Here is a 57,051-nt window from a genome sequence, read left to right as displayed (position 1 = left end):
CGTTTTATTTTCAGCGTTACTTGGCTTAGCAGCAGCAGGTGGCGGGATCACTTCACGTAACTGATTATCACGGCGAGCACTTTCGGTGTGCACATTCGCCGTGTTGATATTAATCGAAGGAAACGGAGTGACGATATTCATAAGTACTAAACTTTGATATCAATTAAGGTACCGAGCACTTCATCAGCAGTCTGAATCGTGTTGATATTAGCTTTGGCATTAAACTCTTCAACTTTTAAATTAACAAGCGACTCATCGATTGGGGCAGGTTGTGAAACTGGCGGAGTTACAGCTTCATTTGGTGTTGCCGCTTGTAATTGGCGTTGTTGAGCTAATTGGGCATCATCTTGCTGATCAATTGAGGCACGGCTAATCTCAGCGCTTGCCTTTTCGATACCTTGGCTTGCACGGTTATAACCTTCTACCGCATTATTAAAAACAGAACTGATTGGCATAACACCCTCCAACAGTGAGATCTACTCGTTAAGTATCGCTCATAAAACGAGCAAAATAAAGCTAAATCCCACGATTTTTCTGGCCTCTCAGAGAGGCAGGCTTAACACATTGATTTCAGTGCTGATATAAATGCCGCTTTATGAGAAATAAAAGGCGCATGTGACGCCTTATCTAAAACCTCATATTCAAACTGAGGCTGTAAGGCATGCATTTTTTCAATCGCACGATAAGGAACTAATGAATCTAAGCGCCCAAAAATACCTCTTACTGGCACGGTAAGTTTCGCGAAAAGCTCACGTAAATCATCTTGCTGTAAAATATCTAAACCTGCACTTAGAGCTTGCTCTTGTGGTGCAGGGTATTGGTTTAAAAGTGCTTTAAGTTGCTTAATATCATCCCGAGCTGATTCACTGCCCATTGCTTGTATCGCCAAAAACCGTTCTATCGTTTTTTCTCTATGGCTAACCAGCTGATCTTTAAATGCGTTCAATACGTCAGGTTTGATACCCGGCCATTCGTTGGTTTGGGCAAAAAATGGGGTTGAGGCGACCAACACAACCTTTGCTACTTTGTCAGGCCAATGTGCTGCAATATACAAGGCAAAAAGCCCCCCTAACGACCAGCCAACAAGAATAGACTGATCATTGAGCTGTGTACTTAGTTGCTCAGCTGCAGCATGCAAAGTGTAAGGTGTGGGAATTGACTGCGCATTACCAAAACCAGGTAAATCAAGGCAACGGACTTCACCATCATGAAAAAACTCAAGCTCAGGTTTGATCACTTGCCAAACCCCTTGGTTCATTCCCCAGCCATGTAATAACACCATATCATTTTGCATATTTTGTATTTCCCAACCACACTTAGCGCTCATAATAGCGTTTAAAGGAATGAATGCAATGTCTCGCTTCTCTCATGCCTTAAAACTAGGACTAGAGGCACTATTCCCCAACTTTTGCATTAGCTGCCAAAATCACATACAAGCTAATCAAGCTTTGTGTCAGCATTGTTTAGATGACCTTAATTTATTTGACCTTACACGCCACCCAAACCTGTTACACAGGCCAGATATCTGTGATGCATTTCCTGATAGCCAATTTGATCATTTAATTGCCTGTGCGTGGTATCAAGCACCCTTTAAACTTTGGCTCAAGCAATTGAAATTTAACGACCAGCAGTTTTTTCGTGTGGCACTTACACAAGTGATAGACAAACAGTTGCAAATAGCTCGTCAGGTTAATGTAACTTGGCCCGATCTTTTTATTGTGCTGCCACTACATAATCAGCGCTTTTTAGCACGCGGCTTTAATCAGGTCAGTCAAACTTGGTTACCTGTTTTAAAAAGCCAGCAATGTAGTGTGAGCGCTGCTCTTTTCAAGCAAAAAGCAACCAAAGCGCAATCACAGTTAAGTAAAGCGAAAAGAGTTAAAAACCTACAAAATGCGTTTGTTTGTCAGCAAGATTTAACGGGAAAAACGGTGGCAATTATTGATGATGTGATGACCTCTGGCGCAACCTTAAATGCTGCGACAGAAGCCATAAAAAATGCAGGAGCTAAGCAAGTATGGGCAATGCTCACTTGCCTAACAGGGTTAGGCAAACTGCATTATGATTAATTATTATTATTTATCACCAGAGGCATGAAACGCATTACCAAAAAATAAGGCATTGCTCAGTAATCGGCTCGTGCCATACCAGTAACCACGGAACACTGGGTTATCAGTCATACCTATCACGCTGCCTTTGCCATATGAATGCGCAATGAGACCTGCCGCACCGGCGACTTGCTCTACGTTTACGTCATCAGTAAAGCCAGCTAAAAGCGGTTTATCTGTGTAAGTAAGTACGTTAACAAATGGGGCATCTGACTTCTCAAGTAGCCAAGTGCTATTCTTAAACACAGGTAATGTATTACGATTCAGCGAATAGGTAAGAGGATGAGATAAATCCACTGAGGTATTAAAAATAGCCCCTGCAATACGTTGACGGCCTGCTAAGTCATCTTTATCGGCATAGCTAAGCCCTGTTGTATCAAAGGCACTGGCTACATCACGGCGAGATAAGTAATTAGCTTTTAGTAGCTGCTGATCAGCTAAGAACTTCGCCCCCCCTTTGTGCCCCCAAATAACGCCGCCTTTACGAACCCACGACTTAATAGCCACTTTCGTTGCATCATCAAGACGGTTGTAATTACCGTGCGCAAGAATGATATGACTGTAGTTTTCAAGGTCGATACCATCTAAGCGGTTCATTTCGATAATGCTTGGCGCTGTACCAACAAAGCGATCTAAGTAGTACCATACCTCACCAAGCTCATACTGGCTGGTACCTTCACCACCCACGAGTAACACTTTTGGTGCTTTTACTACGGCCATTGAACGAGAACCTAAATCGGCACCTTTCACCGTTAAGCCTGAGCTAATGGGTGTAATTTCAATACCAAATTCATTTTGTGCTTGGTTTAAATAACTCACCCAGTTGCTGTCAGTTTGCAGACCCGCAGGAAGCAAAATACTGCCAGCTGCAAAAGCAATCTCACCTGATGGTGTTTTTGCTGTCAGCGGGCTTAACGCCACGCGCGCTTTAACGCCTTGTTCGAGTAAACTATTTAGCATTTTTGGCGCGAGATAATCATCCCACTTAAATGCGTACGCATAGCTTTGCGGTAATGCTGCAAAGCTTGATTTAACACTTTGCTGCCAAGGCATTTTGGCAAGATTTAAGCCCCAATTGCTGCTTACTTTTGCAAATTCTAGATTGAAGGCATGAGCTAGTGTCCAGCCCGATACATCATAAAACGTGTTATCAACAAAGCGCTGTTGCTCACTGAAAATCGCTTTAATTAAACGAAATTGAGGCTGTGCTAATGGCACATAATAGCTCTGTTCAGAAAAGCTTTGACCATTTACTTTTAATGGCTCTTCTAACATATACGCATTGATTTGATGTTGCTTCAATAAATCAAGGAAGTACTGCATACGGCTGTGATCCGCACCGCCTTTAATAACATATCCTTTAAAGTCTTCATCACCGGCAAGATCAACCGCTTTGTTGTAAAATTTTGCTTGATAATCCAGTAAGTCTGTACGGTTATCAATCGCCGCTTGGAACGTCGATAGGCTAGTTAATAACTGATTTTTAATCGTAAACGGGAAGCTTAGCGGTCCGTTGATCGTTTCTTGTAAGTGACCACGCGAGCTCGCTTGTTCAAATAAAATACCTACACCGCCATTTACGTCTGGGTAAGTTGAGCCCTTACCATAGTAAAAGTCATCAAAGCTTTCTTCAGTAAAATAAAGCGCATTGTGCTCATCAAGTGTTTTCGCATGATAGTTTGCAATTGCTTTGGTTAGCGTGACATTTTCTTCAGGTGTGATTGGGTGCTTGCGAGTTGGGATCCCCGGCTGGAAGAAAAACGTGCTATTAGGGCCCATTTCATGGAAGTCTGTTAGGATATTTGGCTTCCATTGATGAAATTGAGCAATACGTGCGCGTGATTCAGGGTGCTGTAACAACAACCAGTCACGGTTTAAGTCAAACAAATAATGGTTAGTACGGCTGCTCGGCCAACTTTCAATATGCTCGCGAGTTTCTGGATCTGACGATAACTTCATACCACGGTTGCTGTTAGCCCAATTAGCAAAACGCGCCAAGCCGTCTGGGTTTAGTGATGGGTCGAGTAAAATAACCGTGTTGTTAAGTAAGGCATCGATTTCTGGCCCCTGTGCTGCAGCAAGGTAATAAGCAACGAGTAATGATGCATTGCTACCTGATGATTCATTACCATGCACACTATAGCCCATCCATACAACCGCAGGCTGTTTGCTTGAGTCACTCGCCCCACCATTTAAGCGAGCTAAGTGCGCCTTGCGAATTTGCTCCACTTGACCCAGCTTATCTGGCGCTGTGATAGTTAACATCACCAGTGGGCGCTGCTCATGAGTACGACCAATCACTTTAAAGTTCATTCGGTCGCTTTTTTCGGCCAAAATTTGCATATATTGCACAAGCTGATCGTGACGTACATGCCACTCACCTACTTCGTAACCTAACACCTGTTCAGGGGTTGGAATACTTGGGTCAAATTTCACATCTTGTTCAAAGTAATAAGAAAGAGGTTTTGCTAATGCGCTAACGCTCACTAGCATGGTTAATATTGTTATTATTAAACGCATAGATAGCACCCGTAATTATTTGATGTTTTAACGCTACCATTCGATAAAATAGATGCAACTTTTTACGCTCAACACTGGCGACAACACGATGAGCGGAGTATGATAGGCAGTATCCGAGTAATTTAGTCAAGTATAGTCCGTTTTATGATCTCTATTTCTGAATCTGCACAATCTCATTTTGCTAAACTTTTAGCAGACCAAGCTGAACAAACGAACATCCGTGTGTTTGTAGTAAACCCAGGTACTTCGCAGGCTGAGTGTGGTGTTTCTTACTGCCCAGAAGACGCCGTTGAAGCGACTGATATTCGTCTACCATTTAATGGTTTTGATGCCATTGTTGATGCAGAAAGCGCCCCTTTCTTAGAAGAAGCTGAAATCGATTTTGTAACAGACAAAATGGGTACTCAGTTAACGCTTAAAGCGCCAAACGCAAAAGCACGCAAATTAAGCGACGATGCATCACTACAAGAGCGTGTACAACACATGCTTGAAACAGAAGTGAACCCACAGCTTGCAAACCACGGCGGCCAAGTTAGCCTAGTAGAAATTACAGCTGACGGTATCGCGGTACTGCAATTTGGTGGTGGTTGTAACGGTTGTTCAATGATTGATGTCACGCTTAAAGAAGGCATCGAAAAAGAAATGATCGCCAAGTTTGATGAAATCAATGGTGTAAGAGACATTACTGATCACCAATCTGGTGAGCACTCTTACTACTAACGGTATCTAAGCATGCTTAAAAAGTGGGTATTTCGCTTAGGTAGCGACCCCAAATTAAGCTTAAAACGCTTTCTTCGCGGCCTAGCACTGTTTGTGCTGGCCGTGATTTTTATTGCCATAGGTTACTATGGACCTGCACTATTTCAGTTAATTGGCCTGATTATTTTAGCTCTCGCTTTATTCTTGGCAGGTTGGGGCTATTTAGGTATTTTTGCCAACCGTTTTGCACAGGTTTTAGAGCGCTCATCCCCAAAAGATCACGACCCCGATCTTTGGAAATAAATCTTCAGCGATAATTTACTCTAATAATTGCTGGTTGTTGACGATTCTACGGTAGCGAAACCACAGCGTTAATCCACGCATCAGCATAAAGCTCGTCATCGCAAACCATAAACCATGATTTTGCCAACTACTCACTAGCCAAAACAGCCCAAAAAAGCCCACCACAGCACTAAATAGCATGGTGTTACGCATGTCTTTAGCACGGGTTAAACCGACAAATACGCCATCAAATAAGAAACAACCCATCGCCGCAATAGGCAATATAATCACCCAAGGCAAGTAAACCGTTGCAAGGCTAATAACTTCGGGCACATCGGTCAGTAAGCGAATAATTGCCTCGCCAAATAATAAAAATATAAGGCTATAAAACAGCGCAAATAACCCACCCCAAAACAGGCTTAATTTCACCCATAACTGTATGTGTTGGCTACTGTGTTCACCTTTGGCCTTTCCAACCTTTGCCTCACTCGCATAAGCAATACCATCAAGTGCAAAGCTCACCAACATTAAAAAGTTTAGCAATACCGCATTAGCCGCTAAGGTTGTTTCACCGATACGCGCGCCATAAAAAGTCATAAAGCTAAAACACAGTTGGAGTGCCAGTGAGCGAATAAAAATGTCGCGATTTAAGCTCACTAAATCAAGCAACTTAGCAACACTCAACCAGGCTTTCACGGCAAGGTTAACACCTTGTTCTTTCGCAAGTTGAGTAACGAGCATAAGTGCAAAACCGAGGGCGATATAATCAGCAATTAAAGACGCCCACGCAGCTCCAGCCACACCCCAATCAAGAAACACCACAAAATAAATATCGAGTACAATATTGGTTATATTGGTGATAAGTAATAAATAAAACGGCCCTCGACCATAATGCACCCCCAACATCCAACCAAGTAAAACCAAATTACATAAAGCAGCAGGTGCACTAAAAATACGAATCGAAAAATAGCTATTTGCTTGTTCTAAAACAGCTTCATTGGCATTTGATAAATATGCCATTAAGGATTGAATAGGTATACTCAGCGCAATTAAGAGCAGCGCAACCGCTGTCGCTAGTAACAAGCTGCGCTTTAATAGCTCGGCAAGTAAGGTGTGATCGTGTTTACCATAAGCCTGTGCAACCAAGCCTGTGGTACTCATGCGCAAAAAGCCCGCTAGCCAAAATAATAACGAGATGACTGCTGAACCGAGCGCTATACCAGCCAAATAGTGAGCGCTTCCTAAGTGGCCGATTACAGCAGTATCAACTAAACCTAACATTGGCACGGTAATATTTGATAAAATCATCGGACCGGCTAATAACAGTAAACTTTTATGGTGTGCCTTATGACGTTTAAGAAAATGTTTCATGTAGTATTTGCAGTCCTGTTAGGTTTATCTTTGCGTGCCCATGGCGCAGTCATTCTACAGTATCATCACGTCAGTGAAACCCTTCCAGCGGTAACCAGCGTCAGCAGCGAAACATTCACTGAGCACATGCAATATTTACACGATCACAAGTTTACGGTTATTCCATTAAACGAGCTTATTGCCTCACTACAAGCAGGCCAACCGCTAACAGATAAAACTGTCGCAATTACCTTCGACGATGGCTACAAAAACAATTATGAAGAAGCAGCTCCTATCTTAGAAAAGTTTGGCTACCCGTATACTATTTTCGTAAATCCTGAGCTTATTGATGAAGGCAAAAGCTATGTGATGACGTGGCAGCAATTAAAAGAGCTAGCAAATAAAGGGGCGTTAATTAGCAACCACACGCAAATTCATAATTACTTGCATCGCAAACAGCCGGGCGAGAGTGAAGAAGCATGGCTTGCACGTACTAAGGAAGACATTTTATCTGCCCAGCAGCGCATTAAAGAAGAAATTGGCCATGATTACAAATACCTTGCTTACCCTTATGGCGAATTTAATAATGCATTGCAGCAGTTAGTTAAATCACTTGGATTTGTTGGCATCGGACAGCATTCAGGTGCTGTAGGTATCCATTCTGACTTTACTCGATTACCACGCTTTCCGGCATCAGGGTTTTACTCAAAGCTTGATACGCTTGCTACTAAACTCGACTCTCAAGCCTTCACTATCAAACAGCTTACCTACTCAGACAGCGTGACAGACGAAAACCCACCTAGTTTAACGATGCAATTTGATATGCAGGACTTCCATAAAAGTCAGTTTGCTTGTTATGTCTCAGGCATTGGTCAAGCTGATTTAACCTGGCTTAGTAAAGATACGGTGAAGATCACCTCACCTGAAAAACTGAAAAAAGGCCGCTCTCGCTTTAACTGCACGGCCCCTTCTATTGCGATGAAAGGCAGTTATTACTGGTTCTCACAACCTTGGGTTATTGTACCTTAACCGCTTGTTTTAGCATTTGTGCTGTCACTTTATCAAGGCGAACCACTTCATTAGCCGCATTGAGTTCTACTGCGGCTTTTGGCATTCCCCACACCACCGACGATAATTCATCTTGCGCGATGGTGTAAGCTCCTGCTTGATTTAATGCCAATAAGCCTTGTGCGCCATCACTGCCCATACCGGTCAATAACGCCGCTACTGTCGCTTTAGGGCAAGCAACAACGAGGGAGTTAAATAGCACATCGACTGCTGGGCGATGGCGATTAACCAACTCACTCGAATCAAGCTGGCAAAACAGGCCTCCGGCTTTTTTCACCACACTTAAATGCTGATCGCCCGGTGCAATGTACGCCCATCCCGGTTGCAGCTTATCGCCATGTTCAGCTTCTTTAACGTTTATTTTGCACGTTCTATCCATGCGCATCGCAAACGAGGTACTAAAAACCGGCGGAATATGCTGAGTAATCACAATCGGTGGGCAATTTTCTGGCATGCGCACGAGTACTTCTTTAATTGCCTCGGTGCCACCCGTTGAAGCCCCAATAGCTAGTACGCTATTGGTCTTAAATTGCAATGTTGCTAAGGCGCTGTCGTCTTCAACTTTTAATTCTTTAAAGGCGCGTATTCTGGCACCTGCGGCAGTGCGAACTTTTTGATGAAGTAAATGCGCATAACGTTGCAGGTTTTCTGTGACATTGATGGTTGGCTTAGCAATAAAATCAACAGCACCAATTTCAAGGGCTTCCAATGTGATGGGTGAGCCTTTTTGAGTCAGTGTTGAAATCATTACCACTGGCATAGGTCGCAGGCGCATCAAATTTTTTAAAAAGCTTAATCCATCCATTTTTGGCATTTCGATATCCAGTGTTAAGACATCGGGATTAAGGCGCTTAATTAAATCTCGGGCTTGATAAGGGTCTTCTGCCGCACCAACGACTTGAATGTCTTGCGCTTGCTCGAGAACTTCCTTGAGTAAACCACGGATCAAAGCAGAATCATCAACTATGAGTACTTTGATCATATGCTCTCCTAAAATAATTCAATATCCGTTTCTGCATCTTGCTGCTCAATATCGTGTAAGTATTTAATTTCACGTTTTTCGAGTTTATCAGAGTGCAATTCACGCATTTTTTTGACCTGAGCCTTGCCTGTTTGCGGATCAAACATCACCTTACGTGGCCAAGGTCCGCCAACATCATGGGATACTAAATCCAAACCCTCTTCAAGTACATAGGCATTTGCAAAACGAATGTTGCCAACACCAATATCTGTCATTGAACGGATAATCTTGCCTCCGCCAAACAGTTTCACTTTGAGATTGCGTCTAGAAGCACCATTTTTTAGGATTTCATTGATCAAGTATTCCATTGCCCAGTTACCATAACGGCAATTAAGGCTATGTGCGTTGCTAGGATCAACACCTTTTTCTGCTGGCAGCATAAAGTGATTCATACCACCAATGCCCAAACCTTCATCGTAAATGCATGCAGCAATACATGAGCCTAGTACCGTTGTAATTAGCTCATCAGACTTGGAAACATAAAACTCGCCCGGCAATACTTTGGCAACCACTTTATGGCGCTTGCCATCCCAAAACCGCTTAACGTGATCAAAACCGGGAAGTACAGGTTTAAAATGACTACTCATAGACCACCTTTTTGATAGATAGTTTGGCCTAAATTCTTAAACTCTTTGTGATCCTTACCGAGGGTTTCTGAATGCCCTAAAAATAAGTGACCAGACCCGGTCAGTATGTCGTAATAACGTTTAAACAAAGTATCTTTTGTCGGTTTATCAAAATAGATCACTACATTGCGGCAAAAAATAACATCAAATGGCCCTTGCATTGGCCAGTTCTGTAATAAGTTTAGACGTTTAAAGAAAATATTCTTTTGCAGCTCAGGTTTTACTTTATACAACTGACCATCGTGACTTTTTAAAAACCAGCGTTTCAGATGACTTTGGTCTAAACCATTCACATTGGCAGCGGTATAGGTGCCGCCTTGCGCTTTAGCAAGCACATTTGAATCTAAGTCGGTCGCTAAAATTTTCACATCCCAATCAGATGGAAATAAACCGCTTAATGTCATGGCAATGGTATAAGGCTCTTCGCCCGTTGAGCAACCAGCAGACCACACCCGTACGCGCTTTTGCTTGGCATTACTAACCAATAGCTTTGGCACTATGGTATTTTTTAGATAACTAAAATGATGTGGCTCGCGAAAAAAAGAAGTCAAGTTAGTGGTGATAGCATTGATAAACTCACTAAACTCTTGCTCTTTATGCTCTTCAAGAAAGTCTAAATATTCTTTAAAGTTCTTCAGTTTATGGTGGCGTATTCGCCTTGCTAAACGCGAGTAAACCATCTCGCGTTTGTGCTCAGCTAAAACAATGCCGCAAGCATCGTACACTTGTGAGGAAATAGCTTTAAAGTCACTATCCGTTAGTAGAAACTCTTTCATGTGCCTGACCCTGCAGCTTTAGCATTAGATGCAATTAACTAGTTAGAATTAAATTGGGAAGAGTTTAAAACTCTTCCCACTCATCACTAGGGTCAACAAAGTTATTGCCTTTTGGTGCTGAGCGCACTGGTGAGCTCGGCTTTTTAGCTGCTGGCGCTGAACTTGCGCGGCTAGTAATATCCATCTCGTTATTTGACAACGAGAAGAAGTTTAACAAGCGACGCATATCATTAGCTTGCTCAGCCATTGATTCGCCTGCAGCAGAGGCTTCTTCAACCAAAGCAGCATTTTGCTGGGTCATTTCATCCATTTGAGCAATGGCTTTATTAACCTGCTCAATACCAGAGCTTTGCTCTTCAGAAGCTTGGGCAATATCAGAAATCATAGCTGTTACTTTTTGTACAGCAGTGACAATCTCTTGTAATGTTGAACCTGATTCATTAACTAATAATGTACCATCTTCAACTTTGCCAACACTGTCTCGGATCAATTCTTTGATTTCTTTTGCTGCGGCTGCTGAACGTTGCGCTAAGTTACGAACCTCACCTGCAACAACTGCGAAACCACGACCTTGCTCACCAGCTCGTGCAGCTTCGACTGCCGCATTCAATGCAAGTAGATTTGTTTGGAAGGCAATTTCATCAATAACACTGATGATGTCTGCAATCTTCTTACTTGATTCATTAATTGCCGACATACTGGTTACAGCGCGATTTACAACTTCACCACCTTTTTGTGCTTTAGTACGTGTTTCTTCAGCTAGTTCATTCACTTCTTTTGCGTTATCAGCATTTTGACGAACCGTACTGGTCATCTCTTCCATGCTTGATGCTGTTTCTTCAAGTGATGAAGCCTGCTCTTCAGTACGTTGACTTAAATCAGCATTACCTTGTGAGATTTCTTCTGCACCACTGGCCACCAACGTTGCTGAGGTATTAATACGATTAATCACTTCAGTAAGCTTATCAGCCGTGGCATTTGCATCACGTTTTAGCTTATCGAATGAACCTTGATAGTCTTGCTCAATACGTTTTGATAAGTCACCGTTCGCCATAGCATCAAGCATATTGCCAGTGTCTTTTACTGCATCATCAACGATGCTAACAAGGCTATTTAAGCCCTGCGCTAGACGTAAGAAGAAACCTTGTTTACCCGCTTCTTCAACACGGGCTTCTAAGTCACCACTCCCCGCAGCAGCAACAAGGCCAGCAATTTCTTTTTCAATCGCCACTTCAGCCGTTCTGTCTTCCCATTCAACGACCGTACCAATACGTTCGTTCTCAGGGGTAAAAATAGGGTTTGCGACCAAACCAAAAGTACGACCGCCAACTTGAATTTCAGTGCTGTAAGTACTGCTTAGCTTAGCAAGCATATTGCGTTGATGAGCTGGATTCTTGTGGAATACATCGATATTTTGACCCACTAGATTATTACTGTTGAAGTTAGGTAAATCTTTGCGTAGATCACTTTCAGCAATCTTCATCATGTTCAGAACCGCTTCGTTCATGTAAATGATGTTGTTCTCAGCGTCAGCAATCATGGTATTGGTTGCCACACGGTCTAACGCGCGTCGAACACGAAGATTTTCTTCTGCTTCACGTTTTTCCGCTTCAGCTTTATTTACGCTATCAGTAATATCTTGCCACTCAACAATAGTACCTAATCGCTTACCAGATGCGCTCACCCAAGGTGTCGCAATCAAGCTAAAAATAAGCCCTGCCAAACGCAATGTGGTTTTGTATGGTTCAGATAATGTTTTTAGTAATTCACGTTGATGCGATGGCTGTTTATGAAAATCATCAACGCACGTGCCCACTAAATTTGCCACAGAAAAGCTAGGTAGCACTTTTTGTAGCGTTGATTCACGAGCTTGCAGCATTTGCTTTACTTGCTCATTAACGAAAATAATTTTTAAATCGTTATCGGCAATCATCACATTTGCTTGGCATACGCGCAGCGCATTTGATAAATCAGCATCACGTTTTGACTGACGTTCAAGTTCTTTTTGAGGTGTGATGTCTGTAGCAAATTTGATAACTTTAGTGACATTACCATTGCTATCAATAATTGGGTTATAGGTGCCTTGGATCCAAACTTGTTTGCCATTTTTACCGACACGCTTGAATTCATCAGTGAAGAACTCTCCGCTGCGTAATCGCTGCCAAAACTGTTGATATTCTGGGCTTTGCGACTCTTTTTCAGCAACAAACATAGAGTGGTGTTGCCCTTGAATTTCTTCGAGTCGGTAACCCATGGTGTTTAAGAAATTAGCATTGGCAGTAATGATCTGCCCCGACGGTTGAAACTCAATCATCGCTTGTGACTTTTTAAGCGCCGCAATAACTAAATCATTTTCCGACTCAACATTTTTAGGACTGCTAAACCATCCCATACCCTTCACCTTCTTGTTAATCTACCCAGTTAAATGTCCATTGTTTTTTGTAGGTCAAGTAATGCGACCATTTTCTCACCCACATTGACTAAACCCGCAACAAATTGCGCGTTGTCTGAGTCAGACAAATGTGGCACCGCCTTCGCTTCATGCTCAGCAATGCTATAGACATCCGAGACGGCATCAACTGCGATGCCCATAATTTTACATGCGTTTTCAAGTTTTACTTTTAGTACGATGACAACGGTTAACGGTCCGTATTCGATGGCTGAAATACCAAAACGAAGCCTTAAATCAATAATCGGTACTATGGTACCGCGCAGATTAATAACCCCTTTGACGAAATCAGGTGAGTTAGGGATCACCGTAATTTCTTCCCAACTGCGAATTTCTTGCACCGTTAAAATATCAACACCGTACTCTTCTTCGGCCATGAAGAAGGTTAAAAACTGTTTTACATCTTGATCTTGTTCAAGATTGAGCTTGTGATGCAGGTCGTCGTGCTGTGCAATCATGACGCCTCCAAATTTGCTTTTGATTCAATAATCAATTCCTGGCTCCCAGGCTTTCTAAGTCCAGATAATTTTATCAAACCACTAATATCTACAATCAATGAGACACGACCATCACCTAAAATTGTCGCCCCTGAGACACCATCAACTTTTTGATAATTGGCCTCTAAGCTTTTGATTACTACTTGCTGTTGCGACAATAAGTCATCAACTAATAAACCAACTTTTTGGTTGTCACTCTCAACGACAACCAACAAGGTTTTATCAAGCGTTTCAATCGCCCCTTTATGATTGAAAATATTGTAAAGCCTTAAGATAGGGATATATTCATCACGTAAGCGCAGCACATCTAAGTCTTTGCCCACTCGACTCACTTTACTAATATCGATTTGCAATGACTCAATTATCGAAATCAGCGGAATGATATAAGTGTGCTCAGCAATCCGGACTAATTGCCCATCTAAGATAGCCAGCGTTAGCGGGAGACGAATGGTAAATGTCGAACCCACGCCTGGTGCAGAAGCCACTTCAACAGAGCCGCTTAGTGCTTCGATATTGCGCCTTACAACATCCATACCAACGCCACGACCCGATAAGTCGCTTACTTGATCGGCTGTAGAAAATCCTGGTAAGAAAATAAGCTCATTGATTTCGTTATCAGACAAATCATCGGTTTCTGAAATTAGGCCGTTTTTAATCGCCTTTTCACGGATCTTAGTGGTATTCAGGCCCTGACCGTCATCCATAATCTCGATAACAATATTGCCGCCTTGATGGAACGCATTCAAAGTCACAGTACCAACCGGGTTTTTACCCGCTGCAACGCGTTTATCAACGGTTTCTAAGCCATGGTCTAGGGAATTTCTCACTAGATGCACCATAGGATCAGAAAGCTTCTCCATTACAGTTTTATCTAATTCGGTTTGTTCACCAAGTAACTTTAGCTCGACTTGTTTATCAAGCTTTTGTGAGATATCGCGTACTAAGCGTGGAAAGCGACTAAACACAAAGCTGATTGGCAACATACGGATACGCATGACATTTTCTTGTAAGTCACGGGTATTATGTGCCAGTTGTGCTAAGCCTTCTTGTAACGAGGCGATAGTTGCTTCAGTGATCTCTTGCTCACCCAATTGACTTAACATCGCTTGGGTGATCACTAATTCACCTACCATGTTGATCAATGAATCAACTTTGTCGATACCAACCCTAATTGAAGTTGATTCGGCATTTGCCGTGGCAGCTTTAACTGGCGCTGGCTTTTTAGGATCAATCGCAGCTTTAACTACAGCAGGCTCAGCCTCTTGCGCTGGCGCAGCCTCTTCAGCAACAGTTTCAACAGCTACATCCTCTTCATCACCAAACAAACCACCGCATAGGGTGATAGTGATATCAGCGTCATCTTCAACCCATTCGAAAATTTCTTCGATGCAGCTTTGTTCTTTATCAGTGGTTAAGAAAAAGCGCCACGACAGAAAACAATCTTCAGGGGCAAGGTTCGTAATATCTGGCACATCATCTTGAAAGGCTTGTGTTTCAAGTTCACCCAATTCCGCTAATTCACTGATCATGTACAGTGGTTCATTACCGGTTTTAAATAAATGGTGGTGTGGTTTGAAATCGATTTGGTAGGTATTAAAACTGCTTTCGCGAACAGTTTCTGGTGCTTGCTCTGGTGCTTTACTTGCAGCACGCATACCGAGAATTTCTTCGAACTTAACGCGCAGTTCATCCGCTTCTGTTAGGTCAGGTTGCTGCTCAGCTTGTAAAGCTCTAAGCAGCGCACGTAAACAGTCGACTGATTTTAGGAGTAAATTAACATGCTCAGCAGTAAGATCGCGGGAGCCTTCACGGATTTGATCTAACAGCGTTTCGAGAACATGAGTAAAATCTGCAACAGAACTAAAACCAAAAGTACCGCTACCCCCTTTAATTGAATGCGCGGCGCGAAAAATTGTATTTATGGTCTCTAAGTCTTCTTCGCCTGGCACTAAGTTTAATAACTCAGCCTCCATAGCATCGAGTCCTTCGAAGCTTTCTTCAAAGAATACTTCAAAAAATTGGCTTAGATCTATACTCATGCCCCGCTCCTATTATTAGCGAATCACTTTTTTCAATACCGCTAACAATTGCTCAGGATTAAATGGCTTAACAATCCAGCCCGTAGCCCCAGCAGCTTTACCTTCAGACTTTTTATCTAATCCTGATTCTGTGGTCAGCATTAGTAAAGGTGTGAACTTATAATTAGGTAAGCTACGTAATTCACGAATAAGGGTAATGCCATCCATTACCGGCATATTCACATCAGAAATAACAGCATCAAAGCTTTGTTGTTTTGCAATATTTAATGCTTCACTGCCGTCTTTCGCTTCTGTCACATCAAAACCTGCTTTTTTAAGCGTAAAACCAACCATTTGGCGCATAGATGCAGAATCATCTACTGCTAAAATTCTTTTCATAAAAACCTCTTAATTGGCATTCTCAAGCACAAGATAATGGCTCAAGCCCAAACTATTAATTGCCTGTTGCAACGGCTTGCTTTCGCCAACCCAAATAATTTTGTGTTGCACCGAAAGCAAATGCTTCTGTAATGCACATAAAAGCTGAATTGATGCTGTGTCAGCACGGGTCACTTCACTGATATCCAGACAGATATCATCATTTGCTGACAACTCTTGGAGCAAATCTTGATGGAGTGTTTCGACCTGAGTAATAGCTAATTCAGTAGGGAGCTTTAACATTACTTATACTTTCCCTGCTTTAAACAATTCATAACAAAAGCTTAGACTGACTAAATAAAAATGCCATAATTTGAATCAAAAAATAGTAAAATTTTTTAGTAGCTTAGCCATTTATATCAAAAAAGGAAGCATTTCTTTTATTGAAAATGAGTCCTCTTACCAAGAAAAATTACTTAGTGTAATAATCTGCTATTTTTTTGAACTCTTCAGTCAAAGTTGTGGCATTGATTAATGGCACACTGCCTTGTTTAAATTCAGGCTTAAAAATCGCACGAACCGCACCTTCGCCATCAACCATAACCACAGATGCACTGTGATCAACGGCATATTCCTGCTCATCACTGTCGTTAATCGCATAAATTAAGCCAAGCTCTCTAACAAATGGAAAAAGCTGTTTATGTGGACCTGATACCGCAAGAAACGCTGGGTTAAAGTAATCAATGTAAGCTTTTCGCTTTTCGGTTGTATCACGCTTTGGATCTACTGCAACAAACCACACTTGCACTTTATAGTCTTGGCTTAGCTGTTTTTGCACCGCAGTTAGCTTAGCCAACGTCATCGGACAAATATCTGGACAACTGGTGTAGCCTAAAAAGACTAAATTCCAATGCCCCATAAATTGGCTGTTATCAGCAGGCTCACCATGTTGATCGGTTAACAAAAACGGGCTAATCGGCTTTGCTTGCTCATAAACCAGCGCCTCAACTTCAGGAGCGGTATTACTTTTGCCACATCCTGCTGCAAACAACACCGCACTAAAACATAAAAAAGCGACGATTCGCGTCATAAAACTAACCATTTATCAATGAATAAGGCGATAAAGAGTAGCATTAAATGCACGATTGAAAAACGAAATAAATCCATTGCAGTATCATCTTTTGGGGCAATTTTTAGTTTTAACGCTTTATAAATAAATATCGCATTTAAAACACTCGCACCAAGCAAGTAAATCAGCCCTGACATGCCAATTAAATAAGGCAGCACACACACTAGGGCAAGTAAAATGCTATAGCCAACGACGCAAGTTTTACAAAACTCAATACCATGAGTAACAGGCAACATTGGAATTTTGGCACGCTCGTAATCACTTTTACGCGCTATCGCTAAAGCCCAAAAATGCGGCGGGGTCCAAGTAAATATAATCATCACTAATAACCAGGGCGCGGCAGCCATGTGGCCTGTTTCAGACACCCACCCTAACAGCGGCGGCATCGCACCCGCTAAGCCCCCAATCACAATATTTTGTGGAGTAGCACGCTTTAAAAACGACGTGTATATAAAGGCATAGCCGACGAGTGCAAATAAAGTCAGAATTGCCGTGAGTGTATTAGCCCACACCATAAGCATAATGAAACCTAGCACGCCAATAACAGCTGCAAAGCTCAATGCATGCTGTTTACTGAGCCGACCTTTAGCCACAGGACGGTGTCGAGTACGTGCCATTTTGCTGTCGATTTCACTATCTACTACATGATTGATCACGGCAGCAGCGGCCGATAACAAACCAATACCCAACAAACTTGCAAGCTGCACAAACACGCCTCGTCCTACATCAGGCGCCAAAGCCAAGCCAACCCATGCCGTTAGCACGAGCATCGCCACCACTTTAAATTTACTGATCGCTAAATAATCTTTCAGTAATTCTGAACTTTGGCTCAAAAAAGACTTTTCTGTACTTAATAATAGTGCCATCACAGCCTCCTAGGTTCTTACTTTTAAGTGGAAGCATAGTCGTACCATGCTAAGCAGTAATAGTGCTGCCATTAAATTATGTGCAAGCGCAACACCTAACGGGAAATGCCAATGCACAACTGCAAGGCCTAAACAAATTTGGCATAGCAAAGCGACTAAGACCGTTACCGTGCAGTGCTTAATTTTTCGTGAGTAACATCGTGAATAAATGCGCCACATGATTAACGCTAATACCACACAGGTAACCAGTGCCCAAATACGGTGTAGCAGATGAATAGACATACGCGCTTGCTGCGATAACACGCCATATTCATAGGTACTATGCTCAAGCGGTAATTGAAACACGCTCTTTAAAGAAAACGGTTGTCCGTAGCTACACAGCGGTAAACCATTACAGTGTGGAGCAGCATAATTTGCAGCAAGCCAACCACCCAAGGCGATTTGCAGCACAAGTACCACCAACCCCACCAGAGCTAAACGATAATAGGGCTTTGCACCGCTATCACGACTTGCAATAGGCTCTATAGTGAGGCGTAAATACAGCAGAAACACCAAAGATAAAATACTAAAGCCGCCAAGCAAGTGCCCCATAACAACCAAGGGCTGAAGGTTCATGGTTACTGTCCACATTCCTAGAGCAGCCTGAAACACAACCAACAATAAAAGTGCTAAAGGCAGTTTAACCGGTGTTGCTGGGTATTGGCGTTTTAACCAGGCAAAAACAAACAAGGCTAAAATAAGTAAACCGAGGGCACCGGCAAAATAGCGATGGATCATTTCTTTCCACGCTTTTGCGGCTTCAAACATCATATCAGGGTAGTTTTGTTCAACATGTAATAAAGCACTTTCATGTTTTGGTACAGTCAAAAAACCGTAGCAACCTGGCCAATCAGGACAACCAAGCCCTGCATCACTGAGACGAGTGTAAGCACCAAGCCCCACAACCAGAATTGAGAAGAAACAAGTAATTAAGACAAGGTATTTATAATTTTTATACATCTTTATCCCCTTACTGAGGTTTAGCTCGAACGCGCATAGTTAAGTAATTTTTTTAAATCTTTCAGTAAGCCTTTTTGAATGAGTCTATTTTGTTCGGGCTCAGCAGTATAAGGGTAATGCAGCACCACCAATCCCATGTGATCAACCAAGTATAAGTCTCCCGCTTTCAGTTCAGGATTTGTCGCTAAAAGACGCCAACTTGCTGATACTTGCTGTTGATTTGTCAGTACAGCAACATCCACTTTTTGCTGATTTTTACCTAACGCGACATACAAGTTATCGAGACTCGCTAGCTGGCTTTCACAAATAGCACGGCACTCTTTGGGGTAGTTGAGCGCTATAGTCCATTGTTTGGGCTCACCGTGTTGCCAATCTGCTAATTTCACTTCTTCACTTAAAAGCTCACCGTAATTACTTGAACCACTCGGTAACCAGTCGAGTTTTAGTGCTGCGTATGCCAGTGCTAGCGGCACAAAACAACAAAGCGCAAATAAACTAAGTGGGTTTATTTTCATAACCTCTCCTTCTCATCGCAAAATAAGCAATTACGACACACGCTAAACCAATTAACAGCCATTGCACGGCATAGGCGTAGTGTTTATCAGGCCCCATCACGACACTTTTATAATGCGGGGTTGCGATACCATCTGCTTCATTACGATAACCAATAAAACCTTGTACTGGCTCTGCCAACTGAGCACTGAAAATCGCTAAATCAATACCTTGAATACGCTTTGGCCAGCCTTGTTCTGCACCAATTTGATCTGCTAGCGTAAAGCCTTTTAAGTTGCCTTGCTTTAATTGCACAGTAGCAGCAAACGTGGCTGTGCTTGGCCATGCAACTACTGGTAACTGGTTTCGATCTTGAGGGGCTTTAAGCCAGCCAAAATTAACGATTAATGGTGCTTTTTCACCTGCAATTGTTACCGCTGCCAGTAAGTCATAGCCCACTTGCCCTTGATAAATTTGATTATCTAGCAACCAGTAATGCTGTTTATTTACCTCGCCAGAAACCTTTACTTGCAAGCCTGTTTTATTCAAATCTGATGGCAAGCTTTGCAGTGCTTGCCAGTTCATAACTCCTTGCTCTTTAGAAACGGCTAACTGACTTAATTGCTGCTGCTTTTGTTCGCCTCGCTGGTATTGCCAAACACTGAGTCGTAAACAAATAAGCACTGCAAGTACCACAACGCAAATTGCGATAATTGAGCTAAGCTTTTGTTTACGCCATAAAATCAACTGCATTTGGAAGACCTAACATGATTAAAATCATCATTGTGTTGTTATTGTTATATATCGTGTTCAACCTATTTAGAGCCTTGTTTGTGATGATGTCAGCAAAAGAGCACTCAAAGCCCATGTCTCATTATTTAGGTCGTCGAGTGCTGTTTTCGGGTGTTGTACTGATCATCATCATTGCGGCCTTAAAACTGGGTTTAATTCAAACCAATCCGTCACCCATTCACAAAGCTACAGCACGTACACAAATACAAATAAACACAGCCACACCACATCTACAAAGTGCCAATACCAAGCAGCTGCCTGAAAAGCAAAGTGCTTATCACTCGTGAAGTGGCCTTTAAAAATTCGCAGTAATACAACTAACAGTATGATGGTACCCAAGGTCACGTGCATTCCGTGGAAACCGGTTAACAAGAAGAAGGTATTACCATAAACCCCTGCATCTAAGGTCAAACCTAGATCTTGATAGGCATGCATATATTCATAGGCTTGCAGGCCTAAGAAAATGGCTCCCAGAACGACCGTCATCGATAAAAATACCTTTAGAGCACCGCGCTTATTGTTTTCCATAGCAACATGGGCAAAATGAATTGTGACCGATGAGGTAAGTAGAATCAGCGTATTGATCAGGGGTAGACCTTGCCAGCCCATAGCCTGTGTGGTCTCGCCCGCTGGCGTAGTTAATAGCGGCCACACAGCATCGAAGGTAGGCCATAGCACTTCGTTGGTCATGGCATTATTGCCAGCGCCACCAAGCCAAGGCACTGAAATCATACGGGCATAAAAGAGAGCGCCAAAAAACGCCATGAAAAACATCACTTCAGAAAAAATAAACCAGCTCATACCCTGTCTAAATGAACGGTCCATTTGTGCTGAGTAAAGCCCTTGGTGAGACTCTTCAATAACATTTTTAAACCAGCTAAATAGCATATAAAACAAGATAGCTAGGCCCAGATATAAAACATACTGCGCACCACTGGCCTCACTGCTTGCTTGCATCACAGTTAAACCGGCACCAACAGCAATTAAAAACATTGCGATGGCGCCAACTATTGGCCAAGGGCTTTGTGCTGGAACATAATATTTTTCGTAATTTTGATTCATTTTGTTTGCTCCCAATTAGCAATTAGCTTGGCGGCTTTTAATCGTTTTTAGCCACAATCTGCCCGCTAATATCAAACATGGTGTACGACAATGTCAGTTCCTCAACATCGTCGGGTAATTCAGTATCAACATAAAACAGCAAGGTAAATTCAACTTCTTCACCTGCCTTTAAAGGTTGTTGATCAAAACAAAAACAGGCAATTTTATGTAAGTACTTGGCCGCTTTTCCCGGTGATACTGATGGAATTGCTTGCATGACTTTGTCTTCATTACTGGTGTTTTTTGCTGAGAACTTAACTTCTCGCATTGCGCCTGGTTGCACCGATACGCTGTACTGCTCAGACTGCACCTTAAATGGAGCGCCACTTTGAGCATGCGTCGTAAAACTGACATCAACTTGGCGTTGTGTATTTATTGTTTCACTTGCGCTCGCTTGCTCAAGAGATGGCTTACCGTTTAATCCTGTAACATCGCAAAACACGTCATAAAGCGGCACCAGAGCGAAAGCAAATGCGAACATGAGTAAGCATGTGATCAGCAATTTCTTTAGCAAAGGTGCATGGTTCATTACTTGATCTCCGGCGGTGTTTCAAAGGTATGATAAGGCGCAGGAGAATCAACCTCCCATTCCAGACCTTCGGCACCTTCCCATACTTTGGCAGGTGCTTTTTCGCCCCCTCTGGCGCACTTGAATACCACCAGCACAAACAACAGTTGCGATAGCCCAAATGCAAAGCCACCAATACTGATAATGGCGTTAAAATCAGCAAACTGCAGAGCATAGTCAGGGATACGACGTGGCATACCCGCAAGGCCAACAAAATGCATAGGGAAGAACAATACGTTGACACTAATTAGCGATAGCCAGAAATGCCATTTCGCTAGTGTTTCGTTGTACATGTTGCCTGTCCATTTTGGTAGCCAGTAATAAGCTCCCGCCATAATTGAGAACACGGCGCCTGTTACTAACACATAATGGAAATGTGCCACCACAAAGTAGGTATCGTGATACTGGAAGTCAGCCGGAGTAATCGCGAGCATCAAGCCAGAGAAACCACCCAAAGTGAACAACACGATAAAGGCGATGGCAAACATCATCGGAATTTCAAAACTAATTGAGCCGCGCCACATAGTAGCCACCCAATTAAACACCTTAACCCCTGTGGGTACCGAAATGAGCATAGTTGCGTACATGAAGAACAGCTCACCGGCTACAGGCATCCCGGTAGTAAACATATGGTGTGCCCACACAATAAAACTCAAAAGAGCAATCGATGAGGTTGCATACACCATAGAAGCGTAGCCAAATAACTTTTTGCGTGAAAAGGTTGGCACAATAGTCGAAATAATACCAAAGGCCGGCAAAATCATGATGTACACTTCAGGGTGACCGAAGAACCAGAAGATATGCTGGAACATCACGGGGTCGCCCCCTCCCGCGGCATCAAAAAAGCTCGTTGCAAAGTATTTATCGGTCAACACCATTGTGACCGCTCCTGCTAAAACAGGCATTACAGCAATTAACAAAAATGCGGTGATTAACCAAGTCCAGACAAACAGTGGCAGTTTCATCCACGTCATACCGGGCGCTCTTAGATTGACGATAGTCACGATAACGTTAATCGCCCCCATAATTGAGCTGATACCCATGATATGTACGGCAAATACAAATAGTGCAGTGTTATCGTTACTGTAAGTGGTGGAAAGTGGTGCGTAGAATGTCCAGCCAAATGCAGGACCGCCCCCCGGCATGAGTAAAGAAGCTAGCAGGATTAAAAATGCGAAAGGTAATATCCAAAAGCTCCAGTTGTTCATGCGCGGCAGCGCCATATCAGGTGCACCAATCATCATAGGCACCATCCAGTTAGCAAGCCCAGTAAATGCGGGCATAACAGCACCAAACACCATGATCAAACCATGTACCGTGGTCATTTGGTTAAAAAAGTGCGGATCGACTAACTGTAATCCTGGCTGAAATAATTCAGCGCGGATCACCATAGCCATCGCTCCACCAATCAAGAACATGGTAAGAGAAAAGATCAGGTATAAACTCCCAATGTCTTTATGATTGGTGGTGTAAAGCCAACGCTTAAACCCTTTCGCAGGATGATGATGGTCGTGATGCGCATGCCCTGTTGCTTGCTCATTAATAACGTTACTCATTATTTCGCCTCCGCTGCTGCATCAATCGCGGCTTGAATTTGACTCGGTTGGATCACATCGCCTGTATCATTACCCCATGCATTTCGCTTATAGGTAATAACCGCAGCAAGTTGCTTAATTGAAAGCTGCTTATCAAACGCTTGCATCGCCGTACCAGGGCGGCCATGTAACACAACATCAATGTGGTCTTTCACATCACCTAACACGATTGGGCTGCCTTTCAACGCAGGAAACACGCCTGGCAACCCCATACCTGTTGGCTGATGACAAGCGGCACAACTAGCCATGTAGACTTGCTCACCCAAGGTCATGAGCTCTTCTTTTGGTAATGTTTGATCGAGTAAAGCTGCATCAGCGGCTGCTGCATTGGCTTTTTCTTGTTTGGCATCAGCAAGCCAATTAGCAAACTCATCTTCAGGAAGGGCTTTCACTACAACGGGCATAAAGCCATGATCTTTACCGCATAACTCTGCGCATTGACCACGATACACACCCGGCTCGTTAATACGAGTCCACGCTTCATTAATAAACCCTGGGTTTGCGTCCTTTTTAACCGCAAAGTCAGGCACCCACCACGAATGAATCACATCGTCAGAGGTCATTAAAAAGCGAACTTTTTTATTGATAGGCAGTACCAAGGGTTTATCAACTTCAAGCAAATAATGCTCAGTTTTTTCTGCTTGGTTGTCTATTTGATCTTTCGGTGTAGCTAGAATTGAGTAGTAGGCAATATCTTCACCCATGTACTCGTAATGCCATTTCCATTGCGAGCCAGTCACTTTAATTGTGATATCGGCTTTAGAGGCATCTTCCATAGCAATGAGGGTTTTTGTTGCAGGCACAGCCATCGCGATTAGTATAACAAACGGAATGGCAGTCCAAAGTATTTCAACTTTTGTACTTTCATGAAATTGGGCTGGCTTAGCCCCTTTAGATTTACGGTGGTGTATTAAAGCCCAAAACATCACCGCAAAAACGATGATGCCAATCACACAACGATAATAAATATCGTCATGTGTAACTCATAAACATTATTACTTATATCAGTCACCCCTTTACGCATATTGAATTGGCTGTTTGCCAATGCAAATTGCACAGGTGCGAGTAATATAAGCCACAAGGCGTAACGCAGTTTACCCATGTGACGGCTCCTTTAAATGCTATTGCAAGACGCAAAGCGAAAAGGCGTTACAGCAAGGTGCCCATTCGTATTTTTATTGTTTAGATCGAATTCGTATCATCACGACGCAATGAAATGATACAAGCCCGTTGTATAACTCCCTGACACGTTTAGGTGTGTCAATTTCGTAAATAGGTGTTAATACAATGTACTAACCAATTAGTTAAAAAATGAGCAATAAGCAAGTTTTAGTGATAATAAATGTTTATTTTGGTGCAAAAATAACAACTATAATCAGCGCGTTATTTAATGTTTAGGCGTACAAACAAAATACAAAAAGAGAGGGAAACTGCGCCATATAAGGCTTTAAATGATGAGTAAGGATTCACAAATCCTAATTAAGTAGCAAAATTTCGATGGTGCACCAAATTAAGTCAATTTAATGCACCAAGTTGGGAACACTTACATCCAGTCAGCGTTTCGAATAACCCCTACCGCTAATCCTTCGATATTGAACGATTCGTGCTCTAGGTCAACTTCAATAGGTGAAAACTCTTCGTTCTCAGCGTGTAAAAATACTTTTCGGCCAGCTTTTTCTAAACGCTTAACAGTCACGTCTTCATCAACTCGTGCAACAACAACTTGGCCATTTTCAGCAACTTGTGTTCTATGTACTGCAAGTAAATCACCGTCCATGATGCCAATGTCTTTCATACTCATGCCATTTACACGCAGTAAGAAATCAGCGGCAGGCTTAAATAACGACGGATCAACTTGGCAATGGCTTTCAACATGCTCTTGGGCCAAAATAGGTTCGCCCGCTGCAACACGGCCAATTAAAGGTAAACCTAATTGCTCTGGTTCATCTTCTTCGATTAATTGAATACCACGACTCGCCCCAGGCTTCATTTTGATCATGCCTTTTTTTGCCAGTGCTTTTAGGTGCTCTTCAGCGGCATTGGCACTTTTAAAACCCAATGTTTGAGCTATTTCAGCACGCGTTGGTGGCATGCCTGTATCTTTAATAAAGACTTTAATGAGTTCTAAAATTTGCGATTGGCGTTTAGTTAATGGGCGCATACAACTGGTTTTCCATACAGTACATTTAACTGTGAGTATATACAGTTATCTGAAAATCGCAAATTTAATTAATACCGTCATATTGCTACAAAACTTACATTGAACCTCACTCTAAGATGCCATAAGGTATTAGCTTTAATTAGCAGGCTAAGGAAACACAATGAGCATTTGGCACCACCCAATCACGCTAGAGCTATGTAAAGAATTGGAGCAAGGGATCACCGGGCAAGGCACTTTAATGAAAACCATGGGCATTGAAGTGACAGAAATTGGCGATGACTATTTAGTGGCGACGATGCCTGCCATCCCAGAACATCATAACCCTATGGGCATGGTACATGGCGGAGCAAACGTTGTGTTAGCCGAGACAGTGGCAAGCTATGCAGCCAACTTTGTGGTTGATTTCAATAAATTCTACGCTGTTGGCCAAGAGATTAATGCCAACCATATGAAAGCATCACGTAAGGGAGTTTTAACTGCAACGGCTAGACCGCTGCATTTAGGAAAGCGCACCTCTGTTTGGGATATTAAAATTACCAATGCCGCAGGAGAGCTATGCTGCGTATCAAGAATGACCGCAGCGGTAGTAGAGCGCTAAATTCGACCTATTTTTCAACAGGATAAATAGTAATTTCAATCCCTGCGCCAATTGCTGAGATACGTAACAAGGTATCGGCATGCAGGGGTTGATTAAAGCATTTTGGCGAATTACCTGATTCAAAACCTATATCAAATGTTCGTTTTGAGCACGATAACCACTGTTTTAATGCATTGCGCGAGCAAGACTCAATAAGCTCGCAAAGCTGGTTAATCGCTTTATCTGGAGAGCTGATATCTGCGGTTGCTTCAATCCGTGCAAGTTGGCGGTATTCATCTTGGTCATAATGTAAAACCATGGCGTTTTTCTTCAAATCAGCAACAAGCGCACTAATATCGTGCTTTGATTCAAGCTCCAGATCTACATTTAAAAATTGAATTTCCGACATACTCTCGTTTTTACCCTCTATTGATATCGACTGAAACTTTAACTCAGTTTTGTATATATACCAAATCTAGAATACAGTTAATGCGACATTATGCCGCATTGGCAATACAGTTAAACAACTTAAAATAGCACCCATACAACAATAATAACGGGGTAATAATGAATAAACGCATGTTCAAGTATGCTCGTAAAGGGCATAAATGGCTTGGCTACTTGCTCGCTTTACAGATCTTCTTTTGGCTCTTAGGTGGGCTGGTAATGAGCTCATTACCGCTTGAAAAAGTGCATGGCAAACATTTGGCTAACCGCAGTTTAAGTAGCCCATTTATAGTGTCAGACTACCCTACTTCGATTGATAAAATAACCGCGCAATTTGAGCAAATCGAAGGTATTAAATATAGCCATTTTTTAAACACCCCGATTATAGAAGTCACCACCCCTCGCGGTGTCTTCAATTTTGATGGTAGAACGGGTTATAAAATGTCTGCTCCAAATGAAGCTCAAATCATTGAAAATGCACAAGCTCACCTGCTTATTAATGCTAACATGACTCAAGCGCAGCTATTACCAAAAGGGCCAAGAGAAGTCGGTCACAAAGCCAATGTTTGGCAAGTAAGCTTTGATGATTGGCTAACAACCACCTTATATCTAGATAGCCAAACCGGTAAGGTTATTACTGTGCGCAGCACCTTGTGGCGCATTTTCGACTTTTTCTGGATGCTGCACATTATGGATTATGATGAGCGAGAAAACTTTAACAACCCATTGCTTATCAGCTTCTCAGCCACCAGCGTGCTGTTTTGTATAACTGGGATTATTTTGTTACTACAAAACGTTCGTTTAAAGCGAAAAAAGCCAGCTATACGTGCTGTTCAATCAAAATAGGATTGCCGTCTGGGTCGGTGATAATAAAACTCGCGTCACCGGCCTTTTGTATCTCTAACCCCTGTTGCTGAAAACGTGTCGCTAATTGCTCAAAAGTAGCAAACTCAGTCAGCGCCTCAGCGTTTTGATCCCATCCGGGGTTAAATGTCAGCATGGTTTTATCAAACATGCCTTGGAACAAACCAATTAAATGTTCACCGTTTTTCATGATCAACCAATGTTGTTCAATCTCCCCAGCAAACTCTTTAAATCCTAGCTTTTCATAAAACTGCTTTGAAGCATGGATATCTTTTACATTTAAACTCACAGAAAAGGCACCTAATGACATAGTTGTAATTCCTTTAATAAAAACGGCCTAACAACTATAGCTGAGTTGAAATACTTTTCCTTTTTAGAATAGTCACTCTAAAATAACCGTTCCTGTAGTTCACTCATGTGATGGATATGCGTTTAATTTCTTTTGCTGTTCTGTGCTTTTTAATTAACTTTTCAGCTTCTGCTGAGCAATTTTCTAGCTTTTCGAGTGCCAAAAAGCACCTTGTAAAATCGCTGCCTGAAAATAGCAAAAGCTTATATTGTGGCTGCGATATAAAGCGACAAGGTAAAAAACTGGTACCCGATCCAGATTCATGTGGCTATATTCCACGCAATGCCATCACCCGAGCGGGTAACGAGAATGCCCGAGCAAAAAGAATAGAATGGGAACATATTGTGCCAGCCTGGGAGTTTGGCCATCAATTACAATGCTGGCAAGATGGCGGTCGTAAAAACTGCGTAAAGGTCAGTGAAAAATTTCGTCAAATGGAGGCTGACATTAATAATCTTGCCCCCGCTATTGGTGAGATCAATGCAGACCGTTCAAACTTTCGCTATGGGATGGTGACAACATCAAGCGCAAGTTACGGTGCTTGCCCAATAAAAATCGATTTTAAACAACGTGTATTTGAGCCGCCAATTTATGCAAGAAAGCAAATAGCCGATACCTATTTCTATATGCAAAAAACCTATGGCTTAAAGATATCTGACAAACAACGTAAACTGTTTGAATCATGGCAAAAGCTTGAAATAGCTGAAATAAGCAACCGTAAGTCCCTGTAATTATTTGCACATTTTTTTACATGCAGGGTTAAACAACTGGTTGCTTTAAAAGTAAGTAATTGTTAGTTTTTAAACAATTCATACAAGAAAGGAAGCACCCATGTTTAAAAATACCAAACTCGCTTTAGCTATCTTTTTAGCTGTTTCTGGCGTATCACTATCTGGCTGTGGCGGTGGCGGCTCATCGAGCAATACCGATACGACTAATCCGCCACCAACAACGACAGAACCCACTTGGACAGCTGGCACCTTTGCCGCATCAAGTGAATTTAAAGATCAGTGCGCCGTACCGCGTACTGGTAATGATCCGTATAACGATAATCAACCTTACCCAGATACCGCTGGCTCTGAGTTTACTGAGAAGATGTGGCTACGTTCATGGAGTGATGAAACCTATCTTTGGTACGATGAAATAGAAGATAACGACCCAGATAACTTCAGCTCTGTCGCCGCTTATTTTGATCAATTAAAAACCTTCGAAACAACAGACTCAGGAGCTTATAAAGACAATTTTCACTTTAGTGTGCCAACTGAAGACTATTTTCAAGAGTCTCAATCAGGCGTAGTTTCAGGCTATGGAATCAACTGGGCTTTAATTAGTGGCACACCTCCTCGTGACTTACGAGTTGCTTATTTAGAAGATGACTCCCCTGCCGCTAATGCAGGCTTACAACGAGGCGATCGCGTTTTTTTAGTGGATGGTGTCAGTATTGATACAAATACGGAATCAGGTATTGATACATTAAATGAAGCTTTATTTGGGCCAACCGCTGGCGATACACATACCTTCAAGGTAATTAGTAATGATGAGACAGAAAAAACATTCTCTTTAGTGGCTGGTAATATCACCCAAACACCGGTACAGAATGTCGATACCATTACCACAGAAGGTGGCACTAAAGTGGGCTACATGCAGTTTAACAGCCATATAAGTATTGCTCAGCCTGAGCTGATAAGTGCTGTGAATAAGTTCAAAGCCGACAACATTGACGAGCTTGTCATCGACCTTAGATACAATGGCGGTGGCTTATTAGCGCTTTCATCACAACTTGCCTATATGATCGCTGGGCCTGCCAATACGAGTGACTATTTTTACTATCAGATCATTGAAAATGACAAACAGACCGAGAGCGATCCATACCCGTTTGTTGATGTTGAAATCGATTATTCTACTTTCGAGGGAACGAATAACACGCTCCCTGACTTAAACTTATCGAAAGTCTATGTACTCAGTACAGCAAACACTTGTTCTGCATCAGAAGCCCTGATCAATGGCTTAAATGGTATTGATGCTGAAGTTATTTTAATTGGCGGGACAACGTGTGGTAAACCATATGGTTTTACCCCAACACATAACTGTGCGACGACTTACTATACAATTCAGTTTACTGGTACCAATTACAAGGGCTTTGGTGAATACTCAGACGGCTTAGTACCGACTCCTACACCACAATTTGCTGCCGATGTAAAAGGCTGTGAGCTTGATGACGACTTTAATCACCAGTTAGGTGATAGTGACGAAACACTATTGAGTGCAGCACTTTATCATATCGAAAATGGTAGTTGTCCAGTGGTAGCCCAAAGTGACACAGCTAAGCAAGCGACAACCTCAACTTATAAAGCTGATGAAACAGGTATTGCACTTAAAGCCAATACCACACTTTACAAAAATAATATGGATTTAACCCGTCCACTGCTAGCTAAGGAAGGTGATAATGAATAAAGCACTGTTATTAACCTGCACCTTACTAGCAAGCATAGCTGGCTGTAAAAGTACTCAAGCGGAGCAACCGCAAAATGCCACGCTTGTTCGGGTAAACCCGGGAGTGATTACTGAGCTACAGCAGGCTATTCAATCAGCTAAAGGCGGTGCACTGGTCACCTTAGCCGATGATGTGTTTACTAAGAGCGCAGAGTTACTGATTGATCACGGCACCAACAAAGGACCTGATGGTCTGCCAATTATGGGCGCCCATTCAATTCCTTCTGAGAAGTTTGTGTTGCAAAAAGCAGGTGAGCAATGCCTGCTTTACTACCCCAAAAAAGAGCTCCGTATTCCACTTCCTAATGTAGAGTGCGAAGTTAACTAACAAAAAGGCGCAGCTCAAGCTGCGCCTTTTACATCATAGGCTTTGGTGAGGGCCAAATACCTCATAATGAATACGCTCACTTGCAACCCCAATACTTAGCAGTTGCTCTTTTATCATTGCCATAAAGGCGATTGGGCCACACAGGTAAAAGTCACCTTTACTAATTGGTAAGCTGTCAGCAATGTCGTTTACATCCATCAAGCCCGCAAAATCACCCCCTTTGCCATCTTTAAACCAGGTAACACAATGTAATGAAGCGTGCGCGTTTTGTTGCTTTATTAAGTACTCTTTAAAGGCAAACTGCGTCTCACTGTCGCAAGCATGTAGGTAATGGATTGACTGGTTAGGGTGATTACTTAATAGTGTTTCTAGCATCGCCATCATTGGGGTTTGACCAACTCCCGCTGAAATCAATACAACAGGCGAGTCAATTTCGCGAAGCACAAAGTCGCCTGCGGGTGGGTAAATTTCTACCTCTTCCCCCTCAGTTAAGCTGTGTAGGTAGTTAGATACCAAGCCTTCTTTTTTCACGCTAATACGGTAATTACAACCATTACTTTGCTGCGATAAAGAGTATTGCCTCACTTGCGTTAAATCACTGTTTGCAGGCGTTACTTTAATCCCTAAATATTGGCCAGGTAAATACGCCACTACAGGTTTTGCATCAGCAGGCGTTAATGTGAAACTACATATTTGCGATGATTCCATACGTTTTTCTGTAATAGTGAAAGTACGGGTACCAAACCATCCTCCCGGCGCCTTTTTGGTTTTTTGATATAACGACATCTCCTCGTTGATACACACATCCGCTAATAATGAATAGGCTTCACGCCATGCATACTCGACCTCAGGGATAAATTGTTCTGGCAATAACTCTTTTAAAGTCGCAATCAAATGTCCACCAACAATGGGATAATGCTCTGGCAAAATATGGTAACTGGTGTGTTTATGATTAATGCGCGCAAGCGCACCTTTTAACACTGCCAAGTTATCAATATTTGCCGCGTAAGCAGCTAAGGCATTAAACAGCGCAAATTGCTGAGAGCCCGATTGCTGATGTGTCATATTAAAAATATTTTTAAGCTCAGGGTTGTAGCTAAACATACGATCATAAAAATACTCAGTCACTTGAGGGCCTGCTTGTGCAAGTAAAGGCAAAGTACTTTTAACAATCTGGATCGTTTTTTCAGATAACATAGTTTTTCCTATTGGAGAGATTAACCGCGGCGACCATCAACACGACGATTCACTAAGATGGGCGCACAATGAAATAAAAATAAGCTAAAGCCAGCAACCCACAGCAACGCACTTAACTGCCATGCAAGGTGATGACCTAAATAAACGGGAAGTAACGAGCGTACAATGGCAGCTAACGCAATGAGTATAAATGCCAAACTAATGTACGCAGGGGCTTGTAATGCACGCCCTGTATGACCGTGAGAGACACGAACCATCATGGCGATGATCATCACACCTATGGTGCCAACAGTGATCAGATGAAGCGCGTCTTTGAATAAGATAATAGGGCTGAAATAACTCAGCGCGATGAGTATTAAACCAACCGATAAAGCCCAATAAGCCACGTGTAATGACCATAGCAAAGGTACTTTTAAAATCCCTTTATGCCACCACAAAACACACCGAGCCCCATGTAAACAAGCAAGCCAAGCAAAGATCCAACCAGTACTCATTGCGCTAAAAAATAGCTGACTCATAAAGAACCACGCAATGGCGAAAAATGAGCTAACAACGACTAATTTATCGAGTGTGGGGGTGCTAACTTGTTCACTTAAATTAAGACCGCGTGCGGTAAAAAATGGCACAACTCGCCCAGCCACAACGCCAACTAGCAGTGTCATGATAAGTACAGCGGTATCAACAACCCCCAGTGCCAGCGACATTTTATTAAGTACAACTAAGCTCAAAAAAATCACATTGAGCGCACAGAGCAAAGATGCGATGACAACAAATAAGTAGTTATGGCTGCTTTTTGCCTGTATCAGCATGTCAGCTAAGATAATAATTCCAGCTAGCCACCAAACGAGTTGTAGCGCACTAACAATATAAAGGTTTAGCTGCTCGACCCCTGCAATCTCAATAAAAAAACTAAGCCTTGCAGCAAGCCAAATCATGCTAAGCAAACAAAGCTTAATACCACTTACACTCGCCACACCTGTCCATGTTTGTGCGGCGGTTAGCAAAAAGCCCATGGCAACCACGCCTGCAAAGCCAAACAGCATTTCATGAGCATGCCAAAGCGTTGCGGGCATTGTTAGGTGCCACTGTGCATAGCCCGCCAAAATTAAAAACCAGTAACTCATAGCAAATACAGCTAAGGCACCTGCCGCCAAGAAAAAAGGCCGAAATGCTAATGCCCATAACGGCCACTGGCTGAGTTGATAAAATTTGATCTTAGTTGGCATAGGTTCAGTTAAATTAATGACTTTCATTCGTGCTCTCAGCGTTTAATTTCCCTAGCTATTGCACAGTTCAAGCCAAAAATAAAAACCATTAAATATCAATGCATTAAATTTAAACACTTGATAAGCAAGTCAAAATGACACACCATTAAAAACATCAATAAAACACATTCAGGTCAAATTGACATGACGTTCAAAAAATCCCTTCTTGATGTTGCACTTGCACTTACCAAAGCAAGCAGTGTTGATCATAATTTCAGCTACTTGTTGAGTTGCATTAATGATTGGCTTGAATGTGATGCAGTTGCCTTATTATTGAAACAAGGCGATGTGTTAAAGCCCGTAGCCCTACATGGATTGTCGGACGATACGTTAGGAAGACGCTTTAAAATAGCGGAGCATCCGCGCTTATTTGAAATATGCCGTGGCAGTGAACCGCTAAAATTTGCCAAAGATTGTGGCCTACCCGATCCCTACGATGGTTTATTACAAAGCCAACATGGAGACTTTCCTGTTCATGCCTGCATGGGCGTGCCGCTGCTGAGCAGCAAAGACAACAACGAACTATTGGGTGTTTTGACCTTTGATAGTTTAGATGAACATGCCTTTGACGCTTTAGCAATGAACGAGCTCAATCAACTAAAACAGCTAGCTGCAGGCTATGTTGAGCATGCCCTAACCTTGCAGCATTTTATGCAACACGCACAGCACAGCCATCAAGTTGCACAGCAGCTTAACCTTGAGGCACTAACACGAGAAGGTGTCGAAATTATTGGTAATAGCCAAGCAATGCAGACCCTTAAAAATGATATCCAGCTCGTAGCTGCCTCAGAATTTAGTGTATTAATACAAGGTGATACAGGCGTCGGTAAAGAACTCGTTGCGCGCAATATCCATTTAAACTCAAAACGCCGTGACATGCCGTTGATCCACTTAAACTGCGCATCGTTACCAGAGAACTTAGCCGAAAGTGAATTTTTTGGTCACAGTAAAGGCGCATTTACTGGCGCACATACTGCGCGTCAAGGTAAGTTTCAACTCGCCGATGGCGGCACGCTATTTTTAGATGAAATCGGCGAACTTCCGCTTGCCATGCAAAGTAAGTTATTGCGCGTTTTACAAAGTGGTGAAGTACAAACGGTGGGGGAAGATCAAAGCCGTTATGTTGATGTCAGAGTGATTGCAGCAACCAATCGCGATTTAAAACAAGAAGTCGCTGCGGGGCGCTTTCGTGCAGATCTTTATCACCGATTAAGCGTTTACCCATTGCATGTTGCACCACTAAAAGAGCGCGATAACGATGTTATTTTATTGGCAGGTTTTTTTATTGAGCAAACATCTAAAAAACTGGCAATTAAGCAACTTAAACTTAGTAGCGATACACAGTTACTGCTGCGTCAATATGATTGGCCAGGCAATGTGAGAGAGCTTGAACATGTGATCAGTCGCGCAGCACTCAAAGCCAAACAACAGCAATGGCAACAAAGCATTGTCACAATCGAGCCTGAGCATTGTGATATTGCTAAAACGGCCGTTGCTGCACCAAGCCCTGTTGCAGTTAACGAACAAAAAACCACTCGCTTATCGCTGAAAGAGGCTACTGATGCTTTTAGTTATCAATTGATTATGCAACAACTTGAACTACACAACCTAAACTGGGCAGCCACAGCACGCAGCTTAAGTGTTGATAGAGCCAACCTTGTGCGCCTAGCCAAACGGCTAGGCATTAGTGTTAAAAAGTCTGTTTAAGCTTTTAAATCTTTAAAATACGCTTTTAAAAGCTGACTAAATGCTTGTACTTTGGCTGTGCGATGCACCAAGTGATGCGTCACCAGCCAAAGATCTGTTGGCCAGTTTAGCTCTTTAGGAAGCACTGGCAGCAGATCAGGGTATTGGCTTGCCACTTCATGCTGTAAACCACCAATTCCTAAGCCTCTCACAATCGCCCGTGTAGCTTCTGATGTTTCAGACACCCGTAACTTAATTTGCGAAGGTTCAATGTGTTGATCAACCCATGCAAAATAAGGCACTTTACCGTTGTAGCCAGCCACCCCAGAAACAAAACTATGCTGCTGCAACTGCTCAATGTTTTTTGGCATGCCATACTTTTCAATATAACTTTTAGAGGCATAAAACCCTGACGAAAGTTCAGCTAAATGCTGGGCAATATAGTCGCCTTCATCAGGCCGAGGGCCCGCTCGAACGGCAATATGCGCTTGACCGTGATCAAGGCGTAAACGGTTTTGATCAAGAATAACTTCGAGTTGCACTTGCGGGTGCAGGTTTTGAAACTGCTCGCAGACATCACTAAGCACATCAATAAAACCACTGACCGTGGTTAATAATAAACTGCCTCGCAGTTGGCTATCAGCGGCAATAATATCGTTGTGAAGTTTTTCAAGTTCAGCGTTAATCGATTTTGCAGTCGCAAACAACTTAGCGCCAATTTCTGTCACTGTATAGCCACGGGCATGACGGTGGAATAACCGCGCATCAAGGTTATCTTCTAAATTGTTGATTCTTCTAAGCACTGTGCTGTGATGAACACCTAACGATTCGGCAGCAGCGGTTAACGTGCCGAGTCTTGCCACTTCAAAAGCAACTTTTACATCTTGCCAATCATCAAATTGAATCGCCATTACGGCTCCTTGTGTGCATATACGCACATAAGTTTTGCGTTTATTTGGCTTTTCTGCAAGCTGTTTTTTGCTACAGTGAGTATATCAACAGCGAGCATACCAACAGTGAAGCTTAAAAAGGAAACCATCATGACAGCACCAAAAATTATTGCCCTAGCAGGCAGCCTACGTAAAGACAGCTTTAATCAAAAACTGATTAATGAAGCTGCGCGCTTCGCCCTCGAAAGTGGTGCTGAAGTAGAAGTGATTAAATTAAGTGATTTAAACTTACCTTTATTTGACGAAGATATTGAAGCGCAAGGTACACCTGCTGGCGCACAATTATTGAAAGATAAGCTTCGCGCAGCTGACGGCATTTTATTAGCAAGCCCAGAATATAATGGCTCAATTACAGCACCACTTAAAAACGCAATCGATTGGGCATCTCGTACAGAGCAAGGTGCAGTGCCTGCTTTTCGAAATAAAGTTACTGCACTGTATGCATCGTCACCGGGTGGTTTAGGTGGCTTACGTGGTTTAAATCACGTACGTGATATTTTATCGGGTATTGGTAGCTTAGTACTTGCAGATCAACTAGCAGTGCCTGCTATCCACACTAAATTAGATGAACAAGGCCGCATCAGCGATGCTGATACAGCCGATAAAGTTGCCAGCCTTGCCCAGCAACTTGTGAGCGTAGCGAGCAAATTAAATAAGTAATATAAGGGCGTGTTGACCTTTTATGATTAATTTTGCAGCAGTGTGTTTGGTATTTAGGCAAGGCAGAGCCTATGTAGTGTGGTTGTTCCACATAAATAGGCGATAACGCAGTATCAATGCCAAACACGCGCTGCCCTTCGGGTTCTTCCTAGGGACGATTAACTCTTTGTTGCTCGATTTTTACTTAGCCCACTAGGTTACAAATCTCGCGCCGCGATAAAATCGCCCCTAGAGTGAACAAATTTTAATCCACAAAGGTCAACACGCCCTAGCTTAGCTTTGTCGCTGCTAGCTTAGCAGCGATAAAATCTTCATGGGTTACATACAATAAACTTGCGACACGGCGAATAACCATTTCTTCATGCTTATCTAAATTGCCATCTGCGTAGGCTAAACGCCACAACAGCTCGATGATATCAATACGCTGCTCGGCGCTGCACTGGGCATTAATTTGCTTTGAAAACTGAAAATAATCTATTGCATCATCTAGGCTTTGCGATGCACTTGCAACTAACTCTTGAACCTCTTCCTCGTTAAGCGAGAAATACTTCTTTAAGGTCTCATTCAGGGTCTGTTGCTCATCATCTTGTAACTCATTATCTGCACGCATAACCTCAATCAATAACGCAGCAACGGCGGTTTTTAGGTCATGCTCAGTAATGCTAGATTGGGTATCATTCAGCGCTGAAAACAGCTGTTTTATTTTATTGAGCATCACATTTTCCCTTTTTGGGTGTTAGACTACATGTAAGACGTAACGTTACCTTAGTTTGACTATGGATGCTAATTCAGGTTCAACATCATGATGAAACAAGGTATTAATCACATGGAGTTAAGTGTTTATGAGTGAAGTGAGAAGTACACAAGCACTATTAATCAGCGCCGTTTTAATGTTAGCGGGGTGCAGTAATGCGCAGGCAGCAAAAGGCGAAACCGAAAAACTCTATGACTTTGACGAAAAAGTCCATTACTACCAAACTAAATTGGCTGACGGCCGCTACCATCTCGAAATTCAGTCTGATGACTACAAGCACTTTCGCAATCAAAGCGTATTTTTACTGCGCCATGCAAACCGCTTATGTAGAGACAAACCATTTATGCTAAGAGTGACTGATGGGGTGCAGGAGTACGAACGTTTTCCAACTAAACCACGCGCCTATCAGCCACCTTTAACGGTTGTTCTACAGTGTGAAGACGAAGCTAAATAGTACTAGTCTTCATATCCCCACGGCGCGCTTGGCGGCGTGATAGGTTTTGTTAAGTCAAAATCAACGCGAAACTCACGTCCTTCACGCACTAAGCGATACGTAAATTGCTTTGGATAAATATACATTTGCCACGTGTTACCCATTGATTGGGGAATACCTTGGCTCACAAACAATTCTTTTGAGTATTGATCAGCCGGGAACGACTGCGCGTTAGCAAAACCCGCATCAAGGGTATGGCCACCATACATGGTTGATTTATCATCGCTGCCATCTTTATGGCGATGATCATGCTTTAAACTAAGTCCACTGCCTGTTTTTGTGATGATCCAAGTACGAGATGCATCATCCCCCACATGAAATGGCACTTGTAACTCACGCTCGTTACAACGACGTACATGCATTACTAACTTTTTGCCCGCAAACGAACTCGGACCAGCAGCATTATCAACGCTCACTTTACCTTCGTAAGCTTTACCGCAATGGGCAGCAATATTATCAAAAAAGCCATCATGGCTTGGAATTGACACTAACGGTGCAGGTCGCGCAGCCGCTACTGATGATGCAGCTACGAGCATCGATGCCACTAAATATTTCATGGTGTGTTCCCTAAATAAAATTTCAGCCTAGCCTAATTGCTTAATAGCCATAAAGAAAACAATTACGATAAGCTGCTAGACAGCGAGTGGTCATCCTGCTTTTACAACTCATTTGTTGTCATTTTCAGCGCGATCTTTCATTAGCTTGAGAAGTGCTCGGTGAAAATCCTGAAAGATTACTTCCCCCCATACTCGCGAATAAATGCCAAAGTTAGTGTTATCAAGTACAGTCGTTTTAAGGCTTAACAGCGTTTGATTATTACCACTTGCAACTAACTCATAACCACCATGCAGTGGCGAAAAATATTCCCCACCTAATTTCACATGCTGATCAAGTGCATGATCAGGAATTAACTCTGGGTCAATCTCAAAGTTATAAAGCATTTTCTCATTCGGCAGCCACTCGGTTATCACTTCTTTAAATACAACATTTTTCTGCCACTGGCTGGTTCTAATTGCACCTACCCCACCACCACTCATATCAGCTCGAATTGGCCTAGGAATACCAATTAATTGCGAAAATGAACTTGGATATTCGCCCTCATGAATTTGGCTAACATTAGCCAATTGTTGCCACACAACATCAACAGGCGCATTGATAACAATCGTATTTTTAACTTCGTAAGTTTTCGATAAGTGTAAAAAGTTGAGCTCTAAAGGAGAAAAGATTAAAGGCAACAAAGCTACCGACATCACCGCTTTGTTGCTTTTCTTTTCCCAAAGGCGGTGGCATAGCCCTGCTAACATACCGCCAATACTAGCAAAAAACATAAATGCAGGGAGAGCCATTGCAACGCAGATACTCCCTTCTAATAGCGTTACTACACTGACAAATAAGAACACAAAAATAGGTTGCCAAGCGACTACCGCCATTCTTCCATATGTCATCGGCGATAGTTGATTGTACTCAAAATGTACCCGTATAAACCCAATAGCCACAGGCACTAAAAACATAAACGAAATAGTAACAAGACTACCGAAATTAAAGGTTCCGCTAACTTCAAGAAAGATGCGCATGCTGATGCCATAAAGCACACCCATCAAGATGCCGATAGATTTAGGAGAAAGAGGCCACATAGTTATTTGTTGTTTTCGTTATTTTACCAACCAAATTAGCAACTTTCTTTTTTAGAAACAAATAAAAACGCGGCCTTGGCCGCGTTTAGGTTCACATGGAAAAAACAGGTTATTGCCAAGGGCGTTCTGCTGCAAGTTGCTGCTCAAAGGCATCAATTTGGCTGTTAAGTGTTTCAGTCACACCGATAAAGTCTAAGCCACTTAATAAACGCTCTTTAATGTCATGGCGAATATCAAAGTGAATAGTGTCAAACTTATCGCTACGAAGCTGTTGGTTTTCTAAATCAACTTCGATATGAATATCATCATGCTGTTCACTCAGCACAAATAATTGCTCAAGTGTTTCTGCAGGTAATGCGATAGCAAGCATTTGGTTATTGCCACAGTTATTAAAGAAAATATCAGCAAAGCTTTCCGCTAAGATCACTTCAAAACCATATTGCTTTAATGCCCATGGCGCGTGCTCACGCGATGAACCACAACCAAAATTGTCGCGAGTTAAAAGAATTTGCGCACCTTGGTAACAAGGACGGTTCAAAATAAACTCAGGGTTTGGCTCGCCGTTATCTAGATAACGCCAATCGTAGAAAAGCGCCGCATCAAAGCCATCACGGCTGGTCGACGTTAAAAACTGCTTTGGAATAATTTGGTCAGTATCAACATTGTTTTTATCTAACGGGGCCATTAAGCCACTAAAAAATACGCTCATTAGGCTTCTCCTCTGATATCAACAAAACGACCATGAATTGCCGCTGCCGCAGCCATTGCTGGGCTCACTAAGTGAGTGCGGCCACCGCGACCTTGGCGACCTTCAAAGTTACGATTTGATGTCGACGCACAGCGTTTGCCGGCTTCTAATCTGTCGTCATTCATTGCTAAGCACATTGAACAACCTGGCTCACGCCATTCAAAGCCAGCTGCTTTGAAGATATCTGCAAGACCTTCGTCTTCGGCTTGTTTTTTTACAAGGCCAGAACCAGGAACAATCAGCGCTTCAACACCCGCTGCAACCTGCTTACCTTCAACAATTTGCGCAGCAGCACGTAAATCTTCAATTCGGCTATTTGTACATGAGCCAATAAATACGGTATCAACAGTCGCAGAAGACAATTTATCACCGGCTTTTAAACCCATATATTTTAGTGCACTACGAATCGCATCAGCTTTGATTAAATCTGGTTCTTGCTCAGGATCAGGAATACATTCATCTACGCCAATCACTTGCTCAGGGCTGGTACCCCAAGTAATTTGCGGTTGAATATCAGCGGCCTCTAATTCAACAACATGATCAAACTCTGCGCCTTCATCAGTTTTTAGTGTTTGCCAGTAGGCAACGGCACTATCAAAGTCAGCACCTTGTGGTGCAAATGGGCGACCTTTTAAATAATCATAAGTTGTTTGATCTGGTGCGATTAAACCCGCTTTTGCGCCCATTTCAATACTCATATTACAAAGCGTCATACGCGCTTCCATAGACAGCGCTTCGATCCCTTCACCACAAAATTCAGCAACATAGCCAGTACCACCCGCAGTGCCTAATTTACCGATCACAGCCATGATTAAATCTTTGGCAGTAACGGTTGGGCGCAGGCGACCATTTATTTGAATTTTTAATGATTTGGCTTTTTTCTGCTGTAGCGTTTGAGTGGCTAGAACATGCTCAACTTCTGAAGTACCAATACCGTGCGCTAGTGCACCAAATGCACCATGGGTAGAGGTATGGCTGTCACCACACACTATGGTTGTGCCCGGTAAGGTAATACCCTGTTCAGGCCCCATTACATGCACAATACCTTGATTAATCGAATTTAAATCATAAAGTTGAATACCAAACTCTTTACAGTTTGCATCCAGTGCCATTAATTGATTTTTCGACACTTCACTCGCAGCATCTAATGAGCGACTTTTTGTTGAAACGTTATGGTCCATGGTCGCAAAGGTTTTTTCTGGGCAACGTACTTTGCGGTTTTTCTCACGTAAACCCGCAAAGGCTTGCGGCGATGTAACTTCATGAACTAGGTGACGGTCGATATAAAGTAAATCGGTTTGATCATTTATACTGGCGACTACATGAGCTTGCCAAATTTTATCGTATAAGGTTTGGGCCACTTGCTATTCCCTCATTTTAGTTACGCTGAGTGACGAGCTCAGCGCAAACAATTTTTAATTAAATACGTGCCACAATTGCCGCAGCAACATCACTGGTGGTATACCCTGCATTTGGGTAGATATCTGGCGTACCGACACCGGCTTCAACCGCTTCTGCTACCGCTTTTTCAATCGTACGAGCCGCTTCATCTTGCCCTAGAGAATAACGCAGCATAAGCGCAGCACTTAAAATTTGTGCGATAGGGTTTGCAACCCCTTTGCCAGCGATATCTGGTGCTGAGCCACCAGCTGGCTCATACAAACCAAAGCCAGACTGATTTAAACTCGCTGATGGTAATAAGCCCATAGAGCCTGTGATCATCGCGCACTCATCAGACAGAATGTCGCCAAATAAGTTATCGCAAAGTAATACATCAAACTGACTTGGCTGTTTAACTAACTGCATTGCCGCGTTATCAACATAAATGTAGTCAAGGCTCACTTCTGGGTAGTCTTTACTCACTTCAGTGACCACTTCACGCCAAAGTACACTTGACGCTAATACATTCGCTTTATCAACCGAAGTAACATGATTACTACGCAACTTAGCAGCTTCAAATGCAAAGCGTGCGATGCGCTCAATTTCTTTACGTGAATATGTTTGGGTATCGAAAGCAACTTCTTGCTCACCTTCGCCACTGCGGCCTTTTTCACCGAAATAAATACCACCGGTTAGCTCGCGAACACATAAGATATCAAAGCCTTGTGCACTGATATCTGCACGTAGCGGTGATGCAGCACTTAGTGCTGGTAATAATTGTGCTGGGCGTAAATTACAGAACAAACCAAAATGCTTACGCAGTGGCAATAGTGAAGCTCGCTCAGGTTGCTCATTCGGTGGTAAGTTTTCCCACTTAGGACCACCTACCGAGCCAAATAAAATCGCATCCGCATTTTCACAGGCACTCAGTGTGCTTTGCGGCAGTGCCTGACCAAACTCATCAATGGCAGCACCACCAATCGCGTGGTGATGACGAGTCAAAGTAAAACCAAACTTTTCGCTTACAGCATCCAAGACGGTTTCTGCTGCTGCCATAACTTCTGGACCAATCCCGTCGCCTGCTAATACTGCGATACTGTAATTCGATTGACTCATCCTGCTTTCCTCTGTTGCTTTAAATCAGACACTTTTTGTGCACGATAAATTAAGTTATAAACGCGGATCATGGCGCGTACTGACGCTTCTACCACATCCGCTGCAATGCCCGCGCCGTGATATGGGCGACCATCGTATTTAGCGATAATATTCACTTGCCCTAGCGAGCTGGCACCTTGGCCTGTTGCTTCTAGGTTGTATTCAATCATCTCAACTGACATACCCGTTAAGCGCTCAATTGCTAAGAATGATGCTTCTACAGGGCCATTCCCTGTTGCGGCCTCTTGCTTTGACTCACCATCAATTGTCATGCCGATTGTTGAGCTCGCCACCGATTGTGAGTTAGACGTCGAGTTAACAAACTCAAGTTGGTACTTTTCGTCTTTATCTTTAATTTGGTTAAAGTAAATCATCGCTTCTAAGTCGTAGTCATACACAGTACCTTTTTGGTCTGCTAATGCTAAGAAACTCTCATATAAGCTATCCATATCGTAATCAGATTTTTGATAGCCTAACTCTTCTAAACGATGCTCAATAACATGACGACCTGAACGCGAAGTCATGTTTAATTGGTTATTAGGTACACCGACACTTTCTGGAGACATTATTTCGTAAGTGTTTTGGGCTTTTAATACGCCGTCTTGGTGGATCCCTGAGCTGTGTGCAAAGGCATTTTCACCAACAATTGCTTTGTTTGGTTGTACTGGCATATTACAAATCTTCGCGACTTGACGCGAAGCACGGTAAATTTCTTCACTACGAATATTGGTATGCACTTTTAAGTGGTCTTCACGCATCTTCATGATCATCGCCACTTCTTCAAGCGAACAGTTACCTGCGCGCTCACCAATACCATTAATCGTACATTCGATTTGGCGAGCACCGGCTTGTACTGCAGCGATTGAGTTAGCAACCGCTAAACCTAAATCGTTATGGCAATGCACGCTTAAACGCGCCTTGTCGATATTTGGCACATTGTTCATTAAGTGATGGATCATCGCAGCATATTCGTCTGGCGTTACATAGCCTACGGTGTCAGGTAAGTTGATAGTTGATGCACCCGCATCAATAGCTTTTTCAACGATGCGGCATAAATCCCAATGCGGTGTACGACCAGCATCTTCACACGAAAACTCAACGTCATCGGTGTAGTTACGTGCAAGTTGAATCGACTTAACAGCCATTGCCGTTGCATCGTCTAAGCTCATACGTAATTTGTGCTCAAGGTGTAATGGGCTGGTTGCAATAAATGTATGAATACGGCCCTGCTCTGCCGGGCGAAGTGCTTCACCACATGCTTCAATATCTTTTGCTACAGCACGTGCTAAGCCACAAATAATCGGCCCTTTCACTTCAGTCGCAATGCGCTGTACAGAGCGAAAATCTGCCGGGCTAGATACCGGAAAACCCACTTCCATTACATCCACATTTAAGCGGCTAATGGTATGCGCAAGTTGAATTTTGTCGTCTTCGGTTAGGCTTGCTTTTAATGCTTGCTCACCATCACGTAACGTTGTGTCAAAAATCCAAACCTTATCTTTCATAAACTGTCCTCGTTCCCAATGACCCATTAGCGAGATAAAAAAAACCCCGCGGTTGCGGGGTTTTTTAATGTTCTACAAATGCAAATACACTAAGCCCCGCTCACTGATTTAAGCAGTAAGAGGTTTAGTTTTAATGTAATTGAATGTGTAATTTGCATCTTAATTTACTAAATGTGTGTTCAGTGGCTGTATTTTTAACATTCAAAAAACCAGCTTGCAAGCATAATTTTTCCACAAAATCGATAAAAACACACCATCAAAAGATTTTTTAAGCCAACAAGTCAACATAAAACAAATAAAAATACCAATTCAATGTATTAAACATGATAAATAAAATAATGATCGAGCAATCTGTAACTAGAAAACGTAAAGAAAATATTTAGCTCTACAGTCGATATAGTTGATTGTGAGAATTTACAGCTCTGTAGATAACTCGACGAGTATAAATAATGTGTTGCTCTATCCTGTTGGGCTGTCCTTCGTTGTCGTTGCTTTGTAATTGCCTAGCTTGTTGGTCTCTCAAATCAACTGATGTTGCATTGCTATCAGCCTCTGAGCTATGGATCTTTGAAATAGTAGCGCTTTTTGGGTATAGCGCAATTCGGCTATAAACATGGCGAAACTGACTGTAAGGAACTCGCTTCCAACCATTTTGGTTAATCCAAAACTGGCAGCGTTTATCATCTCGAAATTGTGAGACCTGATGAGCGTCTAATACGCCAAGCAGGTTATCTTGAATTTTCTTTTGCAGACTTTTCGGTAACGAATATAACAAACTGCGGCTCAGCTCTCGAAAGCTTGGGCTGTTTTTTACCGTTGTTTGTTCGCTCTGTACTAAAAAGTGGGCATGAGTATCATTCACCGGATCCTTGGTGAGCATATGCGTCCTCGCTATTTATTCATATTGTGAGGTAAATGAATAACTAAAAACAGTTACTTAATTTGGCAGCGAAAGATACATAAAACAGGAACAAAAATCCACCATGCTTTAGACAGTTTTTTCTACACTACCTTTATTATCACGACCATACAAAGTGGCACCGCGAGCAATATAGCGTAATTGCCAGATCAAGCGCTCAACCAGTTCTTCACGTTGTGTCCCTTCAATATCGAGGGCTTCGGCACCGGCGTTAAATACTAAAGTCACCATGGCTTCGGCTTGAATATATGCATGAGTTGGGTCGCATGGTGTTTCACTTTCAAGATAATGCGCAAGCTCTAAAATGAAATGTTTAATTTCACGAGCAACCGCAGCACGAAATGCTTTTGAAGTTCCTGAACGCTCACGCAATAACAATCTAAATTGGTTGCTCGAGTTATCGATGAACTCCATAAAGGTCACGATTGATGTCGTGATCACACTACCGCCGCTCTCAATACGGCGACGCGCTTGGCGCATAAGTTGGCGAAGTGTCAAACCGGCTTCATCAACCATGGTCAAACCGAGCTCATTCATGTCTTTAAAGTGGCGGTAAAAAGAGGTGGGTGCAATCCCTGCTTCACGGGCAACTTCACGCAAACTTAAATTAGAAAAACTATGATCGGCACTCAATTGATTGAATGCGGCCTCGATTAGTGCTTGTCGTGTTTTTTGTTTCTGTTGCGCTCTAACACCCGACATGGAAACTCCCAGCGTGAACTTTTAATGATTTTTCGGTTAATGAGACAGTCTAATACTTGACGCGGAGAGAATGAAACACTATTTTAGCGTACAACTGTACGCCGAGATTTATTCAGATGAAAAAACCACCGATTATTTGGACCAATGTGCTATTTTTTAGCCTTACATTTTTGGCCGCGATCACCCTTGTTCCTTGGTATGGCTTTAGCTACGGATACACCAGTACACAGTGGATAGCCTTTGTTGGCTGTATGTTCTACGCCGGACTTTCTATTACTGCAGGTTATCACCGCTTGTGGGCACACAAAGCCTATGATGTGCATCCTGTTATTGAAGTGATTTTAGCCTTAGGTGGTGCTTTTGCATTACAAAATAGTGCCTTGCACTGGAGTAGCGATCACCGTATTCACCATGGTCAAGTTGATGATCCAATCAAAGACCCTTACGCCGCTACCAATGGTTTTTGGTATAGCCACATCGGTTGGATGCTGCGCGATTATCAAGGCGAACAATACGGTAACTACAGTAACTGCCGTGACTTACAAAAAAACAAAGTCGTTATGTGGCAACACCGTCACTATATGAAGTTAGTCGTCGCGACTAATTTTGGTATTCCTTTACTACTTGGTTTAATGCTTGGCGATGTATGGGGCATGTTATTATTGGTTGGTTTACTGCGCTTAGTATTGAGCCAACACTTTACCTTTTTTATCAACTCGCTGGCACATATCTGGGGCTCACGTCCATACACAGAAAAAAACACCGCCCGTGATAATGGCTTTTTAGCGCTATTCACATACGGTGAAGGCTATCATAACTTCCATCACATTTTTGCTAGCGACTATCGCAATGGCATTAAGTGGTATCACTATGATCCAACTAAATGGATGATCCGCTCTTTAGCGGCAATCGGTCTTGCTTCAAAATTAAAGCGCACACCGATTGAGCGAATCGAAAAAGCCAAAGCAGAAACCTTGATGAGTAAGACCCAAGGTCGCCTTGCAAAATTGCCTTTAGCGCAAGATAAGCTTACATTATTACAATCTGAGTACGATTTACTGCTGAAAAAACCTGCAACACTTCTGTGCGTTGCAAAAACGCGTGTTAGAAATCAAACGCAACAAAATGATGAAACAGTGTGAAAAATCAGCATTAATGACACAATATCACGAGCTTGAAGCCGCTTGGGAAAACCAAAAGCAGGCTTGGCTTGCACTAAATGCGAGGTTGTTAAAAGCCTCTTTTAGTTAACATAGGAGCGGCTGTGGCCAAACAACAAGTAAAGCAAAAAGATACTCCATCTTATCAATATGATGCAATCATCATAGGTACAGGTCCTGGCGGTGAAGGTACCGCCATGAACCTATCTAAAAGCAACAAAAAAGTCGCTGTTATTGAGCGCCAAGAAGCGGTAGGTGGCGGCTGTGTGCACTGGGGTACTATTCCGTCAAAAGCATTACGTCATTCTGTAAGTCGTTATATTGAATATAAAGCAAACCCGCTATTTAATATTAGTGAGCGCCCTAACCGCTTAACTTTCCCAGATATTTTGCGCCACGCAAGTAACGTCATCTCAAAGCAATCTAATTTACGTAGCAGCTTTTATGAACGTAACCGCATTCATATGTATCAAGGTGATGCTGAGTTTATTGATAAACACACCATTAAAGTAACGCACCTAGACGGTTCATTTGAAACGCTTACTGCACAAACAATCGTTATTGCTACTGGCTCGCGCCCTTATCGTCCACCGGGTGTAGACTTTAAACATCCACGTATTTACGACAGCGATACCATTTTAGGCCTTGAAGATGACCCTCATCGTGTGCTGATTTATGGTGCTGGTGTAATTGGTTGTGAGTATGCCTCTATTTTTAAAGGTTTAGGCGCCAAGGTTGACCTAGTGAATACCCGTGACCGCTTACTTGCCTTTATGGATGCAGAAATTTCAGATGCTCTGAGCTATCACTTTTGGAATAGCGGCATTGTTATTCGTCATAATGAAGAGTTTGATCGCGTAGAAACTCGCGATGATTGTGTGGTAATGCACTTAAAATCAGGTAAGCGCGTAAAAGCTGACTGTATTTTATTTGCCAATGGCCGTACGGGTAACACAGACACATTAAACCTTGAAGCCGTGGGCTTAAAAGCAGATGGTCGTGGCCAGCTTAAGGTGAACGAAACATACCAAACAGAAGTCGATAACATTTATGCTGTGGGCGATGTAATAGGTTACCCAAGCCTTGCCAGTGCGGCATTTGACCAAGGCCGTATTGCAGCCGATGCGATTGCATGTGGTAACTGTGATGAAAAGCTGATCATTGATATCCCAGCAGGTATTTATACAATCCCTGAAATGAGCTCAGTGGGTAAAACCGAGCAAGAGTTAACAGCAGCAAAAGTCCCTTACGAGGTGGGCCGTGCTCAATTTAAGCATTTAGCGCGTGCGCAAATTGCTGGCACTGAGGTCGGTAGCTTAAAGATTTTATTCCATGTTGATACCAAAGAAGTACTGGGTGTGCACTGCTTCGGTGAGCGTGCCTCTGAAATCGTTCACATCGGTCAAGCTATTATGGAACAAAAGAACGGCGGTAATAACATTGATTACTTTGTAAATACCACGTTCAACTACCCGACTATGGCTGAAGCCTATCGCGTAGCTGCACTAAATGGTTTAAATCGTTTGTTTAAGTAACTTACAAAAAAGCCCGCTTAATGCGGGCTTTTTTATGACTAGCTTTTGCTTACTTGTGGTATTTACCACTGAATTCATGAACGGCGTTGATAAATACACCTGCGTTTTCTGGGTCTACATCTGGTGTAATACCGTGACCTAGGTTAAATACATGGCCAGAACCTGTACCAAAGTCTTCTAGGATAGTGGCAACTTCTTGGCGAATGCGCTCAGGCGTACCATGCAGCATTGCTGGGTCCATGTTACCTTGTAGCGCGACTTTATCGCCAACACGACGTTTTGCATCACCGATGTTAATAGTCCAGTCTAGACCTACTGCATCACAGCCTGTTGCTGCAATTGCTTCAATCCACTGACCACCATTTTTAGTAAATAACGTCACAGGCACTTTACGGCCATCATGTTCGCGAATTAAGCCATCAACAATCTTGTGCATGTATTGTAATGAAAACTCATTGTAATCACGTGGGCTTAATACACCGCCCCATGAGTCAAATACCATTAACGATTGCGCGCCCGCTTTAACTTGCGCGTTTAAATAGTCGATTACTGAGTCCGCTAATTTATCAAGTAATAGGTGCAGTGTTTGTGGTTCTGCAAAGGCCATTTTCTTGATTTTACCGAATGTTTTGCTGCTACCACCTTCAACCATGTAAGTAGCAAGTGTCCAAGGTGAACCAGAGAAACCAATTAGCGGTACTTCACCTTTTAATTCGCGGCGAATCGTACTTACCGCATTCATTACATAACCAAGCTCATCAGTTGGATCGATTTTTGGGATTTTTTTAACATCTGCTAATGAAGAAATCGGACGTTCGAATTTCGGGCCCTCACCTGTTTCAAAGTAAAGACCTAAGCCCATAGCATCAGGAATAGTTAAAATATCACTGAATAGAATTGCAGCATCAAGCGGATAACGACGTAATGGCTGTAACGTTACTTCACAAGCAAGTTCAGCGTTTTTACATAAACTCATAAAGTCGCCTGCTTGGGCACGTGTAGCACGGTATTCAGGTAAATAGCGGCCAGCTTGGCGCATCATCCATACCGGTGTGACATCAACAGGTTGCTTTTGTAGTGCACGTAAATAACGATCGTTTTTTAATTCGCTCATGCGTATAGAATCCTAGAACTGAATGAAATTGAGCAGATTGTATCACCATATTGCGCGTCTCACTATGGATAGATAATCAAGGCTAGATATAGATCATGTTTTTTCAGCCAACCTAAGCCTAATGTGCGTTTTTTGAGCGAAAACAAAATAAATTTAAAACTTTCTATTAATAAATTTGCAACATACAAAAAAGCTTGGTATAACTTACACCGCGTTAACAAAAACAATAATAAAAATCTTATAACAATAAGAACAACAATCTTCCCATAATAATAAGAACGCTTGTTTTAACAAGTCTTAGAAAAAGAATTAAACCACCAATTTTGGTGGTTTTTTCTTTTCTAAATCAGCAAATTACAACTCATCCGCTTAGATAAAAATTGCAAAATTAATACTAGTAGTTTTGAATCAATTCCCATACACTGCAATGAGAGCAAAAAAAGTCCACTCTAAAAACAAGGTCATTTTTTGGCCTATTCAATGCTGAAAAGTATGTCTTTAGAATGACTTTTACAATCTGTTGCAATTAGACACTAAGAATTTAGTTGATCTTTGTGTCATATTTCCTTTTTATATATACAAAGGAAAACCTACTCAGCGAGGAGATGAAATATGCTGACGCGTTTGGAAAAAGCTCAACAAAAATGGGGTGGTAGTCACTCTGTAATCGACAAATGGCTCACAGAACGTCAAGAGCTGCTTGTGTTGTTCTGCCGTATTGCAGGCTTTTCACCGTACGAAAAGAAAGATCACGCCCTTCCTGATCAACTGCAAATTCAAAACTTTTGCCAAATTCTGATGGATTACCTTTCTGCTGGCCATTTCGAAATTTACGACGACATTGCCAAAGCGTGTGAAGAAAAAGGTCCTGAAAGCCAAAAGCTGGCTAATGCCTTATACCCGCGCATTTCTGAAACCACAGATGTAGCACTCGACTTTAACGACAAATACGCAGAAGTAGAGCAAGACGACCTGCTTGATGAGTTTGATAAAGATTTATCAACATTAGGTGAAGCGCTTGAATTACGCTTTGAATTAGAAGATGAGTTAATCGATAACTTATATTCTAATCACACCAGCTAACAGCTTAGTTGCACAGCAGAGAAACACTCTCTGCTGAAAAACACTTTTTTTGCCTGCCTAAAAAGAATCATCTATTCCATTCGTAACAAATATTTGAAATATTTTCTTCAATGCGATACTCATACTATAAAAACATGAGGCTCGCTATGAATAAACGGTCATTTTTAAAGTCACTTTCAATCCTTGCTGCTGGCGCAAGTTTAACATCAGCTCCTTTAATGGCTGCTCAGAATAGCAGTACCCAAACATTAATTAAGCCAAAAGCGCTGGAAAAAGGCGGCACAATTGGTGTGTGTAGCCCGTCAGCAGCCACTGCTGAACAGGCTGATATCATACTAGCAAAAGGCGTTATAGAGGCACTGGGTTACAAGGCTAAGCTTGCACCAAACATTTTAGCAAGACGCGGTCATTTAGCTGGCACTGATGTAATGCGAGCCGGCGATTTAAACAGTTTATTCAGTGACAAAGAGGTTGATGCCATTTTGTGTTTACGTGGCGGTTCAGGCGCTGCCCGTATTTTACCTTTGCTCGACTACGCAATGATCCGTAACAACCCAAAACCTCTGATGGGCTATTCGGACATTACCGCTCTACACAATGCACTACTCTCTCAAGCTGGGCTAATCAGCTTCCATGGCCCAAATGCATCGAGTGACTGGAACCCGTTTCATGTCGCGCAATTTAAGAACATGTTCGAAGCGCGTAAGTTGATGCATTTCCAAAACTTACCAAAAGCCGATGATGAGCTTGTTAACACTCAGTACCTGACCCAAACAATCACATCAGGTAAAGCCTCTGGACGATTAATCGGCGGTAACTTAACGGTACTGACAGCCCTTGCAGGATCGAATTATTTACCTGACTTTAATGGCGCAATTTTATTTTTAGAAGATATCGACGAAGCGCCGTATCGAATTGACAGAATGATGAGCACACTCAAACTCATGGGCGCACTTGATAAAATTGCGGGCTTTGTGTTTGGCGATTGTAATGACTGTAAGCCTGGCCGTGGTTATGGCTCTTTAACCCTTGACGATATTTTTGCAGATTATATAAAACCGCTGGAAATTCCTGCTTATCGTGGAGCTATGATTGGCCATATTAAGCGCCAATTTATCTTGCCTGTTGGCACTGTGGTTGAGCTTGATGCTGATAGTGGCACATTAAAAATGAAAGAAACGGCATTTAGTTAATAAACTTCATGCGTAAAAAAAGGGCCAATCGGCCCTTTTTTATTGAGTTTAATATTACTCAGCTGGTACAGCTTTGTCATCGCTTTGGATTTCAAGTAATTCTACTTCGAAAACAAGCGTTGAGTTAGCTGGGATCTTACCAAGATCACGCTCGCCATATGCAAGTTCAGATGGAATAGTGAACTTGTACTTAGAGCCAACTGGCATTAATTGTAAACCTTCAGTCCAACCTGGGATCACACGATTAAGTGGGAACGTAGTTGGTTCGTTACGTGAGTAAGAGCTATCGAACTCAGTACCGTCTAATAAAGTGCCTTTGTAGTGTACTTTAACAACGTCAGTTGCTACTGGCTTTTCGCCTTCACCTTCAGTGATCACTTCGTACTGTAGGCCAGATTCAGTTACTGTCACGCCTTCTTTCTTCGCGTTTTCAGCTAGGAATTTTTCGCCTTCAGCTTTGCTCTTCTCAGCTTCTACTTTCGCTTTTTCTTGTTGTTTAGTGCGAATGCTTTGGTCAAGCGCCGTTAACACTTCACGAATTTTTTCGTCATCAAGTTTAGCGTTACCTGCTAGCGCGTCTTCAAAACCACGCTTAAGAAGCGCTTCGTCTAGTTCAACACCTAACGCTTTTTTATCAGCAAGGTCTTGGTTTAAGAAGTTACCAACAGACGCACCAATACCGTATGCTTGTTGCTGAGCTTCAGTCTCTAGTTTAACTTCAACTTGCTGTTCTTTTTTTGCTTCCTGATTACAAGCTGTAAGCGCTAAAACTGACGCTGCAATCAATGACAATTTAATCGTCTTTCTCATTTTATATCTCCGACACACTTTGCAGTTGTCAATTATTGTATTATTACTAGTTAAAGATTAACGACCTACATGGTAGGCTGCTTGTCTAATAACTAATGTCATGCTTATGCATGATCAGCGATTAGACTAACAACCTAGGCCTTCAACGAGACCTAGTCTAACCTCTCAATCACTAAGAGTTAAGGGGAAATACTCGTAATATGTCGATATTTCGTACTTTTTTGTATCTGCTCAGCCTTTGCTTAGTTGTAGCGTGCTCTGAGCAACATGAGCAATCAACTGCACGCTATGAGCATGCGGCTAAAGGTGCCTTCGCCAGTGCGCTGTCGCACGATGGCAAATACAGCTTAATCTCATCAATACACCATGGGGTCGCACTGTGGGATAATCAACAACAGGTGCTAAAATACCAATGGTTTCAACAACAAAATCAAGATAGCTTGGTTCATACTGTTGCTATCTCTTACGACAATAGCCATGCAGTGACCGCTGAAAAGTCCACCTTTGCAGTGTGGGACATTGCCACGGGCAACAACACGGGTTATTACAAAATACACGCCTCAACAATTCGAGATATCGCGATAAGTAACCAAGGGCGCAGTGTGTTATATGGCCGCGCCGACGGTGTAGTCGTTTACATCGACTTAGAGAGTGGCAGACGCATAGAGTTCCTTGGCCACCAAGAAAAAGTCAATGTTGTTGACCTTTCACCTAACGGCCACTACGCCATAAGCGGCTCAAATGACTATGTAGCTTACTTTTGGGACACTCGCACAGGGCAAGTGATCCATCGCTTTAACCACCCAAGTCGCGTTACTCAAGTTGCCCTTGATCCACAAGGTCGATACGCATTTACCGCAGACAGTATGAAGCAAGCAAATGTATGGCAACTGACTACAGGTGATCTTGTTAGCAAACTGGCGTATATTGCGCGTCAGAAAATTTTTACCGCCGTCCGTTTTAATGATGAGGGCACTTTACTTGCAACAGGTTCACCCAATCGATTGGTCGATTTATGGCAGCTAGAGTCAGGTAAAAAGTTACATACGTGGCAAGTGATTCCTCGAGAAGGAAGCCGCCCGAAATCAGCCGTGGTGTTAGATGTTGCGTTTACTGATAACAACCAAGCGTTATTAACCGAAAGCTCCAGCGGATTCGCTGAAAGTTTTAATCTAAGAGAATCAAATGAATACAATTGAACATCGTTTAATGGAACTTGAAGCAAAAGTCGCTTTTCAAGATGAAACAATTGAAATATTGAATGATGAGCTTAAAGCGCACCAACAGCAGCTGGCAAAAATGAAACGCCAGACTGAGTTACTTGCAGAAAAGATTAAAGAAGCGCAGCAGCCTTCTTTAATGTCACAGCTTCAAGAGCCGCCTCCACCTCATTATTAATCAGGTGAATAGAGCCGGGTATTAATCGCCCGGCTTGAACACACCAATCACTTGTTCGAATTGACGCGTTGAGGCCTGAACTGCCTGCTCTGGTTGCGTCATTTTGTGACCACACTGTACGCACTCCACTTTTTCCACATCATGTTCTTTATAAAGCATCATGGTATCCATGGCCTTACATTCAGGGCACGATGCTCCAGCAATAAAGCGTTTTCTTTGTCTCATAGATGATCTCCCGTGGCATGTAGGCGGCTATTTTAGCCTAATAATTCTCTGTTTGATACGATTGCGAAGGCTAATGTGATCCGTGTTATGATAGCGGCAATTTAATCAGTGCTGTGCAAGTAAACATTCATGATCCAAATTTCAGACATCGAACTTCTACGTGGTGGTAACGCCTTACTAAAAGGGGCTTCTGCCACCTTATTCCCAGAGCATAAAGTCGGCCTTGTGGGCGCTAATGGCTGTGGTAAATCAACGCTGTTCGCGCTACTAAAGTCTGAATTGCAACTCGATGCCGGCGAATGCCAAATTCCTAAAGACTGGTCAATTGCCTCTGTAAAGCAAGAAACACCTGCGCTCGAAATCAGTGCCCTCGATTATGTATTACAAGGTCATCCTGAATATTACGCGCTAAGAATTGCACTTCGCGAAGCTGAGCAAAATAACGACGGCGATGCGCAGGCAAAAGCACATATTGGCCTAGAACATATTCAAGGTTATAGCATTGAAGCAAAAGCTGGTGAGCTATTACACGGTTTAGGTTTTAGTAATGAGCAAATAGACAACCCAGTGAGTGCCTTTTCTGGTGGTTGGCGTATGCGCTTAAACTTAGCACAAGCACTTATTCGTGATGCCGATTTATTACTGCTGGATGAGCCAACCAACCACTTAGATCTCGATGCGGTTTACTGGTTAGAACGTTTTTTACGAGCCTACACAGGCACTCTAGTGCTTATCTCCCATGACCGAGAGTTCTTAGATGCCGTAGTTGACCAAATTTGGCACATAGACGCACAAAAAATAAATGTTTATAAAGGCAATTACTCACAATTCGAACGCCAAAAAGCAGAGCGATTATTACAACAACAAGCGATGTTCGAAAAGCAACAAGAACAAATTGCTCACCTAGAAAAGTTCATTACGCGCTTTAAAGCAAAAGCTAGTAAGGCTAAGCAAGCACAAAGCCGCGTAAAAGCCCTAGAGCGGATGGAAAAGTTAGCCCCAGCCCATGTTGACTCACCTTTTGATTTTGAGTTTGCCGAGCCAACAGCGCTACCAAACCCGTTAATGACCCTCGACCAAGCCAAAGCAGGCTATGGCGACACCACCATTTTACACAGCATTAAGCTAAACCTTGTGCCGGGTAGCCGTATTGCGCTGCTTGGCCGAAATGGTGCGGGTAAATCAACACTGATTAAATTATTAGCTGGCGATTTACAACCTCAAGCAGGTGAAGTATTTCAGCATCAGGGCTTAAATATTGGTTACTTTGCGCAGCATCAGCTTGAGTCACTTGATTTAAAAGCCAGTGCAGTGACCCATTTACAACGTTTAAATCCACAAGCTCCAGAGCAGTCACTACGTGACTTTTTAGGCGGCTTTGCATTCTTTGGCGATAAAGCACTTGAGCCAGTTACGCCATTTTCTGGCGGTGAAAAAGCCCGTTTAGTACTGGCAATGCTGGTATATCAAAAGCCAAACCTACTGTTACTGGATGAGCCAACCAACCACCTCGATTTAGAAATGCGTCATGCCTTAGTAATGGCACTACAAGGCTTCGAAGGCGCTATGGTGACCGTATCGCACGACCGTCATATGCTTAAAAACACCGCTGATGAGTATTACCTCGTTGATAACGGCGAAGTAACACAATTTGGTTATGACCTTGATGCCTATTACCAATGGCTACTGAATGCCAATAAAGAAGCCGCAAAAAGCCCTGAAGACAATGCGCCTAAAGCCCATTCAAGCGTTAACCGCAAAGAGCAAAAGCGCTTAGAAGCTGAGTTCAGAAAGTCAGTGCAGCCATTGAAAAAGCAAATCGACAAGCTGGAAAAGCAACTTGATAAGTACTCTACAGAGCTTGGAGAAATCGAAAACGCACTTGCCGACAATGATTTATACAGTGATGAGAATAAAGCAAAACTGACAGAGCTACTCACTAAGCAAGCAAGCTTAACCCCAAAGCTTAATAACGTTGAAGAAGAGCTGCTTATGGCACTTGAAGAGCTTGAAGAAAAAGAGCAGGCCTTTGCCGATGAAACCGCTTAACAGCGAACAGTTTTGGCAGTTTGCATGTCAGCTTTACAGCAAAGACGGCATGCAAACCAAGCTACTAGGCTATCAAGACCAGCAAGGCAAAAATGTAAACCTGTGCCTGCTGCTTTATTATCTTGATTCTTTAGAGCTGGCTGTAACCCCCTCTCAACTGAGTGAGCTTGAATTGTGCATTGCTACATTTGATCAACAGGCTTTACAGCCCCTAAGAGCCACACGCGCCTACCTTAAAACCATTCAAGCCGAGATTTCAGACTACCCCACCATTCGCAAAGAGCTACTTAGCGCAGAATTAAAACTCGAAAAAAAGCAGCAACAATTACTGATACACACAGCGAATACCATGATATTCACTCAGCGCACAAATGCTGAAAACATAAGGCTTTATGTTGGAAGTGAGTTAGCGAGTTAGCGAGTTAGCGAGTTAGCGAGTTAGCGAGAGTAAAGTTTAAAGAGTCTAGCTCAAGCCTAATTGTAAGAATGGTTCTAATTCGGCACTAAAGTGCCTCCTACGGTATTTTATTTCTGAGTGAGACACCGAACTTAACAACCCCATCGATCTAATCTGACGTCTGAAAGCTGACATCTCTGCTTACGTTGGGTTTCGCTGCGCTCAAACCAACCTACCCGAAGAATGAACAGGCCGAATGCTGAGCGAGACACCACACTAAACAACCCCACCGATCGAATCTGACGTCTGAAAGCTGACAGCTGATAGCTTTCTACAGACATTAAAAAAGGCCGCCTAGGCGACCTTTTTATAAGCTGTGAAGCTCTATCTGTTGATATTACTCAACGATAGTTGCAACAACACCAGCACCAACTGTACGGCCACCTTCACGGATAGCGAAGCGTAAACCTTCGTCCATCGCGATTG

Annotated in this window: 59 protein-coding genes and 3 pseudogenes (1 of these 62 only partly in view); 21 read left to right on the top strand and 41 right to left on the bottom strand. The window is 42.6% G+C overall.

The features are described 5' to 3' along the window. The 3 genes from C2M25_RS19750 to bioH all read right to left on the bottom strand — a co-directional run. On the bottom strand, positions 1-141 hold the start of the coding sequence (locus C2M25_RS19750; RefSeq protein ID WP_105174372.1) for a putative metalloprotease CJM1_0395 family protein. 726 nt of this gene lie to the left of the window's left edge; only the first 141 of its 867 coding nucleotides appear in the window; its start codon is at positions 139-141; the stop codon falls past the left edge of the window. Positions 142-146: 5 nt separating this feature from the next. Then, positions 147-455 (bottom strand): hypothetical protein, encoded by a 309-nt coding sequence (locus C2M25_RS19745; protein ID WP_054554434.1) that lies wholly within the window; start codon positions 453-455, stop codon positions 147-149. Between the two features lie 101 nt (positions 456-556). Then, positions 557-1,294: a pimeloyl-ACP methyl ester esterase BioH gene (bioH, locus tag C2M25_RS19740; RefSeq protein WP_063702544.1), complete on the bottom strand. Its 738-nt coding sequence runs from the start codon at positions 1,292-1,294 to the stop codon at positions 557-559. A 58-nt stretch (positions 1,295-1,352) separates the two neighbouring features. Here bioH and C2M25_RS19735 point away from each other — a divergent pair, with 58 nt between their 5' ends. After that, entirely contained in the window at positions 1,353-2,069 is a 717-nt protein-coding gene (locus C2M25_RS19735) for a ComF family protein (protein ID WP_105181960.1), read from the top strand. Between the two features lie 6 nt (positions 2,070-2,075). Here C2M25_RS19735 and C2M25_RS19730 read toward each other — a convergent pair whose 3' ends face one another. Beyond that, positions 2,076-4,628, bottom strand: coding sequence for a M14 metallopeptidase family protein (locus C2M25_RS19730; RefSeq protein ID WP_105181959.1), 2,553 nt, complete (start codon positions 4,626-4,628; stop codon positions 2,076-2,078). 144 nt (positions 4,629-4,772) lie between these two features. Here C2M25_RS19730 and nfuA point away from each other — a divergent pair, with 144 nt between their 5' ends. Then, positions 4,773-5,348 carry a Fe-S biogenesis protein NfuA gene (gene nfuA, locus C2M25_RS19725; protein ID WP_063702428.1) on the top strand — a complete coding sequence of 192 codons (576 nt, stop codon included), beginning with the start codon at positions 4,773-4,775 and terminating at the stop codon, positions 5,346-5,348. Positions 5,349-5,360: 12 nt separating this feature from the next. Then, the gene (locus C2M25_RS19720) at positions 5,361-5,630 is read left to right on the top strand and encodes a hypothetical protein (protein ID WP_063702430.1); all 270 of its coding nucleotides are present in this window, start codon (positions 5,361-5,363) and stop codon (positions 5,628-5,630) included. Between the two features lie 15 nt (positions 5,631-5,645). Here the strand turns inward: C2M25_RS19720 and dinF are convergent, their stop codons facing one another. After that, positions 5,646-6,980, bottom strand: a complete 1,335-nt coding sequence (gene dinF / locus C2M25_RS19715) for an MATE family efflux transporter DinF (protein WP_105181958.1) — start codon at positions 6,978-6,980, stop codon at positions 5,646-5,648. On the opposite strand from dinF, the gene C2M25_RS19710 reads away from it, so the two are divergent. Further along, entirely contained in the window at positions 6,957-7,988 is a 1,032-nt protein-coding gene (locus C2M25_RS19710) for a polysaccharide deacetylase family protein (protein ID WP_234003620.1), read from the top strand. The genes dinF and C2M25_RS19710 overlap by 24 nt on opposite strands. On the opposite strand, the gene C2M25_RS19705 is transcribed toward C2M25_RS19710, so the two are convergent. From C2M25_RS19705 to C2M25_RS19645, 13 genes are all read right to left on the bottom strand, one after another. Then, positions 7,975-9,009, bottom strand: coding sequence for a protein-glutamate methylesterase/protein-glutamine glutaminase (locus C2M25_RS19705; protein ID WP_105181956.1), 1,035 nt, complete (start codon positions 9,007-9,009; stop codon positions 7,975-7,977). The genes C2M25_RS19710 and C2M25_RS19705 overlap by 14 nt on opposite strands. An 8-nt stretch (positions 9,010-9,017) precedes the next feature. Beyond that, positions 9,018-9,635, bottom strand: coding sequence for a chemoreceptor glutamine deamidase CheD (gene cheD / locus C2M25_RS19700; RefSeq protein WP_063702436.1), 618 nt, complete (start codon positions 9,633-9,635; stop codon positions 9,018-9,020). Continuing rightward, positions 9,632-10,450 (bottom strand): CheR family methyltransferase, encoded by an 819-nt coding sequence (locus tag C2M25_RS19695; RefSeq protein WP_105181955.1) that lies wholly within the window; start codon positions 10,448-10,450, stop codon positions 9,632-9,634. The genes cheD and C2M25_RS19695 overlap by 4 nt, the downstream gene beginning before the upstream one ends. A gap of 64 nt (positions 10,451-10,514) precedes the next feature. After that, complete coding sequence (locus C2M25_RS19690; RefSeq protein WP_063702440.1) at positions 10,515-12,842, bottom strand: methyl-accepting chemotaxis protein; 2,328 nt, start codon at positions 12,840-12,842, stop codon at positions 10,515-10,517. Positions 12,843-12,871: 29 nt separating this feature from the next. After that, positions 12,872-13,357 carry a chemotaxis protein CheW gene (locus C2M25_RS19685; protein WP_063702442.1) on the bottom strand — a complete coding sequence of 162 codons (486 nt, stop codon included), beginning with the start codon at positions 13,355-13,357 and terminating at the stop codon, positions 12,872-12,874. Beyond that, a complete protein-coding gene (locus C2M25_RS19680; protein WP_063702444.1) occupies positions 13,354-15,435 on the bottom strand; it encodes a chemotaxis protein CheA in 2,082 nt (693 codons plus the stop codon). Before C2M25_RS19680 ends, C2M25_RS19685 begins: the two co-directional genes overlap by 4 nt. A 15-nt stretch (positions 15,436-15,450) precedes the next feature. After that, positions 15,451-15,813: a response regulator gene (locus C2M25_RS19675; protein WP_063702446.1), complete on the bottom strand. Its 363-nt coding sequence runs from the start codon at positions 15,811-15,813 to the stop codon at positions 15,451-15,453. Between the two features lie 9 nt (positions 15,814-15,822). Continuing rightward, positions 15,823-16,095 (bottom strand): STAS domain-containing protein, encoded by a 273-nt coding sequence (locus C2M25_RS19670; RefSeq protein ID WP_063702448.1) that lies wholly within the window; start codon positions 16,093-16,095, stop codon positions 15,823-15,825. Between the two features lie 169 nt (positions 16,096-16,264). Beyond that, entirely contained in the window at positions 16,265-16,882 is a 618-nt protein-coding gene (locus tag C2M25_RS19665; RefSeq protein WP_063702450.1) for an SCO family protein, read from the bottom strand. Continuing rightward, positions 16,879-17,787, bottom strand: a complete 909-nt coding sequence (gene cyoE, locus C2M25_RS19660) for a heme o synthase (protein ID WP_063702452.1) — start codon at positions 17,785-17,787, stop codon at positions 16,879-16,881. Before cyoE ends, C2M25_RS19665 begins: the two co-directional genes overlap by 4 nt. 9 nt (positions 17,788-17,796) lie before the next feature. Next, on the bottom strand, positions 17,797-18,786 hold the full coding sequence (locus tag C2M25_RS19655; RefSeq protein ID WP_105181954.1) for a COX15/CtaA family protein: 990 nt from the start codon (positions 18,784-18,786) through the stop codon (positions 17,797-17,799). 20 nt (positions 18,787-18,806) lie between these two features. Beyond that, positions 18,807-19,301, bottom strand: coding sequence for a transmembrane cytochrome oxidase associated protein (locus C2M25_RS19650; protein ID WP_105181953.1), 495 nt, complete (start codon positions 19,299-19,301; stop codon positions 18,807-18,809). Beyond that, on the bottom strand, positions 19,282-20,031 hold the full coding sequence (locus C2M25_RS19645; RefSeq protein WP_105174376.1) for an SURF1 family protein: 750 nt from the start codon (positions 20,029-20,031) through the stop codon (positions 19,282-19,284). Before C2M25_RS19645 ends, C2M25_RS19650 begins: the two co-directional genes overlap by 20 nt. 14 nt (positions 20,032-20,045) lie before the next feature. Between C2M25_RS19645 and C2M25_RS22270 the strand changes: the two genes are divergently transcribed. Beyond that, complete coding sequence (locus tag C2M25_RS22270; protein WP_105181952.1) at positions 20,046-20,357, top strand: DUF2909 domain-containing protein; 312 nt, start codon at positions 20,046-20,048, stop codon at positions 20,355-20,357. Here C2M25_RS22270 and C2M25_RS19635 read toward each other — a convergent pair. From C2M25_RS19635 to lexA, 5 genes and pseudogenes are all read right to left on the bottom strand, one after another. Further along, positions 20,257-21,132: a cytochrome c oxidase subunit 3 gene (locus tag C2M25_RS19635; RefSeq protein WP_105174378.1), complete on the bottom strand. Its 876-nt coding sequence runs from the start codon at positions 21,130-21,132 to the stop codon at positions 20,257-20,259. The genes C2M25_RS22270 and C2M25_RS19635 overlap by 101 nt on opposite strands. A gap of 37 nt (positions 21,133-21,169) precedes the next feature. Next, complete coding sequence (locus C2M25_RS19630; protein ID WP_063702462.1) at positions 21,170-21,700, bottom strand: cytochrome c oxidase assembly protein; 531 nt, start codon at positions 21,698-21,700, stop codon at positions 21,170-21,172. After that, positions 21,700-23,295, bottom strand: coding sequence for a cytochrome c oxidase subunit I (ctaD, locus tag C2M25_RS19625; RefSeq protein ID WP_063702465.1), 1,596 nt, complete (start codon positions 23,293-23,295; stop codon positions 21,700-21,702). The genes C2M25_RS19630 and ctaD overlap by 1 nt, the downstream gene beginning before the upstream one ends. Beyond that, positions 23,295-24,436 (bottom strand): annotated as a pseudogene (coxB, locus tag C2M25_RS19620) (cytochrome c oxidase subunit II). The gene ctaD and the pseudogene coxB overlap by 1 nt, the downstream one beginning before the upstream one ends. A 441-nt stretch (positions 24,437-24,877) precedes the next feature. Then, positions 24,878-25,495: a transcriptional repressor LexA gene (lexA, locus tag C2M25_RS19615; protein ID WP_063702469.1), complete on the bottom strand. Its 618-nt coding sequence runs from the start codon at positions 25,493-25,495 to the stop codon at positions 24,878-24,880. Positions 25,496-25,655: 160 nt separating this feature from the next. On the opposite strand from lexA, the gene C2M25_RS19610 reads away from it, so the two are divergent. Further along, the gene (locus tag C2M25_RS19610; RefSeq protein ID WP_063702471.1) at positions 25,656-26,093 is read left to right on the top strand and encodes a PaaI family thioesterase; all 438 of its coding nucleotides are present in this window, start codon (positions 25,656-25,658) and stop codon (positions 26,091-26,093) included. Between the two features lie 7 nt (positions 26,094-26,100). Here the strand turns inward: C2M25_RS19610 and C2M25_RS19605 are convergent, their stop codons facing one another. Continuing rightward, positions 26,101-26,481 (bottom strand): hypothetical protein, encoded by a 381-nt coding sequence (locus C2M25_RS19605; protein WP_054554459.1) that lies wholly within the window; start codon positions 26,479-26,481, stop codon positions 26,101-26,103. Between the two features lie 158 nt (positions 26,482-26,639). On the opposite strand from C2M25_RS19605, the gene C2M25_RS19600 reads away from it, so the two are divergent. Next, a complete protein-coding gene (locus tag C2M25_RS19600) occupies positions 26,640-27,365 on the top strand; it encodes a hypothetical protein (RefSeq protein WP_105181951.1) in 726 nt (241 codons plus the stop codon). On the opposite strand, the gene C2M25_RS19595 is transcribed toward C2M25_RS19600, so the two are convergent. Beyond that, on the bottom strand, positions 27,340-27,693 hold the full coding sequence (locus tag C2M25_RS19595) for a VOC family protein (protein ID WP_105181950.1): 354 nt from the start codon (positions 27,691-27,693) through the stop codon (positions 27,340-27,342). The genes C2M25_RS19600 and C2M25_RS19595 overlap by 26 nt on opposite strands. Before the next feature lie 110 nt (positions 27,694-27,803). Between C2M25_RS19595 and C2M25_RS19590 the strand changes: the two genes are divergently transcribed. From C2M25_RS19590 to C2M25_RS19580, 3 genes are all read left to right on the top strand, one after another. Then, positions 27,804-28,463: an endonuclease gene (locus tag C2M25_RS19590; protein WP_105181949.1), complete on the top strand. Its 660-nt coding sequence runs from the start codon at positions 27,804-27,806 to the stop codon at positions 28,461-28,463. Positions 28,464-28,563: 100 nt separating this feature from the next. Continuing rightward, positions 28,564-30,186: a S41 family peptidase gene (locus tag C2M25_RS19585; RefSeq protein ID WP_105181948.1), complete on the top strand. Its 1,623-nt coding sequence runs from the start codon at positions 28,564-28,566 to the stop codon at positions 30,184-30,186. Continuing rightward, positions 30,179-30,553 carry a hypothetical protein gene (locus tag C2M25_RS19580; RefSeq protein WP_063702480.1) on the top strand — a complete coding sequence of 125 codons (375 nt, stop codon included), beginning with the start codon at positions 30,179-30,181 and terminating at the stop codon, positions 30,551-30,553. The genes C2M25_RS19585 and C2M25_RS19580 overlap by 8 nt, the downstream gene beginning before the upstream one ends. A gap of 33 nt (positions 30,554-30,586) precedes the next feature. Here C2M25_RS19580 and hmpA read toward each other — a convergent pair whose 3' ends face one another. Then, complete coding sequence (gene hmpA / locus C2M25_RS19575; protein ID WP_105181947.1) at positions 30,587-31,750, bottom strand: NO-inducible flavohemoprotein; 1,164 nt, start codon at positions 31,748-31,750, stop codon at positions 30,587-30,589. A 20-nt stretch (positions 31,751-31,770) separates the two neighbouring features. Further along, a complete protein-coding gene (locus tag C2M25_RS19570; protein WP_105181946.1) occupies positions 31,771-33,003 on the bottom strand; it encodes an NnrS family protein in 1,233 nt (410 codons plus the stop codon). Positions 33,004-33,159: 156 nt separating this feature from the next. Here C2M25_RS19570 and norR point away from each other — a divergent pair, with 156 nt between their 5' ends. Further along, positions 33,160-34,722 (top strand): nitric oxide reductase transcriptional regulator NorR, encoded by a 1,563-nt coding sequence (gene norR / locus C2M25_RS19565; protein WP_105181945.1) that lies wholly within the window; start codon positions 33,160-33,162, stop codon positions 34,720-34,722. On the opposite strand, the gene C2M25_RS19560 is transcribed toward norR, so the two are convergent. Further along, positions 34,719-35,612 carry a LysR family transcriptional regulator gene (locus C2M25_RS19560; RefSeq protein ID WP_105181944.1) on the bottom strand — a complete coding sequence of 298 codons (894 nt, stop codon included), beginning with the start codon at positions 35,610-35,612 and terminating at the stop codon, positions 34,719-34,721. The two genes, norR and C2M25_RS19560, sit on opposite strands and share 4 nt — an antisense overlap. A 129-nt stretch (positions 35,613-35,741) precedes the next feature. On the opposite strand from C2M25_RS19560, the gene C2M25_RS19555 reads away from it, so the two are divergent. Next, positions 35,742-36,311 carry an NADPH-dependent FMN reductase gene (locus C2M25_RS19555; RefSeq protein ID WP_054554467.1) on the top strand — a complete coding sequence of 190 codons (570 nt, stop codon included), beginning with the start codon at positions 35,742-35,744 and terminating at the stop codon, positions 36,309-36,311. 268 nt (positions 36,312-36,579) lie between these two features. Here C2M25_RS19555 and C2M25_RS19545 read toward each other — a convergent pair whose 3' ends face one another. Further along, positions 36,580-37,026, bottom strand: a complete 447-nt coding sequence (locus C2M25_RS19545) for a tellurite resistance TerB family protein (protein WP_054554468.1) — start codon at positions 37,024-37,026, stop codon at positions 36,580-36,582. 127 nt (positions 37,027-37,153) lie between these two features. Between C2M25_RS19545 and C2M25_RS19540 the strand changes: the two genes are divergently transcribed. Further along, on the top strand, positions 37,154-37,519 hold the full coding sequence (locus C2M25_RS19540) for a hypothetical protein (RefSeq protein ID WP_063702492.1): 366 nt from the start codon (positions 37,154-37,156) through the stop codon (positions 37,517-37,519). Between the two features lie 2 nt (positions 37,520-37,521). On the opposite strand, the gene C2M25_RS19535 is transcribed toward C2M25_RS19540, so the two are convergent. The 8 genes from C2M25_RS19535 to fabR all read right to left on the bottom strand — a co-directional run bounded on the left by C2M25_RS19535 (position 37,522) and on the right by fabR (position 45,601). After that, the gene (locus tag C2M25_RS19535) at positions 37,522-38,115 is read right to left on the bottom strand and encodes a hypothetical protein (protein WP_054562892.1); all 594 of its coding nucleotides are present in this window, start codon (positions 38,113-38,115) and stop codon (positions 37,522-37,524) included. Between the two features lie 108 nt (positions 38,116-38,223). Beyond that, a complete protein-coding gene (locus tag C2M25_RS19530) occupies positions 38,224-39,132 on the bottom strand; it encodes an SRPBCC family protein (protein WP_325051051.1) in 909 nt (302 codons plus the stop codon). A gap of 169 nt (positions 39,133-39,301) precedes the next feature. Continuing rightward, positions 39,302-39,901, bottom strand: a complete 600-nt coding sequence (gene leuD / locus C2M25_RS19525) for a 3-isopropylmalate dehydratase small subunit (RefSeq protein ID WP_054562894.1) — start codon at positions 39,899-39,901, stop codon at positions 39,302-39,304. Next, entirely contained in the window at positions 39,901-41,301 is a 1,401-nt protein-coding gene (gene leuC / locus C2M25_RS19520) for a 3-isopropylmalate dehydratase large subunit (RefSeq protein WP_063702498.1), read from the bottom strand. The genes leuD and leuC overlap by 1 nt, the downstream gene beginning before the upstream one ends. 58 nt (positions 41,302-41,359) lie before the next feature. Next, complete coding sequence (gene leuB / locus C2M25_RS19515; RefSeq protein ID WP_063702500.1) at positions 41,360-42,436, bottom strand: 3-isopropylmalate dehydrogenase; 1,077 nt, start codon at positions 42,434-42,436, stop codon at positions 41,360-41,362. Then, positions 42,433-43,980 carry a 2-isopropylmalate synthase gene (gene leuA / locus C2M25_RS19510; RefSeq protein ID WP_105181942.1) on the bottom strand — a complete coding sequence of 516 codons (1,548 nt, stop codon included), beginning with the start codon at positions 43,978-43,980 and terminating at the stop codon, positions 42,433-42,435. The genes leuB and leuA overlap by 4 nt, the downstream gene beginning before the upstream one ends. Before the next feature lie 385 nt (positions 43,981-44,365). Beyond that, entirely contained in the window at positions 44,366-44,860 is a 495-nt protein-coding gene (locus C2M25_RS19505; protein ID WP_105181941.1) for a hypothetical protein, read from the bottom strand. A 108-nt stretch (positions 44,861-44,968) separates the two neighbouring features. After that, positions 44,969-45,601 carry an HTH-type transcriptional repressor FabR gene (fabR, locus tag C2M25_RS19500; RefSeq protein ID WP_105181940.1) on the bottom strand — a complete coding sequence of 211 codons (633 nt, stop codon included), beginning with the start codon at positions 45,599-45,601 and terminating at the stop codon, positions 44,969-44,971. A 116-nt stretch (positions 45,602-45,717) separates the two neighbouring features. Between fabR and C2M25_RS19495 the strand changes: the two are divergent. Together C2M25_RS19495 and sthA are read left to right on the top strand one after the other, a co-directional pair. Beyond that, positions 45,718-46,852, top strand: a pseudogene (locus tag C2M25_RS19495) (acyl-CoA desaturase). 13 nt (positions 46,853-46,865) lie between these two features. Then, complete coding sequence (sthA, locus tag C2M25_RS19490) at positions 46,866-48,296, top strand: Si-specific NAD(P)(+) transhydrogenase (RefSeq protein WP_054562900.1); 1,431 nt, start codon at positions 46,866-46,868, stop codon at positions 48,294-48,296. 49 nt (positions 48,297-48,345) lie between these two features. Here the strand turns inward: sthA and hemE are convergent, their stop codons facing one another. Beyond that, entirely contained in the window at positions 48,346-49,410 is a 1,065-nt protein-coding gene (gene hemE, locus C2M25_RS19485) for a uroporphyrinogen decarboxylase (RefSeq protein WP_063702520.1), read from the bottom strand. 612 nt (positions 49,411-50,022) lie between these two features. Between hemE and rsd the strand changes: the two genes are divergently transcribed. Further along, a complete protein-coding gene (rsd, locus tag C2M25_RS19480; protein ID WP_105181939.1) occupies positions 50,023-50,493 on the top strand; it encodes a sigma D regulator in 471 nt (156 codons plus the stop codon). A 146-nt stretch (positions 50,494-50,639) separates the two neighbouring features. After that, complete coding sequence (locus C2M25_RS19475) at positions 50,640-51,686, top strand: S66 peptidase family protein (RefSeq protein WP_199775198.1); 1,047 nt, start codon at positions 50,640-50,642, stop codon at positions 51,684-51,686. Positions 51,687-51,740: 54 nt separating this feature from the next. Here C2M25_RS19475 and fkpA read toward each other — a convergent pair whose 3' ends face one another. Continuing rightward, positions 51,741-52,496: an FKBP-type peptidyl-prolyl cis-trans isomerase gene (gene fkpA, locus C2M25_RS19470; protein ID WP_063702527.1), complete on the bottom strand. Its 756-nt coding sequence runs from the start codon at positions 52,494-52,496 to the stop codon at positions 51,741-51,743. Positions 52,497-52,696: 200 nt separating this feature from the next. On the opposite strand from fkpA, the gene C2M25_RS19465 reads away from it, so the two are divergent. Together C2M25_RS19465 and C2M25_RS19460 are read left to right on the top strand one after the other, a co-directional pair. After that, positions 52,697-53,695, top strand: coding sequence for a WD40 repeat domain-containing protein (locus C2M25_RS19465; RefSeq protein WP_105181937.1), 999 nt, complete (start codon positions 52,697-52,699; stop codon positions 53,693-53,695). Next, positions 53,682-53,894, top strand: coding sequence for a SlyX family protein (locus C2M25_RS19460; RefSeq protein ID WP_063702531.1), 213 nt, complete (start codon positions 53,682-53,684; stop codon positions 53,892-53,894). The genes C2M25_RS19465 and C2M25_RS19460 overlap by 14 nt, the downstream gene beginning before the upstream one ends. Positions 53,895-53,915: 21 nt before the next feature. Here the strand turns inward: C2M25_RS19460 and C2M25_RS19455 are convergent, their stop codons facing one another. Continuing rightward, positions 53,916-54,119, bottom strand: coding sequence for a YheV family putative zinc ribbon protein (locus tag C2M25_RS19455; RefSeq protein WP_054554491.1), 204 nt, complete (start codon positions 54,117-54,119; stop codon positions 53,916-53,918). A gap of 129 nt (positions 54,120-54,248) precedes the next feature. Here C2M25_RS19455 and C2M25_RS19450 point away from each other — a divergent pair, with 129 nt between their 5' ends. Further along, positions 54,249-56,168, top strand: coding sequence for an ATP-binding cassette domain-containing protein (locus tag C2M25_RS19450; protein ID WP_105181936.1), 1,920 nt, complete (start codon positions 54,249-54,251; stop codon positions 56,166-56,168). After that, positions 56,155-56,586, top strand: a complete 432-nt coding sequence (locus C2M25_RS19445; RefSeq protein ID WP_105174388.1) for a TIGR02444 family protein — start codon at positions 56,155-56,157, stop codon at positions 56,584-56,586. Before C2M25_RS19450 ends, C2M25_RS19445 begins: the two co-directional genes overlap by 14 nt. A 376-nt stretch (positions 56,587-56,962) precedes the next feature. Here the strand turns inward: C2M25_RS19445 and C2M25_RS19440 are convergent. Next, positions 56,963-57,051 (bottom strand): annotated as a pseudogene (locus C2M25_RS19440) (elongation factor Tu); the annotation flags it as partial.

This window comes from Pseudoalteromonas sp. T1lg21, assembly GCF_002964625.1.
Classification (GTDB): Bacteria; Pseudomonadota; Gammaproteobacteria; order Enterobacterales; family Alteromonadaceae; genus Pseudoalteromonas; species Pseudoalteromonas gelatinilytica.
Note: the sequence above shows the minus strand (reverse complement) of the source record. Positions and strands in the feature narration are given on the sequence as shown.

Bases quoted from the DNA above. Each gene is read 5' to 3' on its own strand.
- ctaD (WP_063702465.1), bottom strand. From the start codon at position 23,295: ATGAGTAACGTTATTAATGAGCAAGCAACAGGGCATGCGCATCACGAC.
- C2M25_RS19455 (WP_054554491.1), bottom strand. From the start codon at position 54,119: ATGAGACAAAGAAAACGCTTTATTGCTGGAGCATCGTGCCCTGAATGT.
- C2M25_RS19585 (WP_105181948.1), top strand. From the start codon at position 28,564: ATGTTTAAAAATACCAAACTCGCTTTAGCTATCTTTTTAGCTGTTTCT.
- C2M25_RS19680 (WP_063702444.1), bottom strand. From the start codon at position 15,435: ATGAGTATAGATCTAAGCCAATTTTTTGAAGTATTCTTTGAAGAAAGC.
- C2M25_RS19675 (WP_063702446.1), bottom strand. From the start codon at position 15,813: ATGAAAAGAATTTTAGCAGTAGATGATTCTGCATCTATGCGCCAAATG.
- C2M25_RS19460 (WP_063702531.1), top strand. From the start codon at position 53,682: ATGAATACAATTGAACATCGTTTAATGGAACTTGAAGCAAAAGTCGCT.
- rsd (WP_105181939.1), top strand. From the start codon at position 50,023: ATGCTGACGCGTTTGGAAAAAGCTCAACAAAAATGGGGTGGTAGTCAC.
- C2M25_RS19685 (WP_063702442.1), bottom strand. From the start codon at position 13,357: ATGATTGCACAGCACGACGACCTGCATCACAAGCTCAATCTTGAACAA.
- C2M25_RS19735 (WP_105181960.1), top strand. From the start codon at position 1,353: ATGTCTCGCTTCTCTCATGCCTTAAAACTAGGACTAGAGGCACTATTC.
- C2M25_RS19650 (WP_105181953.1), bottom strand. From the start codon at position 19,301: ATGAAAATAAACCCACTTAGTTTATTTGCGCTTTGTTGTTTTGTGCCG.
- C2M25_RS19540 (WP_063702492.1), top strand. From the start codon at position 37,154: ATGAGTGAAGTGAGAAGTACACAAGCACTATTAATCAGCGCCGTTTTA.
- C2M25_RS19690 (WP_063702440.1), bottom strand. From the start codon at position 12,842: ATGGGATGGTTTAGCAGTCCTAAAAATGTTGAGTCGGAAAATGATTTA.
- cyoE (WP_063702452.1), bottom strand. From the start codon at position 17,787: ATGGCACTATTATTAAGTACAGAAAAGTCTTTTTTGAGCCAAAGTTCA.
- leuA (WP_105181942.1), bottom strand. From the start codon at position 43,980: ATGAAAGATAAGGTTTGGATTTTTGACACAACGTTACGTGATGGTGAG.
- C2M25_RS19600 (WP_105181951.1), top strand. From the start codon at position 26,640: ATGAATAAACGCATGTTCAAGTATGCTCGTAAAGGGCATAAATGGCTT.
- dinF (WP_105181958.1), bottom strand. From the start codon at position 6,980: ATGAAACATTTTCTTAAACGTCATAAGGCACACCATAAAAGTTTACTG.
- fabR (WP_105181940.1), bottom strand. From the start codon at position 45,601: ATGTCGGGTGTTAGAGCGCAACAGAAACAAAAAACACGACAAGCACTA.
- C2M25_RS19705 (WP_105181956.1), bottom strand. From the start codon at position 9,009: ATGATCAAAGTACTCATAGTTGATGATTCTGCTTTGATCCGTGGTTTA.
- C2M25_RS19610 (WP_063702471.1), top strand. From the start codon at position 25,656: ATGAGCATTTGGCACCACCCAATCACGCTAGAGCTATGTAAAGAATTG.
- C2M25_RS19560 (WP_105181944.1), bottom strand. From the start codon at position 35,612: ATGGCGATTCAATTTGATGATTGGCAAGATGTAAAAGTTGCTTTTGAA.
- C2M25_RS19595 (WP_105181950.1), bottom strand. From the start codon at position 27,693: ATGTCATTAGGTGCCTTTTCTGTGAGTTTAAATGTAAAAGATATCCAT.
- fkpA (WP_063702527.1), bottom strand. From the start codon at position 52,496: ATGAGAAAGACGATTAAATTGTCATTGATTGCAGCGTCAGTTTTAGCG.
- C2M25_RS19730 (WP_105181959.1), bottom strand. From the start codon at position 4,628: ATGCGTTTAATAATAACAATATTAACCATGCTAGTGAGCGTTAGCGCA.
- C2M25_RS19445 (WP_105174388.1), top strand. From the start codon at position 56,155: ATGAAACCGCTTAACAGCGAACAGTTTTGGCAGTTTGCATGTCAGCTT.
- C2M25_RS19710 (WP_234003620.1), top strand. From the start codon at position 6,957: ATGACGTTTAAGAAAATGTTTCATGTAGTATTTGCAGTCCTGTTAGGT.
- cheD (WP_063702436.1), bottom strand. From the start codon at position 9,635: ATGAGTAGTCATTTTAAACCTGTACTTCCCGGTTTTGATCACGTTAAG.
- C2M25_RS19695 (WP_105181955.1), bottom strand. From the start codon at position 10,450: ATGAAAGAGTTTCTACTAACGGATAGTGACTTTAAAGCTATTTCCTCA.
- C2M25_RS19570 (WP_105181946.1), bottom strand. From the start codon at position 33,003: ATGAAAGTCATTAATTTAACTGAACCTATGCCAACTAAGATCAAATTT.
- hmpA (WP_105181947.1), bottom strand. From the start codon at position 31,750: ATGTTATCTGAAAAAACGATCCAGATTGTTAAAAGTACTTTGCCTTTA.
- C2M25_RS19670 (WP_063702448.1), bottom strand. From the start codon at position 16,095: ATGTTAAAGCTCCCTACTGAATTAGCTATTACTCAGGTCGAAACACTC.
- C2M25_RS19655 (WP_105181954.1), bottom strand. From the start codon at position 18,786: ATGTATAAAAATTATAAATACCTTGTCTTAATTACTTGTTTCTTCTCA.
- C2M25_RS19635 (WP_105174378.1), bottom strand. From the start codon at position 21,132: ATGAATCAAAATTACGAAAAATATTATGTTCCAGCACAAAGCCCTTGG.
- C2M25_RS19720 (WP_063702430.1), top strand. From the start codon at position 5,361: ATGCTTAAAAAGTGGGTATTTCGCTTAGGTAGCGACCCCAAATTAAGC.
- C2M25_RS19630 (WP_063702462.1), bottom strand. From the start codon at position 21,700: ATGAACCATGCACCTTTGCTAAAGAAATTGCTGATCACATGCTTACTC.
- C2M25_RS19605 (WP_054554459.1), bottom strand. From the start codon at position 26,481: ATGTCGGAAATTCAATTTTTAAATGTAGATCTGGAGCTTGAATCAAAG.
- C2M25_RS22270 (WP_105181952.1), top strand. From the start codon at position 20,046: ATGATTAAAATCATCATTGTGTTGTTATTGTTATATATCGTGTTCAAC.
- C2M25_RS19505 (WP_105181941.1), bottom strand. From the start codon at position 44,860: ATGCTCACCAAGGATCCGGTGAATGATACTCATGCCCACTTTTTAGTA.
- C2M25_RS19580 (WP_063702480.1), top strand. From the start codon at position 30,179: ATGAATAAAGCACTGTTATTAACCTGCACCTTACTAGCAAGCATAGCT.
- hemE (WP_063702520.1), bottom strand. From the start codon at position 49,410: ATGAGCGAATTAAAAAACGATCGTTATTTACGTGCACTACAAAAGCAA.
- bioH (WP_063702544.1), bottom strand. From the start codon at position 1,294: ATGCAAAATGATATGGTGTTATTACATGGCTGGGGAATGAACCAAGGG.
- lexA (WP_063702469.1), bottom strand. From the start codon at position 25,495: ATGCGCCCATTAACTAAACGCCAATCGCAAATTTTAGAACTCATTAAA.
- C2M25_RS19665 (WP_063702450.1), bottom strand. From the start codon at position 16,882: ATGACGCGAATCGTCGCTTTTTTATGTTTTAGTGCGGTGTTGTTTGCA.
- C2M25_RS19450 (WP_105181936.1), top strand. From the start codon at position 54,249: ATGATCCAAATTTCAGACATCGAACTTCTACGTGGTGGTAACGCCTTA.
- C2M25_RS19590 (WP_105181949.1), top strand. From the start codon at position 27,804: ATGGATATGCGTTTAATTTCTTTTGCTGTTCTGTGCTTTTTAATTAAC.
- C2M25_RS19475 (WP_199775198.1), top strand. From the start codon at position 50,640: ATGAATAAACGGTCATTTTTAAAGTCACTTTCAATCCTTGCTGCTGGC.
- C2M25_RS19535 (WP_054562892.1), bottom strand. From the start codon at position 38,115: ATGAAATATTTAGTGGCATCGATGCTCGTAGCTGCATCATCAGTAGCG.
- C2M25_RS19645 (WP_105174376.1), bottom strand. From the start codon at position 20,031: ATGCAGTTGATTTTATGGCGTAAACAAAAGCTTAGCTCAATTATCGCA.
- C2M25_RS19545 (WP_054554468.1), bottom strand. From the start codon at position 37,026: ATGCTCAATAAAATAAAACAGCTGTTTTCAGCGCTGAATGATACCCAA.
- norR (WP_105181945.1), top strand. From the start codon at position 33,160: ATGACGTTCAAAAAATCCCTTCTTGATGTTGCACTTGCACTTACCAAA.
- C2M25_RS19530 (WP_325051051.1), bottom strand. From the start codon at position 39,132: ATGCGCATCTTTCTTGAAGTTAGCGGAACCTTTAATTTCGGTAGTCTT.
- C2M25_RS19555 (WP_054554467.1), top strand. From the start codon at position 35,742: ATGACAGCACCAAAAATTATTGCCCTAGCAGGCAGCCTACGTAAAGAC.
- C2M25_RS19465 (WP_105181937.1), top strand. From the start codon at position 52,697: ATGTCGATATTTCGTACTTTTTTGTATCTGCTCAGCCTTTGCTTAGTT.
- leuB (WP_063702500.1), bottom strand. From the start codon at position 42,436: ATGAGTCAATCGAATTACAGTATCGCAGTATTAGCAGGCGACGGGATT.
- nfuA (WP_063702428.1), top strand. From the start codon at position 4,773: ATGATCTCTATTTCTGAATCTGCACAATCTCATTTTGCTAAACTTTTA.
- C2M25_RS19745 (WP_054554434.1), bottom strand. From the start codon at position 455: ATGCCAATCAGTTCTGTTTTTAATAATGCGGTAGAAGGTTATAACCGT.
- leuD (WP_054562894.1), bottom strand. From the start codon at position 39,901: ATGAGCGTATTTTTTAGTGGCTTAATGGCCCCGTTAGATAAAAACAAT.